We start from the raw sequence: 56,003 nt of genomic DNA, 5'->3' as shown, positions 1-56,003 counted from the left end.
CCTTCGGGGGCCGGGAGGACCTGGCCTCGGGCACCCTCCGGGCCGTGGGCGACCCCCTGGACCGCTTCGGGGAGGACGGCCTGCGGTGCCTGCGGGCCTGCCGCTTCGCATCCCAGCTGGACTTCGAGATCGAACCCGCCACCCTCGCGGCCATCCCCATGCGCCTGCAGGTGGCGGGAAAGGTCTCGGTGGAGCGGGTCATGACCGAGCTCACCAAGCTCCTGTGCGGCCTGCAGCCCGGCAAGGGCCTCTCGGCCCTGGCCTCCACGGGCCTCCTGGGGCTGTGGCTGCCCGAACTCCTGCCCATGATCGGATGCCCCCAGAACCGCTACCACGCCTACCCGGTCTGGGAGCACACCCTGGAGGTGGTGCGCCGCACCCCCCCCGACCCGGGCCTCCGGTGGGCCGCGCTCCTCCACGACTGCGGCAAGCCCGCGCGCAAGACCGAGGACGCCCAGGGGCACATCCACTTCTACGGCCACGAGCCGGTTTCCGTGGGCATCGCCTCGGACATCCTGACCCGGCTGCGGGCATCAGGCGCCCTGGCCCGGGACGTGGTGGCCCTGGTGGCCCACCACGGCACCCACCCCGGCCCCGACTGGGGCGATCCGGCCTGCCGCCGCTTCCTCAAGCGCCTCCAGGACGACGGCCTTTCCCTGGAGCGGTGGGGCGTCTTCCGCCTGGCGGACCAGTCCGGCAAGGGCGTGGGGGACGAGACGTGCTTCGGGGAGCACCGGGCGGTGATGGCGCGCCTGGAAGCCCTGGCCCAGGCCGCCCCGCCCCTGCACGTGAAGGCCCTCGCCCTGGACGGCCGCGCCCTCATGGCCCTTTCCGGGCGCAAGGGCGGCCCGTGGCTGGGCGAGCTCCAGTCGCACCTGCTGGAGCGGGTGATGGACGATCCCGCCCTGAACGCTCCCGACGCGCTGGCCGCATTGGCCAAGGTATGGCTGGGGGAGCGCGCCTAGGCCGGGTCCGCGGCCGGGGTGACCAGCGGCAGGGACACCTTGAACGTGGAGCCCTTCCCCGCCTCGCTGGCCACCTCGATGGTGCCCTGGTGGGCCTCCACCAGGGTCCGGCAGATGCTCAGCCCCAGCCCCCAGCCCAGGGCCGCGTCGGCCTCCCGGGCCTGGCTGAAGGGCTTGAAGAGATCGGCGGCCTGGGCCGGATCGATGCCGCGGCCGGTGTCCCACACCTCCAGCACCCAGCAGGGCGGCTCCAGGCGCGAACGGATGCCCACCTCGCCGGGGGCGGGGGTGAACTTCAGGGCATTCTCGATGAGGTTGAAGAGCACCTGCTGCATGGACTCCGCGTCGGCCAGGATCCACGTGCGGTCCCCCATGGGGTCCAGGGCGATGCGGGCCGTGAGGCCCCGGGCCTCGGCCTTCATGCGCAGGGTCTCGGCGAGGCCCTCCATGACCTCGCCGGGGTGGCACACCCGGAAGTTCAGCCCGTCGGTGAGGCTCTCGGCCCTGCTGCTGTCCAGGAGGTGCTTGAGGAGCCGCTCCACGCGCTGGGCCTCCCGGGCCACCACCTTGAGGGCGGACTTGCCCGGGCCCCCGATGGCCTCGTTCCCCTCCAGGCGCTCCACGGAGATCAGGATGCTGGTGAGCGGCGAGCGCAGGTCGTGGGTGATGGTGTTCATGAGCTGGACGCGGCCCTCCAGGCTGCGCTTGAGCTGGTGGTGGAGCCGCTCCAGGGAACGGTTGCGCAGGGTGAGCTCCTCGGTGCGCTCCTGCACCTTGATCTCCAGCATGCGGGCCCGCCTCCGGACCTGCTTGATCCGCACGTCCACCAGGAGGAGGAACGCCAGCACCCCGGCCAGCACGAACCCCGCGCGGGCCCAGGGCGTCTGGTACCAGGCCGCCCGCACCCGGATGCGCACCGTGTCCGATTCGGTCCAGGAAAGGCCGTCCCCGGCCCGCACCCGCACGGGCAGCACGCCCGGGCCCAGCTGGGCGATCTGGAAGAGGTTGCTGGACTGCTCCACGCTGCGCCAGGCGCCGTCGATCCACACCTGGTACGAAGGGTTCTCCGGCAGGAGCGGCTTGGCCGCGTCGAACCGGAGGGTGAGGGTGCCCGGCGTGGGCGGCAGGACGATGTTCACCGGCAGGCCGAAGGCGAGGGATCCCACCGTGGCGTCCAGGATCCGCGGCTTGGGCAGGCCCGGATCGGGCAGGTCCGCGGCGGGGTCCAATATGCACAGCCCCCCCGCCATGCCGATCCAGAGGCGGCCCAGGCGGTCCCGGTAGACCGCCGAATCCGAGGTCTCGTTGGACAGCAGCCCCAGGTTGCGCGTGATCTGCATGACCCGCGGGCCGGTGGCGGCCGCGCGCAGGATGGAGAGCCCGCGGGCGTGGCCCGCCACCAGGTCGCCGTTGCCCAGGCGCGAGACCCAGCCCACGCGCCCGTGGATCCGCGCGTTGGCCTCGGTGTAGATTTCGCAGGGCCCGTCCTCCCCGTGGGGGAAGCCGAAGACACCGTCGCTCCCGGTCCCCACCCAGAGGTCGCCCGCGGGGCCCAGGTAGAGGCAGGAGATGGAGCGCGTGCCCAGGGGCGTTCCCCGCAGCACGGGCCGGTAGGCGCCGTCCTCGAAGGCGTACACGCCGTACCGGGTGGCGGCCAGCAGCCCCTTGCCCCGGGGGACGATGGCGAGGATGGTGGGTTCCCCCACTTCCGCGGGCGCCGGGTGGCGGGCGATGAACGTTCCGTCCAGGTCCATCTCCACGAGCCCCTGCTCGAAGGTGCACGCCCACAGGCGGTTCCCGTGGACCAGCAGGGAGGAGACGAACACGTTCTGGAGTTCCCGGGGCCCCTTGCGGATCCGGCCCCCTTCCCAGACCACCATGCCCTTGTGGGTGCAGATCCAGGCGCCGCCCTTGCGGCGCGGGGCGATGCCCCACACCACGTTGCTGGGCAGGCCCGAGGTCTGGTCCCAGGCGCCGGTGATGCCCTTGCCCCGCTCCCACATGTGAAGCCCCGAAGTTCCGCCGATGAGCATCCTGTCCGGGCCGGCCTCCTCGAAGGAGAGCACCGTGCCCAGCCCCAGGCCGATGCCGGTGCGCAGGTCCCTGTCCAGGCACAGCAGGCCGGGCACCGCCTCGGCCAGCAGGCCCGCGCCGTCCGTGCCCAGCCACAGGTCGCCCCGGCTGTCCCGGAGGACGGAGGCCACCCCCTCCCGGGGCAGGCCGTCCAGGTAGGAAAGGACGCGGCCCTTGCCGGAGGGGCTGCGCAGGTAGGCCCCGTCGGCGTCCAGGGCCAGCAGCAGCTCGCCCTGGGGCGTCACCTGCACGTTGCGGAACCGAACCTTCCGGTCCAGCCCGGGCAGGGGATCCAGGTTCCAGGTCAGGCCCGGGCCCAGACGATAGAGGGCATCGGCGCAAAGGGCCCACACGTGCCCCGAGGCGTCGGTGCGCAGGCGGCGGAACCGCGAGGACATGGGCCCGGGCATCACCCCGGCGGCCAGGGTCTTCCCGTCCCACCGGGCGATGCGGTCCTTGAGGGACCCCAGCCAGATGCGCCCCTGGGCGTCCATGGCCATGGAAAAGATGGGCTGCTGGTTCCAGCCGCCGGGAAGGTCCACCGCCTCGAACCGCCCGCCCCGCAGCCGGTAGAGGCCCAGGCGGGTTCCCGCCAGGATTTCGCCGGCGGTTGTCTCCAGCAGGCAGTTGACGTTGACGATGGCCAGCCCCTGGGCCTCCCCGTAATGGGTGATGTGCCCGCCCAGGATGCGGTCGACGCCGCCCTCCTGGCCGGCCACCCAGATGGCCCCGGCCCGGTCCTGCATCAGGTCGGTTACGTCCAGGGCGATGAGCCCCTGCTTGGCGCCGAAGGATTGGAACCCCGAAGCCCCCAGCCGGGCCACGCCCTCCGCCGTGCCGGCCCACAGGAAGCCGTCGCGGTCCTCCAGCAGCGCGGTCACCTGGCTCTGGGGAAGGCCGTCCCGGTCATCGAAATGGCGGAAGGTCTGGACCTGGGCCCCAAGGTACCCGGCCACGGCCAGGACCAGCAGGACACATCTGGTCAACCATCGACGACCTTCGGGCATGCATTCCCCACGGGAGGTGAACCCTGACCCAATTTAGCCCACCCGTTCCCCCGGTTTGTCATGAAAAGGACATGCGCCCCCTTTCAGGGACGGAAAAAAATGGAGGGGGGTCTTGACACGTTAGTCGTCAACACGCATATTTTCTTCGCCACTGGAATCCATCCCCGGAACCCGGGCCGGCCGTGGCTTCCAGGCTCAACCCAAGGAGATTCCCATGATCCTCAACCGCCGCGACACCCGCACCTCCCCCGCCACCCTCGCCCCCGCCTTCGAACCCGTCGGCCTCATGAGGAACTTCCTCCGGTGGGACCCCTTCCGGGACCTGGACTTCAACCTGGACCTCCAGACGGCCTTCACGCCGTCCTTCGACATCCGGGAGACGCCCGAGGCCTACGTGTTCGAGGCCGACCTGCCCGGCATCCGCCGCGAGGACGTGGAGATCAACCTCACCGGCAACCGCATCACCATCACCGGCAAGCGCGAGGCCCGCACCCGCAAGGAAAACGAGAACGTCTTCATCCTCGAGCGCAGCAACGGGTCCTTCACGCGCAGCTTCAACCTCCCCGACGGCGTGGACGCCGGCAAGGTGGCCGCGGACCTCAAGGACGGCGTGCTCACCCTGACGCTGCCCAAGGTGCCCGAGGTCCAGCCCAAGAAGATCGAGATCAGTCTCGGTCGATGAGCACCACGGCCTGGGCCGCCAGGCCTTCGCCCCGCCCCGTGAAGCCCAGCTTCTCGGTGGTGGTGGCCTTGACGTTGAGGTCCTGGGGCGTGAGCCCCAGGACGGGCGCGATGCGCGCCCGCATGGCATCCCGGTGCGGGGAGAGCTTGGGGCGCTCCCCGATCAGGCACACGTCGGCGTTCACGACGCGCCACCCGCCGGCCCTGAGGGCGTCCATCACCGCGGCCAGCAGCACGACGGAATCCGCGCCGCGGTAGGCGGGATCCGTGTCGGGAAAGTGCTGGCCGATGTCGCCCAGGCCCGCGGCGCCCAGCAGCGCGTCCATGAGGGCGTGGACCATCACGTCGGCGTCGCTGTGGCCCAGCAGGCCGCGGTCGTGCTCGACCCTGCAGCCCATGAGGACGAGGGGCCTCCCGGCGTCGGGCTCGGCGAAGCGGTGCACGTCGAAGCCCTGGCCAACCCGGATCACAGGCCACCGCGGATGCGGAACTCGTCGGTGGAGTCCTCCACCGGCCCCTGGGCCGGCCTGGCGGAAGCGTCGGGCAGCGTGATGGTCACCACGGTCCCCTGGCCCTCCTCGCTGACCACCTCCACGGCGCCGCCGTGCTCCTCCACGATCTTCTTCACCGTGGCCATGCCCAGGCCCGTGCCCTTGCGCTTGCCGTGGCTGAAGAAGGGCTCGAAGATCCGCTTCTGCACCTTTTTCGGGATGCCCTTGCCGTTGTCCTGCACCACGATGCGGGCGCCTTCGGGAACGCGCTTCCAGGACAGGCCCACCACGCCGCCCTCCTGGCCCTCCAGGGCATCGATGGCGTTGGCCACCAGGTTCTCCACGACCCGCGCGAAGCGGTGCTTGTCCAGGTTCACCGGACACGCCTCGCCTTCGCAGCGAAGGGCCGCCCCCACCTCGGCGGCGCGGGGCTGCAGGGGCTCCAGCATGGCGCCCAGGTAGGCGCCCAGCTCCACGGCCTCGCGCTTGGGCTCGCGCACCTTGGCGTAGTCCAGGATGTCGGCGCTGAGCCGGCCCAGCCGGTCCACGGCGGAAAGGATCTGGTTAAGGTGATGCTTGCAGTAGTCGTCCTTGACGGTGGTGCCCAGCAGCTGGGCATGCCCGCCCACCACGAACAGGCCGTTCTTGAAGTCGTGGACGATGCTGGAGGCCACCTGGCCCACGGTGGCCAGCACCTGGTTGCGCAGGTTCGCCTCCGCCAGGCGCGTGCGCTCGATGGCGATGGCGCACAGGGCGACGATGGCCTCGAAGGTGGGCCGGTCCACGGGCTCGCTGACGATCTTCCGGCTGTCCAGGTACACCACGCCGATGCGCTCGCCCTGAACCTGCAGGGGCAGGCAGAGGATGGTCTTGAGCTGGAGGTTGATGACGGACTTCTGGGCCATGAGGGCCTCGTCCGTGGCCACGTTGTGGATCCACACCGCGTCGCCCTGCTCGAAGACCTTGTGCACGCTGCTCATGGAGAGGTGGATGTTCTTCTCCATCTCGGCGCCGAGGTTGCGCTGGACCTTCACCACCAGGTCCCCCCCCTCGGGCATCATGAGGAAGCCCCGGTCCGTGCCGGAAATCGCCAGGAGGCGGTCCAGGGTCTGCTCCAGCAGGTCGTCCAGCTCCGTGTCCCCCGCCAGGAGGCCGGCGGTCTTCAGGATGGCCTGGAGGTTCACCTCCGAGGCGAAGGCGGATTCCGAACGCAGGGTCAGGTAGTAGGCCCCGTCCGCCACCCGCACGGTGCTGCCGGGCTCCCAGGCCATGCGCGTCACCCGCTGGTCCTTGAAGTAGGTGCCGTGGGAGGACCCCAGGTCCTCCACCCACCAGGCATCGCCGGAGAACTCGATCTTCAGGTGGTTGCGGCTGACCATGCTGTCGGAGAGCACCACGTCGCACTGGCTCTGGCGGCCGAGGACCATGACGTTCTGAGCGGGCACGGCCCGCTCGAAGCCGTGCCGGTCCCTGATGGAAATGGACGTCCGTTCAGGCACGAGGCCCCCCTGAAGGACAAAGTATAGGGGATACGCCGCGGGGACACTAGGGGCCGAAGAATACGTGGACAACCTCCTAGACAAGGCTCTCCGGCCGTGAGGCAATCTACCCATGGATCACGCAAGGAACCCGGACCTCGACCCCTCGCTGCCCGAGGAGCCCTTCGAATACTCGCTCCGGCCGCAGCGGCTGCCGGAATATATCGGCCAGGAGAAGGTGAAGGCGCGTCTCGAGATCGCCCTGCAGGCCGCGCAGAAGCGCCGCGAAGTGCTGGACCACGTGCTGCTCTTCGGCCCCCCGGGCCTGGGCAAGACGACCCTCGCGCACGTGCTGGCCAACGAGATGGGCTCCGCATGCAAGGTGATCCAAGCCCCCGCGCTGGAAAAAAAGGGCGACCTCGCCGCGATCCTCACCAACCTGGAGGAGGGGGAATTCCTCTTCATCGACGAGATCCACCGCCTGGCGGCGCCCATCGAGGAGATGCTCTACTCCGCCATGGAGGACGGCAAGCTCGACATCCTCATCGGCCAGGGCCCGTCGGCCCAGACCCTCAAGGTGGACCTGCGCCCCTTCACCCTCGTGGGCGCCACCACCCGCGCGGGACTCATCAGCAAGCCGCTCCATGACCGCTTCGGCATGGTGCACCGCCTGGACTACTACACCCGCGCGGAGCTCGCCGTCATCGCCAAGCGCAGCGCGCAGGTGCTGGGCGTGGACCTGGCCCCCGAAGGCGCCGAGAGCATCGCCCGCCGCAGCCGCGGGACGCCGCGCATCGTGAACCGCCTCCTGCGCCGCTGCCGCGACTTTGCCGAAGTGAAGGGGGACGGCGTCATCACTTCCGCCGTCGCCGACGCCTGCCTCGCCCTGCACGAGGTGGACGACCTGGGCCTGGAGGGCCTGGACCGCGCCTACCTCGAGGCCCTGTGCGTGAAGTTCCGGGGAGGCCCCGTGGGCGTGCGCACCCTGGCCGCCGCCCTGGGCGAGAGCGACGGCGGCGCCCTGGAGGATCTGGTGGAGCCCTACCTCATGCAGATCGGCTTCCTGGACCGCACCCAGCAGGGACGCAAGGCCACCGAGGCCGCCTACGGGTACCTCGGACTGAAGACGGTGCCGAACTCCCTGTTCAGCTAGCGGCGTAAGCGTCGTCCAGCCACGCCAGGGTCGCCTCGACGATCTGGATCCGGTGGGAAAGCACCGTCCTCAGGTGCTCCCCGCCCCCGGCGCGCAGCTTGCCCAGGATGTCCTCCCGCCAGGCGAGGCAGGCCTCCCGCTGGGCCCCCACCAGCGCCCGCGCCCGGTCCGGCCCCTCGCGCCGGGCGAAGTAGAGGCGCGCGAAGAAGTCCTGGCGCATGTTCCGGATGCTGTCCACAGGGCTGCCCACCCAGACCTCGAAGGCCACGCGCCCCGCGGGCGTGACCCGCAGCTCCCGGCGGGAGGGATGGGACGCCCCCTCGATGACCGTGGCCTCCAGGAGGCCGCTGGCCTCGAGTTTGTCCACCAAGGCATACAGGGAACTCTGCTTGATCTTCCAGATCATCCCGAAGCCGTCCAGGGCCTGGACGGCCTTGCAGAGGTTGTAGCCGTGCATGGGGGTCCGGTCGAGGATCCCCAGGAGGGTCAGTTCCAGGGTGAACGGGGCGCTGGAGCGGGTCATGGGTCGATTCTAGCCGGTTCCTGTGGCATCATTTAATGACTGGTCAAAGTTTGAGTAACAGGTTTCCCACCCCCTGCGGAGGCGCGCCATGCCCAATCCCTTCAGAGTCCTCACCTCGCGCTGGGGCGCGATCATCACGGGGGCGGTCATCGGCGTCCTGGCGCCGCTGCTGGTGCGCTGGGGCAACCCGGGCAACATGGGCGTCTGCGTGGCCTGCTTCACCCGGGACGTGGCCGGCGCGCTGGGCCTCCACCGGGCCGCGGCGGTCCAGTACCTGCGGCCGGAAATCGCCGGCCTGATCCTGGGTTCCCTGGCGGCGGCCCTGCTCTTCCGGGAGTTCCGCCCCCGGGGCGGCTCGAGCCCGCTGGCGCGGTTCCTCCTGGGCCTGTTCGCGGCCATCGGGGCCCTGGTCTTCCTGGGCTGCCCCTGGCGGGCCTACCTGCGCCTGGGCGGCGGCGACTGGAACGCCGTCCCCGGCATCCTGGGCCTGGTGGCCGGGGTGGGCCTGGGGATCCTCTGCTTCCGGCGGGGCTTCAGCCTCGGCCGCAGCCATGGGTCGCCCCGGGCGCTGGGGTTCCTCATGCCGGCCCTCGCCCTGGGCCTCCTGGCCCTGTTGATGCTCGCGCCCCTGTTCGGGCGTGATGCGGCCGGGCTGCCCACGGGGCCCGTGTTCTTCTCCGCGAAGGGACCCGGCAGCCAGCACGCCCCCCTCGCCATCGCCCTGGCCGCCAGCCTCGCCATCGGCTTCCTCGCCCAGCGCAGCCGGTTCTGCTCGGTGGGGGCGTTGCGGGACCTGATCCTGCTACGGGACGGCCAGATGTTCCAGGGCCTCGTGGCCCTGGTGGTCGCCGCCGCCCTCACGAACGGGGTCCTGGGGCAGTTCAAGGCCGGGTTCGGCGGGCAGCCCATCGCCCATACCGCCACGCTCTGGAACTTCGGAGGAATGGTCCTGTCCGGACTGGCCTTCACCCTGGCCGGGGGCTGCCCCGGCCGGCAGCTCTTCCTGTCGGGCGAAGGGGACGGCGACGCCGCCGTCTTCAGCCTGGGCCTCCTCACCGGCGCCGCGGTCGCCCACAACTTCAACCTCGCCTCCTCCCCCGCCGGCCCCGCCCCCTACGGTCCGGCCGCGGTGCTGCTGGGTCTGGCGGTCTGCGCCGTCATCGGCCTGACCTTCCGCGAAACGGCGGGTGCCCGATGAGCGCCCCCCTCGACGCCCGCGGCCTCTCCTGTCCCGAACCGGCCATGAAGGCCCGCGCGGCCATGCTGGCCGCGGGCCACGGCACGATCCAGGTGCTGCTGGACTCCGTGGCCTCCCGGGAAAACGTGTGCCGGGCGGCGGCCCACCTGGGCTGGCAGGCCGCCCCCGAAAGCCTGCCCGGAGGGGAATTCAGGGTTACGCTTACGAAATGAACGGACTCATCTACCTGGACCACGCCGCCACCTCCTGGCCCAAGCCCCCGGGCGTGGCCCGGGCCATGGCCCGGTTCCTGGACGAGGAGGGGGGCAACCCCGGGCGTTCGGGCCACCGGCTCTCCCTGGCCGCGGCCCGCACCGTGTACGGGGTGCGGGAGGCCGTGGCCGGCCTGGTGAACGCGCCGGATCCTCTGGGGGTGATCTTCACGTCCAACGGGACCCACGCCCTCAACCTGGCGCTGCACGGCCTGCTGGCCGCCGGGTGCCGGGTCGTGACGGGCGGCATGGAGCACAATGCCGTCATGCGGCCCCTGCGGCACCTGGAGGCCCGGGGGGTCGAGGTCACGGTGGTGCCGGCGGCCCGGGACGGCTCGCTGGACCCGGAGGCCTTCCGCCGGGCCCTGCGGCCGGGAACGGCCCTGGTGGTGGTCAACCACGCCAGCAACGTCGTGGGCACGCTGGCCCCCGTGCGGGAGATCGCCGCCCTGGCCCACGCCGCCGGCGCCCTGCTGCTGGTGGACGCGGCCCAGACCCTGGGTACGCTGCCCGTGGACATGGGGGCCCTGGGCATCGACCTCCTGGCCTTCACGGGCCACAAGGGGCTGCAGGGCCCTCCGGGCACCGGGGGCCTGGTGCTGGGCGCGGGGGTCGACCCGCGGCGCCTGGCGCCCCTCCTGCAGGGCGGCACCGGGAGCCTTTCCGAACACGAGACCCAGCCGGAGTTCCTTCCGGACCGTTTCGAAAGCGGCACCCCCAACGGCGCGGGCATCGCGGGGCTGGGCGCGGGCCTCGCCTGGGTGCGCGAGCGGGGCCTGGAGGCGCTCCACGCGCAGGCGGTGGAGCACGGCCGGTTCCTGGCCGAAGGGCTGGCGGAGATCCCGGGGGTGACCGTCCACGGCCCGGCCGACCCGGCCCGGCGCCTCGCGGTCGTGTCGTTCACGGTGGCGAGGCAGTATGTCTCGGACCTGGGGCTGCGGCTGGACGAGGAGCACGGGGTGCTGTGCCGGGTGGGCCTGCACTGCGCGCCGGCGGCGCACCGCGCCATCGGAACGTTCAGCGAGGGCACCGTGCGGTTCGCGCCGGGGCCGGAGGTGACCCGGCAGGATCTGGAGACGGCCCTGCGCGCGGTGGCCGCGGTGGTGCGCGGGTGAGCCAGAGCGTGGCGCTGTTCCACACCATTTCCGCGGCGTTGCGGGCGGAGCGGTTGCTGGGGACCACGGGGTGGGCCTTCAAGCTGGTGCCGACGCCCCGGCAGTTCTCCTCGGATTGCGGGGTGGCGCTGCGCTTCGAGACCGCGCGGCGGGCCGAGGTGGAGGCGATATTCGCCGAGGCGCGCCTGGAGGCGGACTTCCGGGAGCTCTAGGAGGGCGACTAAACCTGGTGCCGGAAGCGGCGAAAACAATCTAGACAAAAATATCTAGACATTTTGATCTAGACGTAGTTGTCTAGTTCCACGCCCGGAGCTCCCCCATGCCCAAGCCCCCCAAACCCACCGCAGCGGAATTGGACCTCCTCCGGATCCTCTGGCGCCTGGGCCCCGCCACGGTCAAGGAGGCCCACGCCGAGCTCCTGAAGGACCGGGAGGTGGCCTACTCGGCGGTGCTCCGGCTCATGCAGATCATGCACGGCAAGGGGCTCCTCCTGAGGGACGAGGCGCAGCGCTCCCACGTGTACCGGCCCGCCCAGGCCCAGGACTCGACCCAGACCAGCCTCCTGGGCGACCTCATCCGCAAGGCCTTCGCGGGCTCGGGCAAGGCCCTGGTGCTCGCGGCCCTGAAGGGCGGCCACGTGACGCCCGAGGAGCGCCGGGAGATCGAAGGCTGGCTCCGGGGCGAAGGAGGCGGGAAATGACCTGGCTGCCCCTGACCGAGGCCCTGGGCTGGGCCTTCCTCGACTTCATCTGGCAGGGAATCCTGGTATGGGCGGGCACGGCCGCGGCCCTGCATGCGCTCCGGGGTCCCCGGCTGCGCTACGCCGCCGCCTGTGCGGGGCTGGCCCTGTGCCTGGCCCTGCCCGTGGCCGGGGTCCTGACCCGGCTGCCGGGGCCCGCCCCCGTGGTCAGCCTGGAGCGCGCGCCCGGGGCGGCCCCGGTCCACGCCGCACGGGAGCCCATGCCGGCGCGGGTCCGTGCCGCGGTGGGCTCCCGCCTGCCGCTGGTGGTGCTGGCGTGGGCGGCGGGGGCGAGCCTGTTGGCGCTGCGGCTTGCGCTGGGCCTGGCCTGGGTGGGCCGGCTCGGGCGGCGCGGAACCCGCGCGCCGGACCCGGTCTGGAATGGGCGCATGGAGCGGCTCGCCGCCGCCCTGGGCGTGGCCCGGCGGGTCGGCCTGAAGGTCTCGGACGCCATCGACTCGCCACTTTCCTTCGGGTGGTGGCGGCCGGTGATCCTGCTTCCCGCCGCCCTGGTGGCGGGCATGGACCCCCTGCTCCTGGAGGCGCTGCTGGCCCACGAACTGGCCCATGTGCGGCGCTTCGACTACCTCGCCAACCTTCTTCAGACCGCCGTGGAGACCCTGCTCTTCTACCACCCCGGGGTGTGGTGGATCTCGGGGCGCATCCGGGCGGAACGCGAACTCATCTGCGACGAACTCGCGGCCGGGGCACTGGGCGAACCGCGGCGCCTGGTCCTGGCCCTGAGGGAGCTGGACCTCTTCCAGCTCTCCAACACCCAACCGGCCCAGGCGGCCCACGGAGGCAATCTCATGAACAGGATCCGACGTCTCATCCAGCCCGAACCGCGGCCCATGGCGTGGAAGGTCGCGCTCGCCATCGCGGGCTTCACCACGCTCTGCGGCGCCAGCGCGGCCCTGGCCCGCGTCCAGACGGAACCCAAAAAGCAGGACGTTCCGTACGCCATCGTCAGCAAGAAGAAGGACGGCATCACCCGCTCCGGCCAGGGCATCCCCAGCAAGGAGCTCCGGCGCCTGCGCGGACAGATGGCGGACGACTTCTTCTGGTTCCGGTCCGGCGGCAAGGACTACGTGGTCAGCGACCCCGCCCTGGTGGCCCGGGCCCGTGCAGTCAACCAGCCCATGGAGGATCTCGGGGGCCAGATGGGCGCCCTGGGCAAGGAGATGGGCGAGGTGGGCCGCAGGCAGGGCGACATCGGCCGCCAGCAGGGCGACGTGGGCAGGAAGCAGGGGGAAGTGGGCCGCAAGCAGGGGGAGATCGGCCGGCAGATGGGCGAGATCGGGCGCCAGCAGGGCCTGGTCGGGGCACGCATGGAGAAGGTCGAGCGCCAACTGGAAAACGACCACCTCAAGCCCGCCGAACGCAAGACCCTGGAAAAGCAGCTGGAGGAACTCGAGGCGTCCATGCACGCCCTGGACCAGAAGATGGAAGCCCTGCAAGCGCCCATGGAAGCCCTGGCCCGCGAGATGGAGGAGGCCGCCAGGCCCATGGAGGGCCTCGAGCAGAAGATGGAGGAAGCCGGAAAGCCGATGAAGGAGCTGGAAGCCCGGATGAAGGTGCTCAGCGCGAAGATGGAAGTGCTAAGCCGCGAGGCCGACGCGGGCATGAAGAAGCTCGCCGACGAGGCCCTGGCGACGGGTAAAGCGAAGCCCACTGACTAGGAGGCTGTCCAAGTATTACTCGACCCCGCGACGGCGCCTGGAAGCCCGATTATCGAGCGCAAGACCCGCAGGAAATATAGGTCATATTTTCAAGGGGCTTGCACACGAGAAGCGGGCTTCCAGGTGCCGCCCTTCGGGTGATGGCAGCGGCCACGGCAATCCCGCGTTACGCTCGTCGAACGATTACCCGAATCGCTCTCCTCGCGTGCCTTGTCTTGCCATGGCCGGTGCCATCATCGCGGGGCCGAGGAATACTTGGACAGCCTCCTAGGGTTCCTCCACCACCACCGCCACCTCCCTGTCCAGGAGCCGGAACAGGAGCTTGCCTTTGTCCTTGAGGCTCTCCAGTTCCGGCTTCAGGTCGCCGGTGGCGGTCACGCGCAGGGTGAGGTCCTCCCCGTCGGCCACCAGGCGCACAAGGCGCACGGATTGACGGCGGGTGCGGTCCAGGGCGTCGGCCACGCGGATGATGGCGGCGAGCTTCTCCACCACGTGCTGGGTCCAGGGCTTGAGCTGGGCGTAGGCCTCGTGGGTCATGGAAGGGGGCTTGCCCCGGTGGTAGCGCACGATCTGGCTGATGGCCTCGGTTTCCGTGGGCCAGAAGCCCGCGAGCTTGGCGTTGGTGATCAGGTAGGCGCCGTGCTTGTGGTGGCCCTTCTCCGAAAGGGAGAGGCCGATGTCGTGAAGGCGCGCCGCGTAGCCCAGCATCTCCCGCTCGGGGTCGCCCAGTTCGAACTCGGGCATGAGGTCCGTGAAGAGCTGGTCGGCCAGGAACGCCACGTGGCGGCTGTGCCCGGGATCGGGATCCAGTTTGGCCGCCAGGGCTTCAACGGAGGCCTTGCGCCGGTCCCCCAGCACCGGCAGGGCCATGCCGCCGCGCGCCAGGGCCTGCCAGACCATCCCCTCCCGCAGGCCCACGGGGAGGGTGCGCACCTGGCCCGCACCGGTCCAGGCCATGAGGGCCGCCACCCAGCTGGCCCCCACGTGGAGCACCTCGGCGCGCTTGGGGTCGACGCCCAGCTGGGTCACGCGGTCCTGGCTGGAGGTCTTCCAGAGCTTGCGCTTGAACTTCAGGAGCTGCTCGGTGTCGAAACTGCCCTGGCCGCCGGCGCCGCTGGCCAGGTCCAGCAGCGTGCCGGAGGTGGCCAGGATGACCTCGGGCCGGGGCAGGTCCGCGGGCAGGCCCTTGGAGGCCTTCTTCAGGACCTTGCGCAGGAACTTGCGCACCCGCTGCAGGTCCTCGGCGGTGGGGGGGTTGGCGGTGGGCAGGGCGTCGGCGAGGCGCTGCAGGCCCCAGGGCAGCGAAAGCGTGGCCACGGCCCGGCCCGCCTCGAGCCAGGTGAGTTCCGTGGAGCCGCCGCCGATGTCCATGAGCGCGGCGGGCGTGTCGGGAAAGGGAATGGCGCGGCTCACCGCCAGGTAGATGAGGCTGGCCTCCTCCTCCCCGGAGATCACCCGGATGTTCACGCCCAGGTCGGCCGCCTCGCGGATGAAGAGCGGCGCGTTGGACGCCTCCCGCAGCGCGGCGGTGCCGCAGGCCAGCACCGTGTCGCACTGGAGCCCGCGCACCACCTCGACCATGAGGGCCAGGGACTCCAGCCCGGCCTGGAAGGCCTCCGGGCCGATCTCGCCGGTCTTCAGGAGGCCCCGGGCCAGGCGCACCATGTGCTTTTCCCGGGCCAGCACCCGCTGGTTCCCCACGGCGTCGGTCTCCACCACCACCAGGTGGATGGAATTGGACCCGACGTCGATGGCGGCGATTCTCATGGGGGAAGGGTAGCGCCGCCGCCGCCCGTGTCCAGGGGATGTCTCAGCGAGGAATGGTCCCCGTGCGCTCCCAGCGGGTCCAGGAGAGGAAATGCCGGGCGCCGTCCACGAAATTCATGAGGACGTCCGTGGGGCCCTTGGGGACGTTGGCGGGGGTGTCGTCCGTCCCCCCCTCCCGGAAGCTCCACCAGATCATGAAGGGCCTTCCCCGGAGGTGGTCCATGGGCACGAAGCCCCAGTAGCGGCTGTCGGCGCTGCTGTCGCGGTTGTCGCCCATGGCGAAGAGGTAGCCGGGGGGCACCTTGACCGGGCCGAAGGTGTCCCGGTACCCGCCGTCCAGGCCGTCCTGGCCCTGCTGGTCCATGGCCAGCACCTCGGGGTCGGCGTAGTTCCACAGCTTGGTGGGGGGCATGTCGTCGTAGATACCGGGATCCCGCGTCAGGGGCCAGGGTCCGGGCACGGGCCCCTCCTTGCGGTCCACGATGTGGTGCTCCCAGGCCGCGGTGACCAGCTTGCCGTTCAGGTAGAAGCGCTTGTTCCGCACCTCCACGGTGTCGCCGGGCAGGGCCACGAGACGCTTGACGTAATCGTTGTTGCGCTCCAGGGGGTAGCGGAACACGATGATGTCGCCCCGGGACGGGCTGCGCATGGGGAAGAGCTTTTCCTCCCAGGCCCACTGGGGCCGGGCGAAGATGAACTTGTTCACCAGCAGGTGGTCCCCGATCATCATGGTGTTGCGCATGGAGGCCGACGGGATGGTGAACTGCTGGCCCACGAAGGTCTTGAAGAAGACGATGAGCAGCACCGCGAACAGGACCACCTCCAGGTTGTCCCGGACGGCCCCCTTGGCCACGCCCGCGGGCAGGACGTGTTCGGATTTCTCCTCGCTCATTTGACGCCCTCCGCGGGGGGATCGGTGAAGCCCTGGGAGACCAGGCGGTTCACCGTCACCCACTTGCCGTCGATCAGGTTCAGGGTCTCGACCTCGCCCAGGTCGGGCACCAGCAGGGTCCGGCGCCGCACGCCCCGGTTCCCGGCGGGGACGGACTCGACCCAGATGCCGGTGGCATCGGGATCGGGCAGCTTCACCCCCGGCAGGTCGACCCGCGCCCGGCCCACCACCTGGTTCAGGATGCCCCGCTCCTCCCACCGGGAGACCCGGTCCGGGAAGCCCGCGGGAAGCACCACCAGTTCCTTGGAACCGTCCAGTTTCAGGGCCTCGAGGCCGTCCTGGAGGCGGAAGGTGGCCTCGGTGAGGTTGGTGAAGCTGGCGTAGGTGCGCACCACGGTGCGCCCGTCCGGGCCCAGGCTGGAGGACTTCACCCGCATCTGGAGGCGCTGGGTGGCCTCGGCGCCGGGCCGGGCGTAGACCAGGGTCAGGCCCGCCTCCCAGGAGGCGTACACGGGCGCCGGCCCCCGGGAGATCATGCGGTCGCAGCCCGCCGCGAGGAGGAGGGCGGCCGCGGCGAGGATTCGCCTCATCGCAGGCCCCGGTTGTACTTGGCCATCAGGTCGGACAGGCTCGCCGTGCCGGGCGCGGGCTGGGGGGCCATGGGCGCCGGGGCGGTGGTCCGCATGGGGGGACGCGCGTCGGGCTTGCGCTCGGGACGGGGGCCCCGGTCGGGACGGCGTTCCGGCCTGCCCGCGCCGGTCCGCGGCGCTCCGCCCGCATTGGCCTGGGCGCCACCCGGGTGGGACGGCGCTCCGCCCTGGGGCCTCGGGGGCCGCGGCGCCCTGGGCTCGCCCTGGGGCCGGGGCGGCCTGGGCGCCCGGGGTTCGCCCTGGGGGCGGGGCTGCCGCTCGGGCCTGGGGCCCGCGGGCCGGCCCGAGCCGCCGCCGGGGAGCAGGGCCTTGATGGAGAGGCCGATGCGCTTGGACTTGAGGTCCACGGCCAGCACCTTCACGCGCACCGCCTGGCCCACGCTGAGGACCTCGGCGGCGTTCTTGACGTAGTGGTGGGAGATCTCAGAAAGGTGCACGAGGCCGTCCTGGTGGACGCCCACGTCCACGAAGGCGCCGAAGTCCGTTACGTTCGTGACGATTCCCTGCAGCTCCATGCCGATTTCCAGGTCCGAGGGCTTGTGCACCCCCTCCCGGAAGACCACCGCCTCGAAGCGCTGCCGGGGGTCGCGGCCGGGCTTCTTGAGCTCGGCGATGATGTCCTTGACGGTTTCCACGCCGAACTGGGCGTCGGTGAAGAGGGCCGCGTCCAGGGCGTCCAGCACGGCGTCGTTGCCGACCAGCTCGGGCACCGACTTCCCCGTCAGCTGGCAGATGCGCTGCACGACCGGGTAGGACTCGGGGTGGACGGCGGAGGCGTCCAGGGGGTTCTCCCCTTCCCGGATGCGCAGGAAGCCCGCGGCCTGCTGGAAGGCCTTCTCGCCGAAACGGGGCACCTCCATGAGCTGCTCCCGGTGCCGGAAGGCCCCGTTGGCGAACCGGTGCTGCACGATGTGCTTGGCCAGGCTCTCGCCGATGCCCGCCACGTAGGAGAGCAGCCGGTAGCTGGCGGAATTGAGGTCGACGCCCACGCGGTTCACGCAGGACTCCACCACCTCGTCCAGGCCCTTCTTGAGGGCGGTCTGGTTCACGTCGTGCTGGTACTGGCCCACGCCGATGGACTTGGGCTCCACCTTGACCAGCTCGGCCAGGGGATCCTGGAAGCGCCGGGCGATGGAGATGGCGCCGCGCACCGTGACGTCCTGCTCGGGGAACTCCTCCCGGGCCACGTCCGAGGCGGAATAGACCGAGGCGCCCGCCTCGCTCACGGACACGCACAGCACCCCTTCGCGCCCGGTGTCCCTGAGCCACTCCCGCAGGAAGGCTTCGGCCTCGCGTCCCCCGGTGCCGTTGCCGATGGCGATGGCCTCGATGGGGTACTTCGCGCCCAGCTGCTCCAGGATGGCGCGGCTGCCCTCGATGTCGCGCTTGGGCTCGAGGGGATAGATGGTGGCGGTGTCCATGAACTGGCCAAGCCGGTTGATGATGGCGAGCTTGCACCCGGTGCGGATGCCGGGGTCCACCCCCAGCGTGCAGAACTGGCCCGCGGGGGGCGCCAGGAGCAGGTGGTCCAGGTTGGTCTGGAAGACCTTGATGGCCTCCAGGTCCGCCTTCTTCTTGGCCTCGACCCGCACGTCGGTCTCGATGGCGGGCGCCAGGAGGCGGTCGAAGGCGTCGGCGCAAACGCCGTGGAGCATCATGCGGTAGGCCGAGGCCGGGTTCACCTGCACGCGCGAGACCAGGCCGGTGACGAGGGTCTCCCGGTCCACCGCGAGCTTGACGGTGAGGATCTCCTCCTTCTCGCCGCGGCGCACCGCGAGCACCCGGTGGCCGGGCATCTTGCGCAGGGGCTCCTGGAACTGCCAGTAGGGCTTGAAGCGCAGGGCCTCCGGGGCCTCCTTGCGCTCCTCGCGGAGCTCGGCGTGCAGCACGCCGGTGTCCAGGAACACCTGGCGCAGCCAGGCGCGCACGTCGGCGTCCTCGGCGAGGCGCTCGGCGAGGATGTGGCCCGCGCCCTCCACGCACTTGCTGGGGGTCTCCGTGCCTTCCTGGTCCTCCTTGACGAAGGGGGCGGCCAGCATGAGGGGATCGGCGCCGTCGGCGTCCGTCAGCAGGGCGTCCAGGAGGGGCTCCAGGCCCCGCTCCCGGGCGTCGGTGGCCTTGGTGCGCTTCTTGGGCTTGTAGGGGAGGTAGAGGTCCTCCAGCTCGGTCTTGGACCAGGCCGCCTCGATGCGCCCCTTCAGTTCGGGTGTGAGCTTGCCCTGCTTGTCGATGGTCTTCAGGACCGTCTCGCGGCGGTCGAGGAGTTCCTTGAAATAGGCGAGGCGCTCCTCCACGGCCCGGATCGCCACCTCGTCCAGGGAGCCGGTGGCCTCCTTGCGGTAGCGGGCGATGAAGGGAACCGTGTTCCCCTCATTGATCAAGGCCGTAACAGCCGCCACCCCCGCCCGGGGCAGGGACAGTTCTTGACAAATGCGATCGACCAGCAACTCCACGGCACGTTCCTTTAGGTCACCTGGGAGGTGAAAGGGAATCATACCCTAGAATTTGTGCGCGCTCGCGGGTGGGCAGATTCGTAAGTCCTGGCAAGGCTTTCCAGGTCCAGATGGGTGTAGCGCTGGGTGGTGCTGAGGCTCGCGTGCCCCAGCAGTTCCTGGATGGCCCTCAGGTCCATGCCGTGGTTCAGGAGGTGGGTGGCGAAGCTGTGCCTCAGGGCGTGGGGGCTCACCTTGGCCCGCACCGCCGCGTCCTCCAGGGCCCGGGCCAGGAAGCCCCGCACGCTGGTGGGGGTCAGGCGCCCCCCCCGCTGGTTGACCAGGACCGCGGCCGTCGGGGGCAGGTTCTTTGCCGCCAGGAATTCCCTTCGGAAGGCGAGGTAGGTCTCCAGCACCTCGGCGGCCTTGGCGTGGTAGGGCACCAGGCGCTCCTTGCTGCCCTTGCCCATGACGCGCAGGGTGCGTTCCTGCAGGAGGAGGTCCTGGAGGTCCAGCCCCGTGAGTTCGGACACCCGCAGGCCGCAGGCGTAGAGGATCTCGAGGATGCAGCGGAGGCGGGAGGAGGGGAAGTCCGCGGGCTCGGGCAGGTCCAGCAGCGCGCCGCTCTCGCCCTCGGTGAGGAAGGCCGGGAGACGCTTGGGGAGCCTGGGATTGCGCAACCCCGTGGAGGGGTCCTGGCCGATGCGCTGGGTCTCGAAGAGCCACCCGAAGAAGGACCGCACCGTGGAGAGGATCCGGGCCTGGCTGGCGGGGTCCAGCCCGCGCTCCCCCAGTTCCAGGGCGAAGCCGCGCAGGGTCCGGGGCTTGACGTCCCAGCCGTCCCAGCCGCTTCCCGCCGCATGGGCCAGCAGCTTGCCCAGATCCGCCTTCCGCGCCCTCAGGGTGTGGGGCGAGACGCCCCGCGCGCGCTGCTCCAGCACGAAGGCCGCCACCGCCTCCGCCAGGAGGGGCGGGCCCGCATTCGCCTCCGGGGCGTGTTCCGGTTCGTCCATGCTGCTACCATGCCACGATCCCATCCCCCCCGGAGCCCCCTCTTGGTCGAAACCATTCCCCAGCTCTTCTACGCAGGTCTGGAAAGGGGGGACCCCACCGCCCTCGCCCACCGCGTGGACGGGGTCTGGGTGCCCATCTCCCACGGGGAGCTCCAGGCCCGGGTGGAGCGCCTGGCCCTGGCCCTGGAGGCCCACGGGATCCGCCCCGGGGACCGGGTCGGCATCCTCTCGGAGAACCGGCCCGAGTGGGCCGTGGCGGACTATGCCTGCGCGGCCTCGGGGATCGTCTCGGTCCCCGTGTACCCCACCCTGAACCTTCCCCAGACCGCCCACATCCTGCGCCACAGCGACGCCCGCTGGCTCCTGTGCTCCACGGCGGACCAGCTGGCCAAGGTCCTGGACCTCTGGCCGGAACTGCCCGCGCTGGAAGCGGTCGTGCTCATGTCGGGCGAGGCCCCGGCGGCCCCCGGGCGGACCCTCCTGCGCTGGGACGACCTCCTGGCCGAGGGCGCCGCCCTGGAGGCCCGGCGCCCCGGGGTCCGGACCCGGGCCATGGCCGTCCGCCCCGGCGACCTCCTCACCATCATCTACACCTCGGGCACCACCGGCGACCCCAAGGGCACCATGCTCAGCCACGGCAACGTGACCGCCAACGTCAAGGACGCCCTGGCGGTCCTGGAGATCCGGGCCGGCCAGCGGTGCCTGAGCATCCTGCCCCTTTCCCACATCTTCGAACGCATGGGCGGCCACTACACCATGTTCCACGCCGGGGTGTCCATCCACTACGGCGAGAGCCTCCAGACCATCGCCCGGGACCTTCTCGAGGTGCGGCCGGAGGTCCTGCTGGCGGTGCCGCGGATCTTCGAGAAACTCTACGGGAAGGTGCGGGAGCAGGTGGCGGCGGGGGGCCCCGTGAGCCAGCTGGTCTTCCATTGGGTCATGGTCCTGGGCCGGCGCATGGCGGCCCACCGCTACCGGGACCGGCCCCTGCCCTTCCTCCTGAACCTGGGCCGGATCCTGGCCGACCTCCTGGTGTTCGGCAAGATCCGTTCCCGCCTGGGGGGAAGGCTGGCCCTGGCGGCCTGCGGCGGCGCCGCCATCCACCCCCGGATCCTGGAGTTCTTCTGGGCCGCGGGCATCCCCCTCTACGAAGGGTACGGCCTCACCGAGACCAGCCCCCTGCTCACCATCTCCCGCAAGGGGGACATGGTGCCCGGTTCCGTGGGCCGGCCCATCCTGGACCGGTGGGAGGGCCTGCCCTTCCTCAAGCTCGCGGAGGACGGCGAGATCCTCTGCCACGGCCCCAACGTCATGCGGGGCTACTGGAACGACGAGGCGGCCACCCGCGAGGTGCTGGACGCCGAGGGCTATTTCCACACCGGCGACATCGGCGAGATCGACGCCGCGGGCCACGTGCGCATCACGGACCGCAAGAAGGAGATCCTCTGCACCTCGGGCGGGAAGAACATCGCCCCCCAGCCCCTGGAGAACGCCCTGCGGGCCGACAAGTACATCGAGCAGGCCGTGGTGGTGGGCGAAGGGCGCAACTTCATCAGCGCCCTGGTGGTTCCCGATTTCGGGGTGCTGCGCCGCTGGGCGGCCCACAAGAAGCTTGCCTTCGCCTCGGACGCCGACCTCGCGGCCCTTCCCGAAGCCAACGCGAAGATCATGGCCCGGATCGAGCGCATCAATGCCCGGTTCTCCAACTACGAGCGGATCCGGAAGGTGGCCCTCCTGGACCGGGAGCTCACCCCCGACAGCGGCCTGCTCACGCCGAGCCTGAAGGTGCGCCGCAAGGCGGTGAACGAGGCCTTCGCGGCGCGGATCGAGGCCCTCTACGACCCCACCCCCTGACCGGAGGACTCCGGCGGGGCCGAAACAGGGTCAGAACGTGACCGGGTTCGCTTTCACCGGAGGGCGTGGGGCGTATGCTGGAAGGCGAGGGAAGGCGTACGGGCAGCCAGCAGGCCATTCCCCCCCTCCCACCAACCCGGCTCCCCGTGCCCTCCCCAGGGAGGCGGTCATGATGTTGCACGTGCGGGTTTCCCGGGTGGACGATTACGCCGGCGAACTCATCCAGGGCCTGAAGAAACTGGAAGCCGAGAAGGCCCGGGGCCTCCTCAACCGGGAGGAGCAGGAGGATTTCCTCCTGGATCTCTCCAAGGCCATCGAGAGGAACGACCTCCGCCCCCTCCGCACCCGGTCGCTCCTGGACCTCCTCCTGGCCGTCCTCACCGCGGCGGCCGCCGCCCTTCTTTCCTGGAAGCTCCCCGAGGACCACCTCCCCCACGGGGTGCTGCTGGCCCTTTGCGTCGTGAGCCTGGGCATGGCCCTGTGGCGCTACCGCCTCTACCACCGCCGGCAGGTCCACGACCGCACCTGGCTCCGCCACCTCCAGGCCACGGTGGCCGGCGGGGGGACCATCTTCGACTAGGAGGCTGTCCACGTATTCCTCGGCCTCGCGGGGAATACGTGGACAGCCTCCTAGAGTGAACCCATCCGGCCCGCCTGGTAGTCCTCGAAGGCCCGCTGGATCTCCTCGGGGGTGTTCATCACGAAGGGGCCGTAGTGGGCGATGGGCTCCCGGATGGGCTCCCCGGCCAGAACCATGAGACTGGCCGGCTCCGCCGCGGAAAGCGCGACGGCGTCGCCCTCCCCCAGCAGGGCCACGGTGTCCGCGGGCACCGCGGTGCCGCCCACGGTCACGGTTCCCCGCAGGGGCACCACCGCGGCGGTCCAGCCCGCCGGCACCCCCTGCTCGAACCGGGCGCCGGCCTCCAGTTCCAGGTGGGCGTAGGCGATGCGGGCCGGGGTGATGGCCGGGCCGGTGAACCCGCCCCATTCACCCGCCAGGACGCGGATGCGGCCGCCGGGGATCCCCTGCCAGGGCATGCTCTCGGGCTGCAGGTCCGTGTAGCCGGGGGCGGACCCCTTGTGGGCCCGGGGCAGGTTGATCCAGAGCTGGACCCCTTCGATGGGGCCTCCCGTCTCCAGGTGCTCGGGCACCGGCATCTCCTCGTGGACGATGCCCGACCCGGCGTTCATGAGCTGGGCGCCCCCCGGCCGCAGGAGGCCGGACCCGCCGGTGCTGTCCCGGTGCCGGAAGGCCCCCTGGATCAGGTAGGTGAGGGTCTGGAAACCCTTGTGGGGATGGGGCGGGAACCCGGCGTCCGTACCCGGGGCCAGCACCATGGGCCCGAAGTGGTCCATGAGCAGGAACGGGTCCATGGCCCGGAAGGCATCGGCTCCCCGCTGCCCCCGCCCCGGCACGAGACGGGTGAGGGGCACGCGGTTGCCGTCCTCCGTGGGCTGGCCGGGGATGAGCTGGGCGACGGGCCTGGGTACCATCCTAGAGGCTCTTGTGGGTGCCGTCGCAGAGCGGCTTGGTGGCGCTGTGCTTGCAGGCGCAGAACCATTTCTCGCCGGTGGCGTCGGCCGTGTAGGCCAGGGGGACGAAGCCGGTCCCCTTGTGGGAGCCGTCGCACATGGGCTGGTTGGCGCTCTTCCCGCAGGCGCACCAGTGGTAGGTCTTGCCGACCTCCACGGCGACCTTGATGGGGGCCTTGCGGGCGATGGTGGGTTCGGACATGGCGGACTCCTTGGGCGGGTGACCTGCGACCGACACGGAAAGCATGGACCCCTTGCCGCCGGCCGCCAAGGCCCCCTTTGCTCTAAGCTGGAAGAGCATGGAGTCGCAGGTGATGGAAGCAGAAGGTACGTCCGCGCGGGCCGCGGCCGCGGAACGCCGGCGGATCCTGGCGGTGGCCTTCGCGGGGTTCAGCGCCTTCCTGGGGCTGTACGTCACCCAGCCGCTGCTCCCCCTCTTCGAGCACCTCTTCAAGGCCGGCAAGGCCACCGTGAGCCTCACCCTCACCGCCTCGACCCTGGGCGTGGCCATCGCCGCCCCCCTCATCGGCTCCGTGGCGGACCGCCTCGGACGCAAGCGGGTCATCGTCGGATCCGCGGGCCTGCTGACCCTGGCGACCCTCCTGTCCGCCACCTCCACCGGCCTGGGCTCCCTGGTCTTCTGGCGCTTCTTCCAGGGGCTGTTCACCCCGGGCGTCTTCGCGGTGACGGTGGCCTACGTGCAGGAGGAATGGGCCGGCGGGGCCGTGGGCCGCGCCATGGCCATCTACGTCACCGGCACGGTCATCGGAGGGTTCACGGGCCGCATCGTCTCCGGCATCATCGTCTCCCACTGGAACTGGCGCTGGGCCCTGGCGGCCACCGGGGCCATGGTGGGCGCCTCCACCCTGGTGCTCCAGGGCTGGCTCCCCCGGGAGACCCGGTTCGCGGGCCGGGCCCCGGACCAGACCCTGGCCGCGGGGGTCGCCGCGCACCTCCGGAACCCCCGGCTGGTGGCCACCTTCGCCGTGGGCTTCGGCGTCCTGTTCACCCTGGTGGCGACCTTCACCTACGTCACCTTCCACCTGGCCGGCGCCCCCTTCCACCTGGGCCCCCTGGGCATCAGCCTCCTGTTCTGCACCTACCTCTTCGGAGCCGCGGTGACTCCCCCCTGCGGCCTCATCATCGACCGCTACGGCCAACGTGCGGCCCTCGCCCTGGCCATGGGCGCCGGGGTGGCCGGGATGCTCCTCACCCTCGTCCCCAGCCTCGGGGCCGTCATCGCGGGGTTGGCGCTCTGCTGCTCCGGCGTCTTCGTGGCCCAGGCCTGCAGCACCAGCTTCATCGGCATGACCGCCGGAGAGAACAAGGCCCTGGCCGTGGGGCTCTACGTCACCTGCTACTACATCGGCGGGAGCGCGGGAGCGGAGCTGCCCGGTTTCCTGTGGGGGTTCGGGGGATGGCCCGCCTGCGTGGGCCTGGTCATCCTCGTGCAGCTGGCCACGATCGGGATCACCCGGATGTTCTGGGACGTGCGCAAGGGGGTAGGCGCGAAGGCCTACCCCCCGGAAGGCTGAGGCGGGCTGGAAGGCCCGGCCACGGCGGTGGCGCAGGCGGGGTTCAGGAACCCGCCCCGGCAGCCTCCTTCACCAGGGTCACCTTGGCTTGGATGGCGTTCCTTACCAGGTCCAGATGGTTCTTCAGACCCGTGTCCTCGCGTCCCAGGCTCCTGAGGGTCCAGGCCTCGAATCGCGCGGTGATCACGCCGGTTGCGGGATCCTGGCGGACGTCGAGGAGGACCTTCCCCCAGGGGGTCTCCTCGGTGGACTGCACCGGCTTGGCCAGCACGTAGCCTGAGGGAACCTGGACGGTGCTGGTGGCCTCCTGGACGCCGAGGTAGGGCAGGAGCACCGGTTCCTCCCGGGGTTCGGGCATGGCGGTGGGCAGGTACAGATCGGAGACCAGGCCCAGGAAGAGGCTGCAGGTGAGGGTGGCGCCCGGATCCAGGGCCAGGGTTCCCTCCGCGCTGACGGAAAGGGGCTTGGCCAGGTCCAGGGTGTCGGCCAGCGCCGCCTTGGCCACGACCAGGCCCGCCTTGGCCAGGCCCCGCTTGAGCCATTCGTCCCGTTCGGCCGGGGACTTCGGCCCCAGGACATTCCGGGCCAGGAACGCGGACGATCCCGTGAACCGGGCCTCCAGGTTGACCTTGGCCTCCTTGCCGGTGGCGTCCACCCGGATGACGTGGGTGCGGCGGCTGGCCTCGGCGGGGTCGAAACCGATGTCGCCCACACGGGTCTTCCAGGTGGTCGCGTCGATGATCAGGGCCTTGGTGCCCTGGAACTGGGGAGAGACCTCGCCCGGCGGCAGCATGCGGTTGGTGGGATCCAGCCACAACATGGGCTTGCCCGGCTCCGCCACGCCCAGGAGCGTCTGGGTGAACTGGAAGGGCGTGCGCAGATCCGGATCCATCACCCAGCGGCGCCGATCCGCCACCAGCCCCACCTGGACCGGGATCCCTTCGTCGGCGAGAAGGCAGAACAGCATCCTGGTGATGCCCTTGTTGTCCACGACGCCGGTCTTGGCCATGTAGTTCAACGTGGAGACCCGGTTGTCGTCCATGGTGTATTTGGCGCCAAGGCCGTACCCATCGGACATCACCGTGCCTAAGGAGGAGGTGGCCGCGTTGAACGTATCCATCGGGTCGTAGAAACGGGCCGAGCCCAGGGCCAGCTTGCCCCCATCCATGCTGCTGCGGTCGAAATAGCCGGCCTTCTCGCCGTGGTTCAGCTGATCCAGGTTTCGCGTGCGCCGGTTGAGGCGTTCGGCGATCTCCTTCGCCCGGGCCCGGGGCCCGCCGGTGAGGCCTTCCCGAAGGGCGGCCGAGAAGTGCTGGTAGGGTTCGCTCTTGGTCACGAACTTCAGGAACCAGTCCTGGTAGTACAGTTCGGTGACCTTGTCCCAATAGTCGGAGGCCAAGGCCTCGTGCTGGAGGTAGCTGACGCTGGGGATGGGCCGGCAGACCGCGACCCTCGGCGCCGGGCGGAGCCCAAGGATCGCAAACGGCGTGGGCGCGTAGGCCGGAAGGTCACGGAACGTGTAGGTGTAACCCATGGAGGTCGAGCCCTCCTCCATCTCCTGCCCCCCCGGGGTGGTCAAATTGAGCGACCAATAGAACTCCTTGGAACGCTGCACCACCGCGGCGCGCGTGGGGTAGGCCGAGCCCAGGCTCCACCACCAGAAATTGCCGCACCGCTTGGGGAGGTAGCCGACGCCCGTAAGGGGCTTCCGGATCTGCATGGCCTGTCCGTAGGCGGTCTGTTCACGCCAAGCCACGTCCACCACGCAGTCAGCGGTCACGCCCGGAGGCACCAGGACCTCTTCCATCGTCTCGCCGTCCTCGGCGGACACCACCTTGCGGACCAGCATGTCCTTGCGCTTGCCCACCGCCTGCACCCTGCCGTCGGGATAGGTCACCTGGGCATCCATGGAGAGCACCAGTTCCGGCAGGTCCCGCACCTCGGCCGCCGCCAGCCCCGCCTCGCCCACGATGCGCACCCGGACGGTGGTGTCGATCCAGCCCGGCTGGAAGTCCAGCTTGCGCTCCAGGACCACCGCCCCCTTGGAGGCCACCGCCGGGTCCGCCTTCAGGGCCCAGACCTCGGGGGGGATGGGCGGCCATTTCGCCGCCTGCATCGGCGCGTTCCAGAGAACCGGGAGCAGGAAAAAGACGTTCGGTTTCAAGAGGGCCTCCGGGAATCGGCAAGGCGGATCGCAGCGCGGTCCACCCGGATCAGTTTTGGGAATAGACCCCAGAATGCCACACCCCCCGGCCGCCTCCCAGGGGGAATGCCGGAGCCGGGGCGAGACAGCGGCCTCGAATCGCTGGTTAGTAACTTCTCGACACGCCCGGCCGCGGAACCGCCCGGACCTGCCGCGCATTCCTGTTGGGCACTCGCCCGGAACGGGTGACTGGAGAACGCGCGCGAGCGCAGGGAGGTGACATGGCCATGGGCGGAGTCCGCATGGGGGTCCTGGGTCTAGCTTTGGCGGGCGCACCCGGAGAGGCGCGGGTGACGGTGGCGGTGGTGCCGGGCATCTCCTTCATCCGCCAAGGCAGCACCGTGGAATTGAAGGCCCGGACCACGGGCGCCTCCGGGGACTCAGGCTGGACCTGGACCCTCGTGGAAGGCGGCGGCGTCCTGTCGCCCGGGGACTTCGGGCGGATCCGCTACACGGCCGACCCCGCGGAACCCTGGGCGAGGGCTCGAATCCGGGCCACCAGCATCCGGCACCCCGAAGCCTGGGGAGAAGCCACCCTCGAGATCCTGCCCGCCGACACCTTCAGGGTCCTGGAAATGGTCCTCGGCCAGAACTGGATCAAGGAGGCCGCAGGCCACCCCGTTCCCATCCGCCTGAGCATCCAGGAGCCCAGCTGGTTTTCCTTTTCCGAGGTCTACACGCTCACCGCGGAGATCGACGGCCCGGAGCGGGACCGCTTCACCTGGTCGTTCCGCGGCCCCGTCCGGGACCTGACCCTGAAGGAGCCGGAGCCCGGCCGCGAGACCGTCATCTACCGCCCGCCCCTGGTGCGAAACACCCCGTCCCTGGTCCGCATCCGGATCCAGAGCCTTGATGACCCCAAGCAGTCGCTCGAAACCCAGATACTGCTACCTCAGAACGACAGGCCCGCCGGAGGACGGGAGCACTATAACTTCAAGTGACCCATCACCCGGAGCCGGGCCCGAAAGACCGTCTGGAGAGCTTCCTGGGCCTGGGCATCGCCAAAAGGCAGTTCTCTGTGGCCCATACCTTCCCGGCCGTCCCCCAGGAAGTATGCCGGAGCCGGGGCGAGACATCCGCCTCGAATCGCTGGATCATGGATCCAATGGAAACGCCCTCCGCCCCCCCCTCCCCCCCAGCCTCTGACCCCAAGGCCGGCCGCGCCCGTCTGCTGCCCCTCGGCCAGGTTGCGGAACTGCTCGACATGATCAAATTCGAGCACACCGTCTTCGCCCTTCCCTTCGCCCTCCTGGGCGGCCTGGCCTCCTACCGCGGCACGCCGCCCCTGGAAAAGGTCCTCCTGATCCTCGTGGCCATGGTGGGCGCCCGGACGGCGGCCATGACCTTCAACCGTCTGGCGGACGAGGACCTGGACGCCGAGAACCCGCGCACCGCCTCCCGGGCCCTGCCGGCCGGGCGAGTGACCCGGGCCGGCGCCTACGCCCTGCTGGGGACCGCCATCATCGTGCTCTGCCTGGCGGCAGGCCGGCTCGGCCCCCTGCCCTGGAAGCTGGTTCCCCTGGCCCTGCTCATCACCCTGGGCTACTCCTTCTGCAAGCGGTTCACGGCCTTCGCCCACGTCGTCCTGGGGCTGAGCCTCGCGGGCGCCCCGCTGGGGGCCTGGATCGCCGTGAACGGCTCGGTGGACGAGCCGGTGGTGTACCTGGCCCTGGGCGTCCTCACCTGGACCGCCGGGTTCGACATCATCTATGCCCTGCAGGACCTGGACTTCGACAAGGAAAGGGGCCTCCACTCCGTGCCCAGCCGCCTGGGGCCGGGGACGTCCCTGGCCCTTTCGCGGCTCCTGCACGTGCTGGCCATGGCCTCCTGGGCCGCCTTCAACGTCCACGTGGAGGCGCACGTGCTCCCGTGGCTGGGCTGGGCCCTGGTGGGCGCCATCCTCCTGCGCGAGCAGTGGGTGGTGCGCGGAGCCCGCCTCGACCGGATCGACCACGCGTTCTTCACGCTCAACAGCCTCGTGGGCCTCATCTTTTTCACAGGACACGCCGCGGAGTGGTTCATTGGCCGGGCGATGCCCTGACCCGCGCGGGAAACCGCGCTCGACAGGGCCCCGGAACCGAAGTAGGGTAAGAGTCCTATGACCAAAAAGACCGTCCAGCGCCGGGGCCTGAGACTGAGCCGGCCCGATTCGGAGCAATTCCTGACGGTCATGTTCGTCTTCGCGCACCGCACCTTCCGGTGGTCGCTGGAGCGACGGATCCTGGTGCGCATCCTGGCCACGGTGGCCGGCATCTGGGCCGTGGCGATGATCGGAGCCTCGTACGGGCTCTGGGCCACCAAGCGCCTCATGAGCTTCACCCAGCTCCAGCGGGAGACCTATTCCCAGAAGGAGCAGCTGCGGGAGAGCCTCAACCAGGCCCAGGTCCTGGACGAGGAGGTCACCAACCTGCGCAAGCAGATGTCGGACCTCCTGAAGCTCCTGGACCCCAAGAACCCCGCCCCCGCCATCCAGCCCGCCCCCGGCGCCCCCAAGGCCGCCCCCAGTTCCCAGAAGCTCAGCGAGCTCCGGCAGGACCTGGAGCGCACCTCCGCCCAGGCCCGCATCCTGCGCGCCCGCATGGACCCCATCATCGACCGGTGGAACCACACCCCGTCCATTCCCCCCACCGCCGGATACCTCAGCTCCGGGTTCGGGATCCGCCTGAGCCCCTTTTCCCGGGTCAACGAGCAAGGCGACGGCCTTCTCGGCTACCACTCGGGATTTGACATCACCAACTCCGAAGGCACCCCCATCCAGGCCACGGCCGATGGCGAAGTGGTGGAGGCGGGATGGATGGACCGCTACGGGAACGGCGTGGTCATCGCACACTCCAGCCACGTCGAGACGCTCTATGCCCACATGAGCCGCGTGCGGGTGAAAAGGGGACAGAAGGTCTCCCGGGGGGATATCCTGGGGGACATGGGACGCACGGGAAACGCGACGGGCGTCCACCTTCACTACGAAGTGAGGCTCAACGGCAGGCCCGTGAATCCCCAGCCCTACATGCGCCTCCAGCGCGAATGGCTGAAGGGTCTGCGCTAAAGAGGAGAGTTCCCCATGTTCAGCGACAAGAAGCGCCCCGAGCCCGCCCAGGCCGTCCACACGCTTCTGGGCAAAGGCACGCTCTGGAAAGGCGAAGTGGTGGCCGGCCAGAACAACCTCCGGATCGAAGGCACCGTGGAAGGCACCATCACCAGCGAAGGCGAAGTGACCATCGCGCCCAGCGGCATGGTGCGCGGCACCATCCTGGCCAAGCACCTGATCGTCACCGGCAAGGTCGAGGGCGTGTTCAAGATCGTCGAGTGCCTCGAGATCCACGGCACCGGCTGCGTCGAAGGCGAAGTGGAGCTGGGTTCCCTGGTGGTGGACGAAGGCGGCACCCTGCAGGGCAACTGCACCCGCCGCGGCGTGGCCCGGTCCAACGGCGTCCTCCCCACCGCCGAGCCCGCCGCCCCTCCCGTACCCCTTCCCCCGCCTGGTCCCGGCCGCAGCCTGGAGCCCATCCCCGAGCGCCACCCCTTCCCCACCGCCAACGGCGCCGCCGCCCCGGACCCCTTCGCCAAGGTCTTCGAGAACAAGACCAAGGCCTAGGAGGCCGTCCTCCTGGCATCAAAAAGCCCCCGTTCCCGGGGGCTTTTCGCTGCGCCCCGGGGGGCGGACTACCGCTTCGCGCCGCTGAGGTTCGCGCCGTGGAGGTTGGTGTCGGTGAGGTCGGTCTCGCGCAGGTCCGCGCCGCCCAGGTGGGCGCCGCTGAGCTTGGCCTGGGCCAGGTTGGCCCGCACCAGGTTGGCTCCGCTGAGGTTCGTCCACACCAGGTTCGCGCCGCTGAGGTTGGCGCCGCTGAGGTTGGCTCCGTCCATGGCCGCGTCGATGAGGTTGCAGAAGCGCAGGTCGGCGTTGGACAGGTTGGTGCCGCTGAGGTTGGCGCCGCTGAGGTTCGCCCGGTCCAGGTAGGCGTCCCGAAGCACGGTCTCGCGCAGGTCCGCGTTGGCCAGGTTGGCGCCGTCCAGGTTGGCGCCCTTGAGGTTGGTGCCCACCAGGCTGGTCTTGCGCAGGTCCACGCCTCGCAGGTCCGCCCACACCATGGAGGCGTTGGACAGGTTGGCGTTGTGCAGGTTGGCCTCGTTGAGGTTGGCCTGGTAGAGGTCCGCGCCCGCGAGGTTGGCGCCGGTGAGGTTGGCGTTGCTGAGGTTGGTGCGGTACTCGCCCCAGGACTCGGTGGGCAGGGAGGCCAGCTTGGCGCCTTCCAGGTTGGCACGCTCGAAATTCACGCCCAGGAGGTTGGCCCCGCTGAAGTCGGCCTGGGAGAGGTCGGCGTCGGCCAGGTTGGCGCCGCTGAGGATGGTGCCGATGGCGTGGGCGCCCCGGAGGACCGCGCCGCTGAGGTTCACGGAGGCCAGCTTGGCGCCGTCCAGGATCGCGTTGGTGAGGTCGGCCCCCTTCAGGTCGAAGCCGCAGAGGTCCACGCCGCTGAGGTTGACGCCCTTGAGGATCGCCCGGTCCAGCTGCGCGTCCTTGAGGTTGGCCCAGCCGAGGTTCGCGCCGCTGAGGTTGGCGCTGAGGATCACGCCTTGGAGGTCGGTGGTGCTGAGGTTGGCGGTGGTGAGATCCGCGCCGCACAGGTTCGCGCTGCGCAGGTCGTCCCCGTGGAGGTCCGCGCCGGTGAGGTTCGTGCCGCCCAGCTGGGTCTCTTCCAGGTTCGCGCCCACCAGCACGGCGCCCGTCATGTTGGCGCCCTCCAGGTTGGCCGCGGCGAGATCGGCGCCGGAAAGGTCGGCCCTGCGCAGGTCCCGTTCGCCCAGGTTCACGCGCCGGAGCTTGGCGCCCACGAGGATGGCCTCGCACAGCACCGCGCCCTCGAGCATCGCGCCGCTCAGGCTGGCGCCGGTGAGGTTCGCGCCGGTGAGGTTCGCGCCCACGAAGCTGATCTCCCGCAGGTCGGCCCCGTTGAGGTCCGCGCCGTGGCAGTCCGCGCCGCTGAGCACCGCGCCGGCCAGCAGCGCCGAGGAGAGGTTGGAACGCACCAGCATGGCGCCCGTGAGGTTCGCGCCGGAGAGGTCGGCCCCGTGCAGGTCCGCCTCGTTGAGCACCGCCCCCTCGAGGGTGGCGTGCCGCAGCACCGCCGCGCTGAGGTTCGCGCCCGAGAGATTGCCCTGGTTGAGGTTGATTCCGCGCAGGTTGGTGCCGGAGAGGTCCGCGCCGCTGAGGTTGGCGCCGGTGAAGTCGGGGATGTCGCCCTTGTCGTACTGGAGGATGTCCAGGAACCGCAGCACCGCGCCCGAGAGGTTCGACCCGCCCAGGTTCGCGCCGCGCAGGTTGGCGCGGCTGAGGTTTGCCTTGCCCAGGTCGGCCGTGGTGAGGTTGGCCAGGTGGAGGTCCGCGTCGGTGAGGTCCGCGCCGGAGAGGTTCGCCCGCACCAGGCTCGCGCCGCCCAGCACCGCCGCCGTGAGGTTGGCGCCCACCAGCATGGCGCCGTTGAGCGAAGCGCCCAGCAGCGCGCACCGGGAGAGGTTCGCGCCCTCCAGGTTGGCCCCGTCCAGCACCGTCTGGCGCAGGTCCGCGCCGCTGAGGTCGGCCCCGCGCAGGTCCTTGCCGCTGAGGTCGACGCCGCTGAAATTCACCCCGGCCAGGATCGCGCCCGTGAGCACCGCCCCGCGCATGTTGGGGATGGTCGTGGCGTCGTACTGGTGGATGTCGAAGAAGCTCAGGTCGCACTTCGTGAGGTTCGCGCCGCTGAGGTTGACGCCCTTGAGCTGCGCCCGGCTGAGGTTCGCGCCCTCCAGGTCCGCCTCGTCCAGGTTCGCCAGGCGCAGGTCCGCCCCCGCCAGGTCCGCCCCGCGCAGGATGGCCGAATTCAGCACCGTCCCCGCCAGGTTCGCCTCCGCAAGGTTGGCCCCCGACAGATCGAACCCCCGCAAGTCCAGGCCGCTGAGGTCGGTACGCTGGAAGCTTTTCCCCGACTTGAGGATGAAGACCACTTCCTTACGTGTCAGCTCGCTCATTGAACTTCCTTTGCAGCATTTGGGTTTTCTTCAAACGTGGAACAAGCCGACGAGGTTCGCCATCCCAGAGCTTCCGTTGTATCTGCTTGTATTGTGGCCGAGTTTCACACCCTCGGGTGACCCCATTTCAAGGATCCCGACCACGGCAAATGCCAAAGTGGGCATGGCTTTGATCAGGATGGATGGAGTTCCAGTCTACTCCCGGGTCCGGAATACCCACAACCACGATTTGACAAGCCGAAGCCCCCCTTCCCGCCCCCTCCCGGCACTCCCAACCCCTTCAGAAACAAGGAATCCATCCTTCCCGCCTCACCCCTCCCGCACCGGCCCCTCCCCCCTCCCCGCGGATTTGAGGTGGAAATTCCCATGGAACCCGATACACTGGAAAGCCACCGCGGTCCCGTAGCTCAGCTGGATAGAGCATCAGACTACGAATCTGAGGGTCGGGCGTTCGAATCGCTCCGGGACCACCAAACAAAAGCCCTGAAACTCAAAGGTTTTAGGGCTTTTTTGCTTTTTAGCCCGCCAAAAAGCGGCACTGTTTCCGGCGTTTTCCACCCATCCGAAACCTCAAGCCCACCAACGCCTCAATCCCAGCACCCGGTTGGCAAGGGCAGCGTCGGGCCCCGGGTGATCCCCAGCCCCCTCATTCGTCCAGCCCCGAACCGCTGGGTGGACTGGAGGCTCGCCGATGGGCTTGAACGCGATTGCGTCCGGCTTCCTTGGCTCCATAGAGAGCCGCGTCCGCCCTGGCCAGGGCGGTGTCGATGTCGCGGTCGGTTTCGTCCAGGATCGTCAAGCCCATGCTGGCCGTGTAGAAGAGATCGCCGGCTGGCGTCGTAACGGACGACTCGGCAATCGCCACGCGCAGGCGTTCTGCGAGCAATAATCCTTGTTCCTCGGAGGTGTCGGGCAAAAGCACGGCAAATTCCTCACCGCCAAGCCGGCCGGCATGGTCGCTGCGTCGCAGGGTGCGCAGGAGCGTACTGGCCAACTGGCGAAGCACGTCGTCACCGATGCCGTGCCCGTAGGTGTCGTTGATGCGCTTGAAATGATCAAGGTCAATCATGAGCAGGGTGCCGTGATCGACCTTGCGGCGCTGCAGACGGGCCAGTTCGCGCTCGGCGTTGGCAAAGAAGCTCCGGCGGTTCTGCAGGCCGGTCAGCCCCCCACACGGGAAGCACGAAGATCCGTGCATCTTGGTACCCCTGCTCGGATTCGAACCGAGAGTGTCCACGTCCTTAGCGTGGTGAGTGTGCCAGTTCCTCTACAAGGGCATGAAAGGGTCGCTGAAGAGGGCACCGACCCCTCGGCCTCCGGCTTATTGGGTGGAAGGGGCAGCGGGGCTTGAACCCGGTCCTCCTGCTTGCAGGGCAGGAATGCCACGCGTCAGCCCTTCGGACCCATGATTGGCGAAGCGTACGGGATTCGAACCCGTGATATGTGCATAGACGGTGCACCGAGGACGGCCAGACTCCTCTAACGCTTCAGGGATGGCAGGCCCGGTGTCCTCATGTGCCGGTGATGCGCTTCGCGAAATTTCGAGAAAACGTTGATCTGCCGGGCCAGAAGAGTCCCGATGCCTGCCGGGTTTTCCAGCTTCTTCGGAAAAATCAATCACCGAAGATTTGCAGTTATATTCGATATGAAGTTGTCAAAGAACAAGAAATAATTAAAATCAATGGCGGTGAGGATGGGAGTCGAACCCACATGGAGATATAAGATCCCCAACCCGGATAGCAACCGGGGCCGATACCAGATTTCGGTTGACCTCACCCAAGGGAGGAATGGTTAGGGGACCTGGAGTCGAACCAGGGTCTCGGGCGCCAAAAGCCCGCGTCCTACCGATGAACGATCCCCCATCGGAAATGGATGGAAGGGGCGAGAGGACTCGAACCTCTGAGTGCCTGGGTCAGAGCCAGGTGCCGTAGCCGCTGGGCCACGCCCCTACAGGTCGTTCGCATCTATCCTGTGTGTCCCGTGTTCCTGGTGTTGCAAGCCCATGCCCCTGGGCTCTCCAGTTCTTCGGTGGCGTCCGTTCTCGGCTGTGAACTCCGTCCGGGAGCGCCTTACAGGGTAGGAATCAAGTGGCCTTGACTCGTATCGCGGCGATAGTCCCTGTGGGACTTCGGTTCCTGGGAACCTGGCCACTCCGAGCACCGGGTATCAAATCCCAGCGCCGTGAGCATCGCCACTCGCGGCGCGGTTGCGCCGACGGTGCCAAGCTGGCTGAGGGATTTGCGTAACACGGGAATCTCCTTTGGTGGCTGGTTGTCTACCAGGCAGTCTCCGAATGTAGGACATCGGCCACCGGCAGTCAAGATTTTTTGAATGCGTTTTTTAGCACTTAGATTTTCACCACCGTGGTCCTAAGTCGTGATGGCAGACCCTGATCCCGGCAAATAGGCTCTTCACCACCCCAATCTCACGAGTGAACCGGAAGAACGGGTGGTCCTTTGTCCCTACCGGCACCAAAAACCTCTTCACCGCTTCATCGGCGGCTGGAACCCACTATTTCGACGTGGCCGAGCTGCTGGCTACTGCTCCTCTGACTGGAGCTTCCGAACACGGGCTTCAAGTTGCTGGAGGGTAAGCCCTTCGAAGATTGCATCAAACTTCCGGCCCGCAGGTTCTTCCGATTCACGTTCAAAGCCTGCGCTGCTGTCAGGAGGGAGATTCTTGGCCGTGACAAGCAACCGGTCGAGGAAGAGGGTGCTTACCTGGCGGGCATGCAGGTTCAGGACAACCTGGCCATTCTTGTTGGTGTACTTGGCCACGAAAATTTCCCCAAACTCGGATGGCCTTGGCGCTTGATAGGGGCCAACGCCGAAATGCTTGGCCAGGCGATTGAGGGAAGCGAACACATCCTCAGGCTTGGCACCGTGCAGGTCCATGTCCACACGTGGCCCCTGGAATTTGTCATCCTTGCTGACCCAGGCCTCCATATTGGGGCGCTTGTCCTTTACCACCTCCTCAAAGACTTTCCAGAGTTGATACAAGGCCACCTGGTGCGCCTGAATGTCCAGGATCTGGGTGTAGGGGATGTCCTTGCCATCAGCATCCTTGGCATTTTGGCTGTGAACGTATATTGCTGGGCTTTCAGCAATTGTCTTCCCGTCAACCTTCGGAAGGTTCAGAGTCCTGTACGGGACTTCCGGCGGCACCCTAGGCGATGGAGCGGATGCCTGGGCCACCAGATGAAGCCCAGAAGCCAGGAGCACAGCCAGAATGGCCATTGCGCCAAAAGCTGGTGCACTTGATGTGCGATGTGGCGGGAGAAGAAGATGAGAAATTCGTTCCATAAGGGAGCCCCCGTTGGCGGCAGGTGAGAGTTCAGGTGAAGCCTGGCCTAGGCCGCGGCGTGCCAGAGCGGTTAATGCTTCTGCCAAAGGGAGGGGATCTCCCATGAGGCGTGCGGCAAACGTGTCGCAGGCAAGCTCCCGTTCAGCGCGAATTCGGCGTGAGAGCCACCAGATACCAGGATGAAAGAAAAGTAAGACCTCAAGCAGCGACTGCAAAAGGTTCACGGCGTAATCGTGGCGCAGGACGTGTGCCAGCTCATGAGCCAGCAGCGCCTCGACATGGTCAGGTGGCAGATTCAAGAACCATCCGGCAGGAACAAGAATCGCCGGACGCAGGATTCCTACCACGCTGGGGCCCGTGAGCCCTTCACACCTCAGAAGCGTGACGGCGCGCTTGAGCCGCGCACGTCGGCATAGCGCCAACAATCGGCCCTGGAGCAGGTCGGGGGCCAGTTCGGATTTGACCCAGCGCATCCGTTGCAGCCAAAGCCATCCTCCAGCCAATCGAATCAGGCTGAAACAAACCCCAAGAAGCCAGGCCGCCACAACCCAAGGCAATGTCTTTTCCAGGTTCGACGAGATACCAATTTGACTGAGGGGAGCCTTGATGGGTGTTGGCTGGACCCATGCTTGGGCATCCTCATTCACCATCCCTCGGGCAAGGACCACCGGACTTGGATCGGGGCGGAGGGACACCAAGTGGCGGATCGGCGCCCCTGCCATCAGGATCAGTCCAAACACCGCTACCGCGTATCGCATGCGTGGTGTTGCCCCTCGGAGCCAGTGCAACGCGAGAGCCACGATCACGACCACGACGGTCCCCTCCCACAGGGAGTGCAGAAGCGCCCAACCCATTGCAGGAAGCCATGCGGTATGAAGAAGCGCGTTCATCTCCGCCCCCGCCGTGCCCTGTCTATGAGCTCCTGGATTGCGTCAAGCTCGGCGGGATTGGTTTGTCCCGCTTTCAGAGCATGGACGAGGAGGTCGCTGGCCGACCCGGCGAAGGCCTTCGCCATCAGGTCGGATACCAACTGTCCCTTGGTTTCCCCCTCCTCCACCGCGGCTCGGTAGATATGGCTTCTCTCCGAGTCATCACGATCCACCAATCCCTTTTCCTTCATCACCTGGACCGCCTTAAGAACGGTGGTGTATCCAAGGTCGCGTTCCTTGGAAAGCGCGTCATGGAGCTGGCGCACGGTTGAAGGGCCTTTCGACCAGAGCAGCCGAAGTACGGAGAGTTCAGCATCCGTGGGCATGGGCATACCCTCAGAAGGGTGGAGGGACATCGTGGCTCCTTGATTACGATCAACATCGTACGTCGCTAGCCGTAGATGTCAACGGCGAATGCCGTACTTGTAAAAAGTTTTTATAAATATTATAATAAAAGAGGATAGCCAAGCTCGTCTCTCGCCGCGTTTTGGGTTGCACCCGCGTCGGGTTCAGCGAAGGACCGCACCACCCTCTGCCCCATCCCCGGTCAGCGGTCGTGCCATGACGATGTCCCGCTGGGGGTCCCTCCCCACCGGGAAGATGTGGTCGCCGACCTCCTCGAAACGGAATTTGCGATAGAAGGCGATCGCCCTGGGGTTCCTTTCCCAGACGCCCAACCAGGCCGTCCGGGCACCGGCTGCGGCCAGGGATTCGAGGCTGGCTGACATCAGGGCCTGGGCCACGCCCCTTCCGTGCCAACTCCGCGCCACATAAAGGCGCTGGATCTCCCCGGGAGCGTCTCCGCGCACGCAAACCGGAGCCGGGCCCCGCCGCACCTGCGCATAGCCGATGAGTTCCCCCGAGGCTTCGGCGACCAGGGTCACCCTGCCCGGGTCACGTAGCTCCTCCCGCTGGATCGCCTCGCCATAGGTGTCGCGGCAATGAAGGGCCATGTCCTCGGGTGAATTGTCCCCCTCGAAGGTGTCCCGGAACGTCCGCTCGGCCAAGGCAGACAGGGCCTTCGCGTCCAAGGGGGTTGCCGACCGGGTGTGAAACATTCCAGGCTCCGAAGTGATCCATGATGCCCTGAGATTGCCGGTGCCCCAAAGGGATCACGTATGAGAATCTGGCGCTTGAATGGAGGACCGGGCCACACCCAAACTCGTGATCGGGACGTGCAAAGCAAGGCTGGCCCGGTATCTCAAGGCAACCACCTAGGAGGACGACATGGAAAAGGGAAAGCGCGCGAAGCTGGAAGCTGCTGGCTGGGCCGTCGGTACCCCAACCGGCTTCCTCAACCTTTCGGCTGCGGACGAGGCGTTTATCGACATGAAGGTCGTCCTCGCCGCCACCTTGCGCAAGCAGCGCGTCGAGAAGCATCTATCCCAAGTCGCAGCCGCCAAACAGCTCCAGTCCAGCCAGTCCCGCGTGGCCAAGATGGAACTGGCCGACAAAACCGTTACGGTGGACCTGCTGATCCGCTCCATTCTGAGGCTGGGGGGGACGCGCGAAATGGTGGCGGCAGCCCTCGGCCATTAGGGCTCGGCTCAACCACGATACGGCGTTGGGGTGTATGCTCGGGTCACCCCCCAGGAGTCCAGATGTCTCGCCGCAGCGGTATCCCCGGCTTCAGCTTTTCCTGGAAGCGGGCCCTGGGAATTTCCCAGGCCCAGGCTCGGCTTTCCCGGCAGATCGGGATCCCCCTCTCCAAGGCTGGACGGCAAAGGAAGCTGGGCCAGTCCATGGGATGCTGCTGGGTCCTGGCGTTGCCCCTGGTGGGATGGGCGGCGGTTCGAGTTCTGGCGGGCTGATACGGCAGGCCTGCCCCCATAGGCCTCGCAGCCAGCTACCTCCAGGTGATCCAGGAGCGCGGGACGTCGAAGCATGGGCCAAAATGCCTTGAAATTTCGGATGCACACTCCGAATTTTCACAGAATGATGACGGTCGCCCCGGATGGGACCGCCGGTCCCGCCTTCAGCCGCAAGCCCCGTGCTCGAGGAACGCCGCGAAGCGGCGGTCGCTGGGCGCCAGGTCCAGGGACGCCATGGCGGAGACCGGCACCCACGCCAGGGCGGCGTGTTCCAGGCAGGTGGGCTCGCCCTGGATGGCCACCGGGTGGAATTCGATGACGTAGGGCGAGCCGGGGTCGGCGATGGCCAGGAGCTGGTCTCCGCAGCGGGCGACCTCCACGCCCAGTTCCTCGGCGAGTTCGCGGCGGACCGCCTCGGGGATGGTTTCCTCCGCCTCGAGCTTGCCTCCGGGGAACTCCCAGAGGCCCCCGTGGCGCTTGTGGGGGGGACGCTGGCACAGGAGGAAGCGGCCGTCGCGTTCGATGACGGCGGCCACGACTCGAATGGGGGGGTGTTCGCGCATGGGCAGGATCCATCAAACCACAGGGCGGGCTGTTTTGGATCATTCATGGGGGGAGTGCGGAACCTGCCCGGTTCGCGGGCGGACGGATTCCGTCGCCGGGGGCGATGGGAACGAAGGGAGCCCTTTCCGTGCCATGCATTTTATTGAACGTTTTATTCAATGGGTTTGTTTTTACCAATGCCGTCGAGACGGGGCGGCCCTGTCGCCCGGCCGGACCGCAACCGCCTTCTGCATTTTCCATTTACACGCCGCACCGGGAGCAGGTATACCTTCAGCCAACACCCGGGCGTTGGGGCCCCCGCGGAGAAACCCCATGCAGGCAGTTTGGAATGACTGACCCTGGAGCCCTGGATGCCCGGTTCTTCCAGCGGCTTTTCGAGGCTGCTCCCCACCCGTACCTGATCCTCGGCGCGGACCCGCAGTTCAGCATCCTGGCGGTGAACGACATGTACCTGGAGGCCACCGGCACCCGGCGGGATGCGGTGGTGGGCCACGGACTGTTCGAGGTGTTCCCGGACAACCCCGAGGACGGCTCGGCCACCGGCGTCAGCGAGCTGCGCATGTCCCTCATGCGCGTCATGGCGGATCGCCGGCAGGACAGCATGGGGGTGCAGAAGTACGACATCCCCCTGCGGGACGGCTCCGGGTTCGAGGTGCGCTACTGGAGCGTCATGAACTCGCCGGTGCTGGGCGCGGACGGGGAGCTGACGTGCATCCTCCACCACGCGGAGGACGTCACGGACTTCATCCTCGGCCGGGAGCGGCAGGAGGCCTCCCCCGCCGGCGCGAACCCGGACGACGGGGAGCGCATGAGGGCGGAGGTGATGCGGCGCTCCGCCGAGGTCAAGGAGGCCAACCGCGCCCTGAAGAACGCCCTGGAGGACCTGGAGCGCAGCCGCCGGGACCTGGCCGCCATGAACGAGCGGCTCAGCGAGATGGACCAGCTCAAGGCCGATTTCTTCGCGAACATCTCCCACGAGCTGCGCACGCCGCTCACCCTCATCCTCGGGCCCCTGGGCCAGCGCCTCGACTTGCCGGATCTGGAACCCGGCCTGCGGTCCGACCTGGAGCGCATGCAGCGCAACGCCCGCATCCTCCTGGCCCGGGTCAACGACCTGCTGGACCTGGCCAAGCTCGACGCGGGACGCATGGGGCTCGCCTTCGCGGACGTGGACCTGGCCCAGGTGGTGCGCCTGGAGGCCTCCCGCTTCGAGAGCCATGCGGAAAGCCAGGGCATCGCCTTCGAGGTGGACGCCCAGGGGCCCCTGCCCGCCCGCGTCGACCCCGAGAAGGTGTGCCGCATCCTCGCCAACCTGCTCTCCAACGCCTGCCGCTTCACGCCCCGGGGCGGAAGGATCCGGGTCTCGCTCCAGGGGGCGCCGGACCGGGCCGTCCTGGCGGTGGAGGACACCGGCCCCGGGATCCCCGAGGCCATGCGGTCCCTCGTGTTCGACCGGTTCCGCCAGGTGGTGGACGGCGCGGAGCGCCCCCAGGGCGGCACGGGCCTGGGGCTGGCCATCGTCAAGGAGTTCGCGGAACTTCACGGCGGGTCCGTGACCCTGGCCGGTGCCCCCTCGGGGGGCGCGCTGTTCCGCGTGGAGCTGCCCCTGCGGTCCGGGGAGATGGGCGCGGGTGCGCTCCCGGCCTGGGCGCACCGGGACGCCGCGCCGGCGGCGAACCCCTGGGCCTCCCCCGTGGGCCCCTGGGGCGATCCCGGTCCCTCCGCGCCGCGGGTGCTGGTGGTGGAGGACAACCCGGACATGCGGGACTTCCTGGCGCGGACCCTGGCCCGCACGTACCGCGTGACCACGGCCGTGGACGGGGAGGAAGGCCTGCGCCTGGCCCTGGCGGATCCCCCGGACCTGGTCATCAGCGACGTGATGATGCCCGGCATGACCGGGGACCGCCTGGTGGAGGAGCTCCGCGCCCACACCGTCACCGAGGACCTGCCCGTCATCCTCCTCACCGCCAAGGCCGATGACGCGCTGCGGGTGCGGATGCTGCACCTGGGGGTGGGGGACTACCTGTACAAGCCCTTCTCCTTCGACGAGCTGCTGGCGCGGGTGGGCGCCCTGCTGCAGGGGCGCGAGAAGGGGCTCCGGGCCGCCCGGATCCAGGAGACCCGCTTCCGGGCCATGTTCGAGCAGGCGGCGGTGGGCATGGCCCAGGCCTCCCTGGACGGGCACCTGCTCCAGGTGAACCAGCGCCTGGCCGAGATCCTGGGCTATGCCCCGGAGGACCTGCTGGGCTGCCGGGTCCAGGACCTCGCCCACCCGGAGGACCTGGCCCGGGACCGGGACCAGATGGAAATGCTGCCGGAGGGCCCCGGGGCCGCCCCGGCCCTGGAGCTGCGCTACCGGCGCAAGGACGGGAGCGTCACCTGGGTGAACCGGGCCGTTTCGCGGGTGAAGGACCCGGGCCTGACGGGCGGCTATCTGCTGCTCCTCATGGAGGACATCAACGCCCGCAAGGTGGCGGAACGGGCCCGGGTCGAGGCGGATGCCGCCCTCCAGGACGCCCAGGACCGCCAGTTGGAGATGGAGCGGGAGCTGAACCACCTCCAGCGCCTGGAAAGCATCGGGCGGCTGGCGGGCGGAGTCGCCCACGACATGAACAACGTCCTGGCCGCCATCCTCGCCGTGGCCAGCGTCCTGGAGGTGAAATTCGCGGAGGAGCCGACGGTGAACGAACTGGCCCGGCTCATGCAGGAGGCCGCGGGGCGGGGCCGGGACCTGGTGAAGGGGCTCACGGATTTCGCCCGCAAGGAAGTGCAGGGATCGGTGCCCATCGACCTGAACCAGCTGGTCCGCCGGGAAGCGGAGCTGCTGGAGCACACCACCCTGAAGAAGGTGGCCATCCAGCTGGATCTCCAGCCGGGGCTGCCGGAGCTCCGGGGAGAACCGGGCGCCCTGGCCAACGCCCTCATGAACCTTTGCGTGAACGCCTGCGACGCCATGCCCGGCGGCGGGACGCTGCGCCTGGCCACCCGGACCCTGCCCCTGGGAAAAGTGGAACTGGTGGTTCAGGATACGGGGGAGGGCATGGCTCCCGAGGTGATGGAGCGGGCCCTGGAGCCGTTCTTCACCACCAAGCCGCCCGGAAAGGGCACGGGCCTGGGCCTGTCCATCGTCTTCGGCACCCTCAAGGCCCACGGCGGCACCGTGGCCATCCAGAGCGCCCCGGGCCACGGCACCCGCATCACCCTCACACTGCCCATCCCCGCCCCGGGCCAGGCGCCCGCCCCGGAACCCGCCCCGCCCGCCCACCTGGAACGGCTCCTGGAAATCCTCCTGGTGGACGACGACGAGCACATCCGCCGGACCCTTCCCATGCTCCTGGGCACCCAGGGCCACCGGGTGCGGGTGGCGTCCGGGGGCGCCGAGGCCCTGGCCCTGCTCCAGGGCGGCGCGGCGGTGGATCTGGTGATCCTGGACGTCAACATGCCCGCCATGAACGGGGTGGAGACCCTGATGCGGCTCCGGACCCTCCGCCCCGCCCTGCCCGTGCTGGTGGCCTCGGGCTACATGGATCCCGGCGCCGCCGCGGCCATCCGCCTGGACCCCTGGGTGGCGGCCCTGGAAAAGCCCTTCATGCTCGCGGACATCCAGAGGGCCATGGGCACCTTCTTTACCTGAGAGGGGTTTCGGCCGCCACCCGCGCGTACCGGAAGCCCCCGCCCCCCTTCCAGCCCACGGCTTCCGTGATCCCGCCGGGATCCGTTCCGGCCACGACCTTCCGCATGCGGGGGAGGATGTGCGAATGGCAATGCTCGCCCCGCTCGATCATGATCCAGCGTCGCCCCATCTTGTGGGCGACGGCCCCGGTGGTGCCGGATCCGGCGAAGGCGTCCAGGACCCAGTCCCCGGGCCCGGTGGCCAGGTGGAGGATGCGGTGCAGGAGCCGCTCCGGCTTGGGGGTGTCGAAGGGCTGGGCCGGGTTGAAGGCCTTCACCTCCTCCCGGGCCTCATGGTTGTTCCCCGCCTCCGAGTGGAGCCACACCGTCGGGCAGGGTGTGCCTTCGTCGGACAGTTCGGAAAGGAAGGTCTTCCGGGAAGGAACGGCCGTGCCGTCCTTGCCGAACCAGATGGCTTCGGCTTCGTCGAGCTTCCGCAGGGTTTCGGCGGAGAACCGGGGATAGGTCCCCCGGGGAGGCGTCCACACGACCCCGTTGCCGAAGGTGTGGGAGAAGCTCCGGCCCGCCTCGGAACCGCTCTTGGCGTGGAGCGGGGTGGCCTTCCAGGGGCCGTTGGGGTGGTTGTCCGGGTTCCGGTACCGGGCGTTCATGGCCTCCGTGCGCGGCAGCCGGTTCGGGCGCCACACCGCCTTGTCCCTGGCGTAGACCAGGATGTGGTCATGGTTGCCGGACAGCCACTGGGCGTCGTTGGCGACGGTGTACTTCTTCTGCCAGACCGCGTTGGACACGAAGTTGTCGCGCCCGAAGACCTCGTCGCACAGGACCTTGAGGTAATGGCTTTCGTTGTCGTCGATGGTGATCCAAAGGGAGCCGTCCACCGCCAGGAGGCCCCTCAGGATTTCCAGGCGGTCCCGCAGGAATCCCAGCCACCGCGAATGCTCCACCCCGTCGTCGTACTGGGTGAAGGCGCCGCCCGTGTTGTAGGGCGGGTCGATGAAGACGCACCGGATCCTGCCGGCGTGGGTGGCTTCCAGGGCCTTCAGCGCCGGAAGGTTGTCCCCGAACACCAGGAGGTTGTCGTCCGCGAGGCCGCCGGCCTGAACGCCCAGGGCCGGATCTTCCACCAGGACCCCCGGCTCGACCCGTGGCCTCTGGTCCTTGCCGATCCAGTTCAATTCCGGGCGATCCATCCACGGCCCCTTCCACGGGGCGGAGCGCAAGGCCGCCCGTTCCAGATCCGGCGCCTCAGCCCTTGGGCGCCCCTTCTCCGGGCTTGGCGGGCTGGTAGGGCCGGGTGCGACCCGGGGCGGGGGCGCGCTCGGAGGCCGTCCGGCCCTGGGCGGCGTCCCGCACCCGGGGCTCGCCCTTCTCCGTGCGGATGGGACGGGTGGTGTCCTTGGGCGCCGCGGAGGCGGGCAGGCCCAGGGAGGCAGCGAGGAGGGCCAGGAGGATGGGGGACCGTCGCATGATCGTCTCCTAGTTCGCTTGAATAGTGTAGGTGGTGCCGGCCGCCACGGTGAATCCCTTGTAGTCCGTGTGGCCCGTGGTGCTGTAGACCACGCGCAGGTCGTACACGTCGGGCTCCACGCCCGTGAGGGTGAGGCTCTGACCGGGGGGGATGGGGCCGTCGGCCTGGTTGGGGCCCCAGGTGGTGGAGTTGGCCGGGGTGAGGTAGATGCCGGTGATGGAAAGGCCGGAGGTGTTCACCACGGCCACGGCGCCGGTGCCGCTGTTCTGCATGCCCAGGGTGGTCGTTTCGCCGTCGTGGATCCGCACGTCGTAGAAGGTGTCGGAGCTGCCGTCGCTGAATCGGGCCCGCACGTCGTACAGACCCGGGTACAGCCGGGTCAGGGTGATGGAGTCCGTCGGGCTCAGGGGATAGGGGGCCAGCTGGTCGACCCCCCAGGTGGAGCTGTCGCTGGGGGTCACGTACAGCTGGTTCATGTTCACCGTGCCGTCGTTGAAGACCCGCAGGCTGCCTTCGTAGGCGAAGTGCCTTCCGGCGCACGCCAGGGTCGTGAGGAGGGCGGCGGCAAGGATGCCCAGTTTCCAGGTGAAACGCATGAAACACCTCCCGCACGGACCGATTTAAGCGTGAAAATCAAGGACTCGGTCTTGATTTTCCCATGCTAGCACGGTTTTCAGCGGGAGGCGGGGATGGGCTTGAGGCCGTCCAGGGTCGCCACGATGGGCGATTCCGCGGCGGTCTTCCAGGGAAGGAGGGGCCACCAGCGGTCCTGGCGCCAGGGGTTCCCGGGCTCCACGCCCTGGCCCGGCCGCGGCACCACCACGGAGGCTCCACGGGCGCGGGCCGCCTCCAGGACCCGCTCCACGGGTTCGGTCCACCCGTGGGCGGCCAGGTCGAACAGGCCCCAGTGGATGGGCAGCATCACCCGGCCCTTCACGCGCCCATGCGCCTCCACGGCCTGCTCGGGGCCCAGGTGCCAGTCCGGCCAGGCGGCGCCGTAGGCCCCGGCCTCGATGAGGGTGAGGTCGAAGGGGCCCAGGCGCGCGCCGATGGCCTCCAGGCCGTTGAAGAGCCCCGTGTCCCCCGAGAAGTAGACCCGGTGGGTGGGCCCCCGGAAAGCATAGCCCGCCCAGAGGGTGCGGTCCTTGTCGAAGAGGGTCCGGCCGGAGGCGTGGCGCGCGGGGGTGCAGGTGATCTCCAGGGAACCCACGGTGGTGCTTTCCCACCAGTCCAGTTCCGTGATGCGCGCGGCGGGGATCCCCCAGCCCACCAGGCGCGCCCCCACCCCCAGGGGGACCACGAAGCGCACATCCCAGTCCCGCATGGCCAGGAGCGTGGGGCGGTCCAGGTGGTCGTAGTGGTCGTGGGAGATGACCACCGCGTCGGGCCTGGGCATCTCGGCCAGGGGGATGACCGGGGCGTACCAGCGCCGGGGCCCGGCCCAGGAGAGCGGAGAGGCCCGCGGGCCCCACACGGGATCGGTGAGGACCCGGGTGCCGTCGATGTGCAGGTGGACGGTGGAGTGGCCCAGCCAGGTGGCCCGCAGACCGCTGGCGGGGGGCGTCTCCAGGTCCGGGCGGACCACGGGGATGTCCCCGGGCCGCGGCACGGAGTGGGGGCTGCGCCGGAAGAGGCTGCCCACGGCGGCGAGGTAGGAGTTCCACAGGGGCTGCGGGTTGTGGAAGGTCCCGTTCTTCCATTGGGGCGAGTGCTGCATGCGGGGGCTCCGGGCGGGGGTGGAGGATGCGAGGGCCCACCAAAGGCCCGCCGCCAGGGCGGCGGCGAGAACGTAAAGGCTTCGGCGGCTCATGGATACCATGTTTGACATTCTGACGAATTTTGTCAACCGTCTTTGGGAAGGGCCCTGGGTTAAACTCTCCCCCGTAGGAACCGGGTCTCACATTCACTAGGGGTTTCCATGCGCACCATCCTGAAGTCCGTCCTGCCCGCCGGCGCTGCCCTCGCTTGCCTTCTCGGCTGTGGGGGAAGCAGCACGTCCAGCGCGCCCACGGGGACCGTCACCATCACCCTGAGCTCGGACAGCCTTCCGGGGTTCTCCCAGGTGGTGGTGAGCCTGGAGGCCATCGAGGGCACCCAGGACGGCAGCCGGTGGTACACCCTGGGCCAGCCCAAGGGCACGGTGGACCTCATGGCCCTCCAGAACGGCCACGGCGCGGTGGTGCTGCCGGCCTCCAAGGTGCTCGCCGGCACCTACACCCAGTTCCGCCTCACCTGGAGCGAGACGAACTACCAGTCCGCCATCAACAAGCCGGCCTACGTGGTCCCCGAGGGGGGCTCGGGCCAGGTGCTCTCCATGCCCGCCACCACCCTGGTCAAGGGCAGGGTCACCGTCCCCGCCAACGGCACGGGCCAGGCCCTGCTCATGCTGAGCGGCGACCAGGGGGTGATCTCCGCGCCCACCTCCACCACGCCCTTCCGGTTCAGTGCCACGGGCCAGGCCTTCGACCCCACCAACTGCGGCCGCATCCAGGGAACCCTCACCGGACCCGGCGGGAAGGTCGCGGGCGCCGAGGTGTACGCCCAGGTCCTGGACGGCCTGGGCAAGGCCACCCTCGTGCGCCGGGCGGTGTCCGACGCCGCCGGCGCCTACGAGCTGGACGGCCTGCCCTCCGGGAGCATCTACTTCGTGGCCGCCCAGCCCGCCAACTGCCCCGCCCAGGCCGCGTCCCCGGGCTCCTTGGCCGCGGGGGCCTCCCTCACCGCCGACCTCGCCTTCGCCGCGCCTTCCAATGGGGGAACCCTGGCGCTGACGCTCACCCCCAAGTCCGCCTCCAACCAGGGCACCTGGGGCGAGCTGCGCCAGGCCCTTCCCGTGGGCGGCCTCAGCCCGACCCTCATCGTCCGCTCCCGCCCCGCCATCATCGGCGACGCCCAGGACACGGCCACCTTCCTGGCGGTGGCCCCGGGCACCTACGGCGTCACCGCCCAGCGCAGCACCTCGGGGGCCACGCCCGTGATGCTGCCCGGCACCCAGCAGGCGGTGACCGCGGGGGCCACCACGACGCTGAGCCTGGCCTTCCCCTGACGGGAAACGCCCGTCAGGGCTCTCCCAGCCGTCCAGCCAAGCCGGTCTCCCGCACGGACGGATTCCCCGCCGCGAAGGGCACCCGCTCCCGTTCCGCCAGCAGCACCACGCCCTTGCTGGCCCGGGTCAGGCCGGTGTACAGCAGCTCCCGCGTGAGCGCCCGGTGGTTGGTCTTCGGCAGCACGATGGCGATGCGCTGGTACTCCGACCCCTGCGATTTGTGCACGGTCATGGCGAAGGCGTGTTCCAGCTGGTGCTTCAGGGGGTCCAGGGGGAAGGGCACGAAGCCGCCAGGCCTGGGGAAGACCGCCGCCTGGCGCAGGGCGCCGTCGAAGAACACCTTGAGCACCAGGGCCTGGTCTCCGTTGAAGATGCCCCGCCGGTAGTCGTTGGCGGTCATCATCACGGGCTCCCCGGCGCAGAAGGGCACGGGGTTGCGCAGGCCTTCCCCGGTGAGGGCGAGCATGCGCCGGTGGAAGTGGCGGTTGATGTCCTGGACGCCCCGCAGGTCGAGGGCCTCCCTCAGGGCGCAGAGGATGCGGAACTGGCTGAAGTGGCGGAACAGCGCGTCCAGGTGGGGCAGGTCGGCCCCGGCCCAGGCCCCGCCGGTGAAGGCGTAGGCGCGGGCGACGCGGGGCAGGAAATCCGCGAGGCTCGTCACCTCGCGCCGGAGCCAGCGCTCCAGGAAGGCCTCCATGACGCCGGGGCCGGGCTCCAGGAGCTCCACCCGGCTGAAGGCCAGGTCCTCCACGGCGGCGCGCACGTGGATGGGCTCGGGGCCTTGCCAGGGGTCGCCGTGGGTGCGGATGGCCGCGGCCACGGACAGGATGTTGCGGCCCTCGGGGTCGCCCGCGTCCATGCGGTAGCTGGTGCGCAGGGTCGCGCACTGGGGTTCCAGGCTCCGCACCAGGTCGCTGAAGGCACAGCCCTCCTCCACGCTGGGGAGCTGGTCGGCGTCGCCCAGAAGCACGAGCCGGGCCCCGGGGGCCAGGGCGCCCAGGAGCCGGCACAGGTGCTCCTGGCTGATCATGGAGGCCTCGTCGGCGATCACGACCCGGGCGGAAAGGGGGTTGCCGGGGCCATGGCGGAACCGCTCCTGGGCCGGGTGCCAGGCCAGGAGGCGGTGGAGGGTGGCCGGGCCCAGGGTCGCCCCCTGGAGGTCCAGGTCGACGCCCTCGGGGTTTTCCATCTGGGCCAGGGATTCCATGATGGATTCGCCCATGCGCTGGGCCGCCTTGCCGGTGGGGGCCGTGAGGGCGATGTCCTCCAGGCGCATGCCGGGCTGGCGCAGGAGGGCCCGGAGGATCGTGACGACGATGGAGGTCTTGCCGGTGCCGGGGCCGCCGGTGATGAGGGTGAGGCCGCCCCGCAGGGCCATGGCCACCGCCTGGCGCTGCTCGGGGTTCAGGGAGCGGCCCGCGCGCAGGCGGAAGAGGGACTCGGGGGGCTCCACCACGCCTTCCGCGGCGAGGGCCGTGAGGGCGCGGGCCCGGGCGGCCAGCTCCACCTCGTGGTCAAGGAGGCGCTGGGTGTAGAGCCAGCCGTCCTGGAGGATCAGGGGACGGGCGTCGCCGGGGTCGCCCGCCAGGGCGGGGGCCTCGGCGCGCAGGAAGGCTTCCAGGTCGAAGGGCGCCAGGCCGAAGGCCTGGAACAGGAGGTCGGCGGGACCGCCGGGCTCCGGCGCCAGGGCCATGCGGGTGTGCCCCTGGGCCTGGGCGCACAGGAGCGCCAGGGCGATGGCGAACAGGCGCTTGCGCCGGTCGGCGTCCAGCCCGGGGGCCAGGCCGCTGAGCTCCCACGCGAAGATCAGGGCCGAGGGGGGCTGGTTCAGGGCCGCCAGGTGCTCCACCACCCGCCGGGGGAAGGCGGCCCGGTCCCGGTGGAGGTCCAGGAGGCGCAGGGCGTCATCGGTCACGGGGCTCGCCTCCGGCGTTGGGGGGGATCATGCGGTCGGCGGGCAGGGCCTCCAGTTCGGCCTCCCAGGCCCGGAGCTGGGCCCAGGACGGCCGGAGGGTCCAGAGGCCGCCTTCGGGCAGGCCCCGGAGGAACACGTACACCACGCCGCCGAAGGCCTCCTCGTATTGGGCCTCGTCCCGGATGTCCAGGAAGCGGCAGGCGGTGGTGGCGTAGATCTGGACCTGCAGCCAGTAGTGCTCCTGGACGGTCTGTTCCAGGGTCGCGGGGTCGTAGCCGTTCAGGCGGTTGGTCTTCCAGTCCAGCACGTAGGCCTTGCCGCCGGCCTGGAAGAGGACGTCCATGGAACCGTGGAGGAAGTCCTGGCGGCCCGCGAAGGGGGTGAGGAAGTCCAGCTCCCGCAGGAAGGCCTGGCACGCGTGGAGCACGGCGGTGGTGCCGTCCGGGAGGGGATGGGCCAGCGTCATGGCCTGGTGGATCCACCGCAGGGCTTCCCGGCGGCCCTCCTCCGGGAGCCGGTCCGCGGCCAGGGCCTGGGTGGACGGCAGGGCGATCCAGGTGTCCAGGTCCGCGCCGGCGAAGGAGGCCAGGTCCGCGTGCTGCAGGGCGGCGTGCACCTGGGTGCCGAACTTCCGGCCACCCGCGGGGCCGTCGGTGGGGGTGAACCCCTTCACCTCCTCCAGGGGGGCCCCTTCCCCCCAGCCGGGCTTGAGGCCCTTCTGGAGGCTGGAATAGCTGAACGTCCACACGGGCCGGCCAAGCTTCCGCAGGGACGGGAAGGCGGGCGCATCCAGGGGGGGCGGCAGCTCCAGGGTCCAGGGGCCGGGGTCGGGCACCGGGGCCGGGGGAACCGCGGCGGGGGCCGGCAGGCGTTCGAAGTCCGCCCGGGGCGCCCCGTCCAGGAGCGTCCTCAGGCGCCGGTTAACCCCGCGGTAGAGGCCCCTCCGGGGGTCGCCGCCGGGTTCGAAGCTGGTGGCCGGGGCACCCTCGCCCGGCACGTAGCAGGGGAGGATGAGCTGGGCCTCGGCCCGGGTGAGGGCCACGTAGGCCAGGCGCTCGCCCTCCTCGGCGGCCTCCGTGTCGATGAGGGCCTGGACCCTCGCCGGGGCGGCCTTGGCGGGCCCCACCCAGGCGCGGCGCGCGCCGTCCAGGTGGTAGCGGTGGAGGTTGGCCTTGGTGCTCCCCAGGGAAAGGCCGCCGGACAGGAGCACCACCGGAGCCTGGAGGCCTTTGGCCTTGTGCATGGTCAGCACCTGCACGGCGCCGCCGGCGCGCTCCAGGCGCTGGGTGTCCCCTTCCTCCACGGCCGGGCGGTCCTCGCCGTCGATCCAGCGCTGCACCTGCACGGCCAGGCCGGCCAGGGTGCAGTGCCCGCCCAGGGCCTGCCGCTGGAGCAGTTCCAGGATGTGGAGCAGGTTGGTGAGGGCCCGCTGGTTCTCGTCCAGGAAGAGCAGGCGCTGGCTCAGGCCGCTTTCGGACACCACGCGGTTGAACATCTCCCCGAAGCGGCCGTGGGCGGCCAGCTCCCGCCACCCGAAGAGCCGGGTGAGGATGGGGTGGCCCTCGGGCAGGCTGCGGGCCCGTTCCGCCTCCGCCAGGTTCAGCCCGAAGAAGGGCCCCAGCAGGGCCTTGGCGCGGCGGCATTCGTCCAGGGGCGCGTCGATGGCCAGCATCAGGTCGCGGCAGGCCTGGGCCTCAGGGCCGTCGAAGAGCCCCTCCTGGCGGTAGAGCGCCGCGGGGATGCCGCGGGCCCGCAGGGCGTCGGCCATGATGCGGCCCTCGGCCAGGGTCTGGGTCAGGGCGAAGACGTCCCCCGGCCCCAGGGGCTCGCCGTTGAACCGGCCCGCCGCCAGGGTGGCCTCCAGGGCCCGGGCGAGGGCGTCCGCGGCCCGGAGCCGGGTGCCCCGGGCGTCGGCCACTGGCACGTCCACCACCCGGATGGCCGGGGCTCCGGTGAGGGCCAGCGAGGGCCGGCCACAGCCCACCGGACGCGGGTAGCGGCCGGCGTTGGCCCCGGTGAAGAAGGGGACGCCGCCGGTTTCCTCGAAGAGGGCGTTGTAGCCGCGGATGACGCCTTCGGTGGAACGGAAGTTCGTGTCCAGGCTGAGGACGCCCGCGCCGGTGTGCTTGAGCTGGTCCAGGGCTTCCACGTAGGTGGGCAGGTCCCCACCCCGGAAGCCGTAGATGGCCTGCTTCGGGTCGCCCACCAGGAAGAGGCGGTGCCCGGGCGAGCCCAGGAAGATGCGCCTGAAGATCGCCCACTGCCGGGCGTCGGTGTCCTGGAACTCGTCGATGAGGGCGGCGTGGAAGCGCTCCCGCAGCCGGCCCGCCAGGACCTCGCCCTGGGGGCCTTCCAGGGCGGCGGCCACCTGGCCGATCATGTCGTCGAAGTCGAACAGGCCCTCCTCGTCCTTGAAGCGACGGAGTTCCTCCCGCAGGGGCGGCAGGAAGGCGGCGGCGAGGATGGCCTTGACGTTGGAAACCTCCCGCACCGCCTGGGCCAGGACGGCCGTGTCGCCCTCGAGGCCGTCCCCGGTGAAGGGGCCCAGGTTGTCCAGGAGCTTGTCCTGGATCCAGTCCTTGTCCAGCCAGAAGTCCTCGGGCACCCCTGCCAGGCACGCGTCCCGCCGCGCCAGGACGAGCTCCAGGCGGGTGCGCACGGACCGGGCATTGGCCTTGGGAAAGCCGAAGGCCCCGGGATCGGCCAGACAGGCCTGGGCCCGGTCCGCCGGGAAGGCCTCCAGGAAGGTCCGGGCGTCCGTGAAGGCCGGCAGGTCCAGCCCGTCCTCCCGCAGGGCCTCCTTGAGCAGGTCCCGCAGGGGCGCGGGGCCGCCCAGGAAGCCCAGGGCGACCCGGAGGAGGGCTCCGTGCCGGGTGGCGTAGTGGGTGCGGAGCAGGGTCGTGAAGGCCCGGTCGAAGGCATCGTCGCTGGCGATGGCCTCCTGGCGGAAGAGCCGGCCGCCTTCGAAGGCGCCGTCCTGCAGGACCTGCTGGCAGAAGCCGTGGATGGTGGAAATGGTCGCCCGGTCGAAGGCCATGAGGGCCGCGCGGAGCCGGTCCCGGCGTTCGGGGGTGAGTTCGCAGGGGATCTCCCCCGCCTTCACGTCGTCGGCCTCCAGGGCCGCCAGCGCGGCCAGCTTGGCGCGGACCCGGGCCTTGAGTTCCAGGGTGGCCTTCCGGGTGAAGGTCACCACCAGGATCTTCTCCAGGGGGGTGCCCTGCAGGATGAGCTGGACCACCAGGTGCTCCAGGGTGTAGGTCTTGCCGGTGCCGGCGCTGGCCTCGATGGCGCAGGAGCCTGCCAGGCCTTCCAGGAGCGCGGGGGTGCCGAACGCGACCATCAGGCCTCCTCCCCGGCGACTCCGCAGACCAGGTCCAGGTAGTCCTTGAGCCTGGCGTCCATGATGGCCTTGGGATCGGCGGGCGGGGGGTAGCCGGCGGCATCGGGGACCGGGCCGCGGACGGTGCTGAACGGCGTCACCACGGAGCCGTTGAGGCTTTCGTCCACGAACTCCAGGATGCTCCCGGGCGTCAGGCGATCGGGCCACGCCCGCAGGACCGCCTCGATGGGCAGGAGCATCGCGTGGTCGCCGTTGAGCAGGTCCTCCAGCCAGGCCCGCAGGCGCTCCCGGGCCTGTTCCGGGGACAGGGCCGGGAAGCGGTAGGTGAACTCCCGCTCGCCGCCCACCGCGAATTCGTACACGAAGCGCGCCCGGTGGTTGCCGTGGGCCGGGTCGACGCAGGCCAGCACATGGTGGTCCACGAAGGCGGCCAGGGCCTTCTTGCGGACCTTGCCCAGGGCCGAGGCGGATGGGCGCTTGCCGGTTTCCAGGAAGAGGGAGCCCCCCAGCTGCACCCGCAGGTCGCCGGTGAGCTCCACGGTGCGTTCCTGGCCGCCGACCCGCACCTGCAGGGCCAGGGGCCCCCGGGGGTTGTCGATGCCTTCGGTGCCGGCGCGGTTGCCGCCCAGGCGCCAGGTTTCGGGGCGGGCCGCGTCCCCCTGGAGATGGGTGACCCACCGCTCGATGACCTGGAGGTCGCCGGCGCGCTCGGCCTCGGCGAACACCCCGAAGGGAGCGGCCCCTTCGGACTGGAGGCGCCGGAGGCACCGGTCGTAGGCCGCCGCGGGCGCCTCCCCGCCGGCCAGGGCCGCCAGGGCCACCTCCCGCCGCAGGGTCCAGGTTTCCAGGTCGTCGCTCTCGAAGGGTTCGTCCTCCACGGCGGCCCGGTCCGCCAGGTCCCGCCGCCGCAGGCCCAGGCGCACCGCCGCGGCGCCGGTGAGGGGGCACTCCAGGAAGGTGCGCAGGTCGGAAAGGCTCACCTGGATGACGGTTTCGCCGCCGGGGTCCCCGGGCACCCCCGGGGTGTCCAGGGCGGCCCGCAGGGCCGGGGCGTCGGAGACGCGCAGGTCCCCCACCCGGGAAGGCAGGGCAGCGCCCCGGGCCCGGGCCCGGAGGCCCAGCCACAGGGCCCGGGCTTCCTTCTCGGCGGATTCGGAACAGGTGCGCAGGCCGCCGTCGCCGGGGAACCACCCGGGGAAGTAGGCCGGGTCGAAGCGGCGCAGGGGGTGGACCTCCAGGAAGGGGTCCTGTTTCCCGGCGGGCGCCCCGTGCGGGGGGAGGTAGGCGCCCAGGAGCTCGCGGAACGCCTTGAAGAGGCCCGAAGGCTCGAAGGCCTCGCCGCTGAGCTCGTCCAGGGCCACGTAGCTCAGCACCAGGTGGTCCCGGGCGGAAAGGAGCATCTCCAGGAAGAGGTACGCCTCCTTCTCCGTCTGGCTCACGTCGCCGGGCCGGCGGCTCTCGCCGCGCAGGTCCAGGGCGTTCCGGGGGTTGCGGGTGGGGAAGCTGCCTTCGCCCAGGCCCATGAGGAAGATGGCCCGGAAGGGGATGGCCCGCATGGCGGCGTACGAGGTCACCACGACGCCCCGGGCCAGGTTCGCGGGCTGCTCGTCCCGGAGGCGTTCCAGGGCCTCCAGGGCCAGGTGGCGCACGGCGATGAAGTCCATGCGCGGCAGGACCAGGGCCGGGGGCACGCCCTCGAAGGTGCGGTCCAGGTGGCGGCGGATGCGGTCCAGGGCGTTCTGCACGGCCTCGGCCTCGTCCCCCTCGTCCACGGAAAGCCACTTCTCCAGGTAGGCGAAGAGCCGGCGGATCCAGGCCCGGGGTTCGGCGGAACGGCCGGCGAGGTCCCGGGCGTCCTCGCACAGGCCCCGCGCTTCGGCGATGAAGGCGGAGGCCGGGCCCTCCTCCCGGGCCCCGTTCACGCGGTAGGTGTCGTCCCCCACCTGGAAGCCGGCGCCTTCGGTCATGAAGGCGCCCAGCGCCAGGCGCTTGAGGCCCTGGTCCCAGTTCAGGGCGTCCTCGGCCAGGTAGGTGCCGGCCCAGTCCGCGCGGTCGGCCCCGCGAATGATTCCGAACTCCTCGGTCCACCGCTCCCAGGCGCCGGTATCCAGGTCGCCGGTGCGCCGGCGCAGGGCGGGGTGCAGGAGGGCGCGCAGCACCGCGGCGCGGGTGAGGCCGGAGGTGGGCAGCGCCAGCAGGAGCTCCACGGCCTCCAGGGTCTCGGCCAGGATGGGGAAGGCTCCGGCGCCCTGCACCAGGGGGATCTGGCGGGCGTCGTGGAAGGCGGCCTGGAGGTGGGCGCCGTAGGCCTGGGCCTCGCCGGGGGGCACCACCACCGCGATTTCGGAGAAATGCAGGGGGCGCTCCCCCGGGGCGTGGCGTTCCATCAGGCGCCAGATCTCCGAGGCCACCGCCTCCGCCTCGCGCCGGGGGCTCGGGCAGGCCAGGCAGCGCACGCTGTCGTCGGGCGCGGCCCCCCCTTCCCCGTCGGGTTCCCGGTAGAGCAGGATGTCCCGCTGCATCCGGCCCAGGAGGGTGGAGGCATCCGGAAGCTCGAAGGCCGACGTGAAGTCGCAGGCGCTCACCTCGTTCAGGAGGCGGATCTTCTCCCGGCCCGGGCGGCCCCAGAGGCGCAGCGCAAGCGGGCCGTCCTCCGCCAGGCGGTAGGGGTCCCCGGGGGCCTCCTCCGGGGCGCCGGCCCGGGCCGAAGCGCGGGTGGGAAGGCCCGTCCAAAGGCGGTTCCGCCCGGTGTCCAGATC

Annotated in this window: 44 protein-coding genes, 6 tRNA genes and 1 pseudogene (2 of these 51 only partly in view); 21 read left to right on the top strand and 30 right to left on the bottom strand. The window is 69.9% G+C overall.

Annotated elements, in window-relative coordinates; translation table 11 throughout:
- Window positions 1–965: the 3' portion of a CCA tRNA nucleotidyltransferase gene (locus ACZ5LB_RS00990; RefSeq protein WP_464604296.1), read on the top strand. 409 nt of this gene lie to the left of the window's left edge; only the last 965 of its 1,374 coding nucleotides appear in the window; the start codon falls outside the window, past its left edge; the stop codon is at window positions 963–965.
- Here the strand turns inward: ACZ5LB_RS00990 and ACZ5LB_RS00985 are convergent.
- Window positions 962–4,024, bottom strand: coding sequence for a two-component regulator propeller domain-containing protein (locus ACZ5LB_RS00985; RefSeq protein WP_464604295.1), 3,063 nt, complete (start codon window positions 4,022–4,024; stop codon window positions 962–964). The genes ACZ5LB_RS00990 and ACZ5LB_RS00985 overlap by 4 nt on opposite strands.
- Before the next feature lie 235 nt (window positions 4,025–4,259).
- Here ACZ5LB_RS00985 and ACZ5LB_RS00980 point away from each other — a divergent pair, with 235 nt between their 5' ends.
- The gene (locus ACZ5LB_RS00980) at window positions 4,260–4,727 is read left to right on the top strand and encodes an Hsp20/alpha crystallin family protein (RefSeq protein WP_464604294.1); all 468 of its coding nucleotides are present in this window, start codon (window positions 4,260–4,262) and stop codon (window positions 4,725–4,727) included.
- Here the strand turns inward: ACZ5LB_RS00980 and ispF are convergent.
- Together ispF and ACZ5LB_RS00970 are read right to left on the bottom strand one after the other, a co-directional pair.
- Complete coding sequence (ispF, locus tag ACZ5LB_RS00975; RefSeq protein WP_464604293.1) at window positions 4,711–5,196, bottom strand: 2-C-methyl-D-erythritol 2,4-cyclodiphosphate synthase; 486 nt, start codon at window positions 5,194–5,196, stop codon at window positions 4,711–4,713. The genes ACZ5LB_RS00980 and ispF overlap by 17 nt on opposite strands.
- Window positions 5,193–6,716, bottom strand: coding sequence for a sensor histidine kinase (locus tag ACZ5LB_RS00970; protein WP_464604292.1), 1,524 nt, complete (start codon window positions 6,714–6,716; stop codon window positions 5,193–5,195). The genes ispF and ACZ5LB_RS00970 overlap by 4 nt, the downstream gene beginning before the upstream one ends.
- 112 nt (window positions 6,717–6,828) lie before the next feature.
- On the opposite strand from ACZ5LB_RS00970, the gene ruvB reads away from it, so the two are divergent.
- The gene (ruvB, locus tag ACZ5LB_RS00965) at window positions 6,829–7,848 is read left to right on the top strand and encodes a Holliday junction branch migration DNA helicase RuvB (protein WP_464604291.1); all 1,020 of its coding nucleotides are present in this window, start codon (window positions 6,829–6,831) and stop codon (window positions 7,846–7,848) included.
- Here ruvB and ACZ5LB_RS00960 read toward each other — a convergent pair.
- The gene (locus tag ACZ5LB_RS00960) at window positions 7,841–8,371 is read right to left on the bottom strand and encodes a PadR family transcriptional regulator (RefSeq protein WP_464604290.1); all 531 of its coding nucleotides are present in this window, start codon (window positions 8,369–8,371) and stop codon (window positions 7,841–7,843) included. The genes ruvB and ACZ5LB_RS00960 overlap by 8 nt on opposite strands.
- A gap of 88 nt (window positions 8,372–8,459) precedes the next feature.
- On the opposite strand from ACZ5LB_RS00960, the gene yedE reads away from it, so the two are divergent.
- The 6 genes from yedE to ACZ5LB_RS00930 all read left to right on the top strand — a co-directional run bounded on the left by yedE (window position 8,460) and on the right by ACZ5LB_RS00930 (window position 13,353).
- The gene (yedE, locus tag ACZ5LB_RS00955) at window positions 8,460–9,569 is read left to right on the top strand and encodes a YedE family putative selenium transporter (protein ID WP_464604289.1); all 1,110 of its coding nucleotides are present in this window, start codon (window positions 8,460–8,462) and stop codon (window positions 9,567–9,569) included.
- A complete protein-coding gene (locus tag ACZ5LB_RS00950; RefSeq protein WP_464604288.1) occupies window positions 9,566–9,781 on the top strand; it encodes a sulfurtransferase TusA family protein in 216 nt (71 codons plus the stop codon). Before yedE ends, ACZ5LB_RS00950 begins: the two co-directional genes overlap by 4 nt.
- On the top strand, window positions 9,778–10,935 hold the full coding sequence (locus ACZ5LB_RS00945; protein WP_464604287.1) for an aminotransferase class V-fold PLP-dependent enzyme: 1,158 nt from the start codon (window positions 9,778–9,780) through the stop codon (window positions 10,933–10,935). Before ACZ5LB_RS00950 ends, ACZ5LB_RS00945 begins: the two co-directional genes overlap by 4 nt.
- Window positions 10,932–11,147 carry a putative Se/S carrier protein gene (locus ACZ5LB_RS00940; RefSeq protein WP_464604286.1) on the top strand — a complete coding sequence of 72 codons (216 nt, stop codon included), beginning with the start codon at window positions 10,932–10,934 and terminating at the stop codon, window positions 11,145–11,147. Before ACZ5LB_RS00945 ends, ACZ5LB_RS00940 begins: the two co-directional genes overlap by 4 nt.
- 107 nt (window positions 11,148–11,254) lie before the next feature.
- Complete coding sequence (locus ACZ5LB_RS00935; RefSeq protein ID WP_464604285.1) at window positions 11,255–11,635, top strand: BlaI/MecI/CopY family transcriptional regulator; 381 nt, start codon at window positions 11,255–11,257, stop codon at window positions 11,633–11,635.
- The gene (locus tag ACZ5LB_RS00930) at window positions 11,632–13,353 is read left to right on the top strand and encodes a M56 family metallopeptidase (protein WP_464604284.1); all 1,722 of its coding nucleotides are present in this window, start codon (window positions 11,632–11,634) and stop codon (window positions 13,351–13,353) included. The genes ACZ5LB_RS00935 and ACZ5LB_RS00930 overlap by 4 nt, the downstream gene beginning before the upstream one ends.
- A gap of 267 nt (window positions 13,354–13,620) precedes the next feature.
- Here the strand turns inward: ACZ5LB_RS00930 and ACZ5LB_RS00925 are convergent, their stop codons facing one another.
- The 5 genes from ACZ5LB_RS00925 to ACZ5LB_RS00905 are packed head-to-tail and all read right to left on the bottom strand — an operon-like array spanning window position 13,621 to window position 20,107.
- On the bottom strand, window positions 13,621–15,120 hold the full coding sequence (locus ACZ5LB_RS00925) for a Ppx/GppA phosphatase family protein (RefSeq protein WP_464604283.1): 1,500 nt from the start codon (window positions 15,118–15,120) through the stop codon (window positions 13,621–13,623).
- Between the two features lie 43 nt (window positions 15,121–15,163).
- Window positions 15,164–16,012, bottom strand: coding sequence for a signal peptidase I (gene lepB, locus ACZ5LB_RS00920; RefSeq protein WP_464604282.1), 849 nt, complete (start codon window positions 16,010–16,012; stop codon window positions 15,164–15,166).
- Entirely contained in the window at window positions 16,009–16,602 is a 594-nt protein-coding gene (locus ACZ5LB_RS00915; protein WP_464604281.1) for a hypothetical protein, read from the bottom strand. The genes lepB and ACZ5LB_RS00915 overlap by 4 nt, the downstream gene beginning before the upstream one ends.
- The gene (locus ACZ5LB_RS00910) at window positions 16,599–19,157 is read right to left on the bottom strand and encodes a Tex family protein (RefSeq protein ID WP_464604280.1); all 2,559 of its coding nucleotides are present in this window, start codon (window positions 19,155–19,157) and stop codon (window positions 16,599–16,601) included. Before ACZ5LB_RS00910 ends, ACZ5LB_RS00915 begins: the two co-directional genes overlap by 4 nt.
- Window positions 19,154–20,107, bottom strand: coding sequence for a tyrosine recombinase XerC (locus tag ACZ5LB_RS00905; protein ID WP_464604279.1), 954 nt, complete (start codon window positions 20,105–20,107; stop codon window positions 19,154–19,156). The genes ACZ5LB_RS00910 and ACZ5LB_RS00905 overlap by 4 nt, the downstream gene beginning before the upstream one ends.
- A gap of 42 nt (window positions 20,108–20,149) precedes the next feature.
- On the opposite strand from ACZ5LB_RS00905, the gene ACZ5LB_RS00900 reads away from it, so the two are divergent.
- Entirely contained in the window at window positions 20,150–21,961 is a 1,812-nt protein-coding gene (locus ACZ5LB_RS00900; protein WP_464604278.1) for an AMP-dependent synthetase/ligase, read from the top strand.
- Window positions 21,962–22,130: 169 nt separating this feature from the next.
- On the top strand, window positions 22,131–22,541 hold the full coding sequence (locus ACZ5LB_RS00895) for a hypothetical protein (protein ID WP_464604277.1): 411 nt from the start codon (window positions 22,131–22,133) through the stop codon (window positions 22,539–22,541).
- Window positions 22,542–22,591: 50 nt separating this feature from the next.
- Here the strand turns inward: ACZ5LB_RS00895 and ACZ5LB_RS00890 are convergent, their stop codons facing one another.
- Together ACZ5LB_RS00890 and ACZ5LB_RS00885 are read right to left on the bottom strand one after the other, a co-directional pair.
- On the bottom strand, window positions 22,592–23,455 hold the full coding sequence (locus tag ACZ5LB_RS00890; protein ID WP_464604276.1) for a pirin family protein: 864 nt from the start codon (window positions 23,453–23,455) through the stop codon (window positions 22,592–22,594).
- A 1-nt stretch (window position 23,456) separates the two neighbouring features.
- Complete coding sequence (locus ACZ5LB_RS00885) at window positions 23,457–23,696, bottom strand: CDGSH iron-sulfur domain-containing protein (protein ID WP_464604275.1); 240 nt, start codon at window positions 23,694–23,696, stop codon at window positions 23,457–23,459.
- Between the two features lie 112 nt (window positions 23,697–23,808).
- Between ACZ5LB_RS00885 and ACZ5LB_RS00880 the strand changes: the two genes are divergently transcribed.
- Window positions 23,809–25,029 (top strand): MFS transporter, encoded by a 1,221-nt coding sequence (locus tag ACZ5LB_RS00880; RefSeq protein WP_464604274.1) that lies wholly within the window; start codon window positions 23,809–23,811, stop codon window positions 25,027–25,029.
- Between the two features lie 43 nt (window positions 25,030–25,072).
- On the opposite strand, the gene ACZ5LB_RS00875 is transcribed toward ACZ5LB_RS00880, so the two are convergent.
- Entirely contained in the window at window positions 25,073–27,193 is a 2,121-nt protein-coding gene (locus ACZ5LB_RS00875; RefSeq protein ID WP_464604273.1) for a hypothetical protein, read from the bottom strand.
- Window positions 27,194–27,453: 260 nt separating this feature from the next.
- Here ACZ5LB_RS00875 and ACZ5LB_RS00870 point away from each other — a divergent pair, with 260 nt between their 5' ends.
- From ACZ5LB_RS00870 to ACZ5LB_RS00855, 4 genes and pseudogenes are all read left to right on the top strand, one after another.
- Entirely contained in the window at window positions 27,454–28,173 is a 720-nt protein-coding gene (locus tag ACZ5LB_RS00870) for a hypothetical protein (protein ID WP_464604272.1), read from the top strand.
- Window positions 28,174–28,436: 263 nt separating this feature from the next.
- A complete protein-coding gene (locus ACZ5LB_RS00865; protein WP_464604271.1) occupies window positions 28,437–29,273 on the top strand; it encodes a UbiA-like polyprenyltransferase in 837 nt (278 codons plus the stop codon).
- 57 nt (window positions 29,274–29,330) lie between these two features.
- Window positions 29,331–30,173, top strand: a pseudogene (locus tag ACZ5LB_RS00860) (peptidoglycan DD-metalloendopeptidase family protein); the annotation flags it as partial.
- Window positions 30,174–30,290: 117 nt separating this feature from the next.
- Entirely contained in the window at window positions 30,291–30,824 is a 534-nt protein-coding gene (locus ACZ5LB_RS00855) for a bactofilin family protein (protein WP_464604270.1), read from the top strand.
- Between the two features lie 68 nt (window positions 30,825–30,892).
- Here the strand turns inward: ACZ5LB_RS00855 and ACZ5LB_RS00850 are convergent, their stop codons facing one another.
- A complete protein-coding gene (locus ACZ5LB_RS00850) occupies window positions 30,893–33,235 on the bottom strand; it encodes a pentapeptide repeat-containing protein (protein WP_464604269.1) in 2,343 nt (780 codons plus the stop codon).
- A gap of 396 nt (window positions 33,236–33,631) precedes the next feature.
- Here ACZ5LB_RS00850 and ACZ5LB_RS00845 point away from each other — a divergent pair.
- A tRNA-Arg gene (locus ACZ5LB_RS00845) sits at window positions 33,632–33,708 on the top strand.
- 173 nt (window positions 33,709–33,881) lie between these two features.
- Here ACZ5LB_RS00845 and ACZ5LB_RS00840 read toward each other — a convergent pair.
- From ACZ5LB_RS00840 to ACZ5LB_RS00800, 9 genes are all read right to left on the bottom strand, one after another.
- Complete coding sequence (locus tag ACZ5LB_RS00840; protein ID WP_464604268.1) at window positions 33,882–34,433, bottom strand: GGDEF domain-containing protein; 552 nt, start codon at window positions 34,431–34,433, stop codon at window positions 33,882–33,884.
- Window positions 34,434–34,435: 2 nt separating this feature from the next.
- Window positions 34,436–34,512 (bottom strand) — tRNA-Leu (locus ACZ5LB_RS00835).
- Between the two features lie 133 nt (window positions 34,513–34,645).
- Window positions 34,646–34,724: transfer RNA gene (locus ACZ5LB_RS00830), tRNA-Asp, on the bottom strand.
- 193 nt (window positions 34,725–34,917) lie between these two features.
- Window positions 34,918–35,012: transfer RNA gene (locus tag ACZ5LB_RS00825), tRNA-Ser, on the bottom strand.
- 11 nt (window positions 35,013–35,023) lie between these two features.
- Window positions 35,024–35,097: transfer RNA gene (locus ACZ5LB_RS00820), tRNA-Gln, on the bottom strand.
- 11 nt (window positions 35,098–35,108) lie between these two features.
- A tRNA-Gln gene (locus ACZ5LB_RS00815) sits at window positions 35,109–35,184 on the bottom strand.
- A gap of 588 nt (window positions 35,185–35,772) precedes the next feature.
- On the bottom strand, window positions 35,773–37,392 hold the full coding sequence (locus ACZ5LB_RS00810; protein WP_464606354.1) for a M56 family metallopeptidase: 1,620 nt from the start codon (window positions 37,390–37,392) through the stop codon (window positions 35,773–35,775).
- Window positions 37,393–37,424: 32 nt separating this feature from the next.
- Window positions 37,425–37,793, bottom strand: a complete 369-nt coding sequence (locus tag ACZ5LB_RS00805) for a BlaI/MecI/CopY family transcriptional regulator (RefSeq protein ID WP_464604267.1) — start codon at window positions 37,791–37,793, stop codon at window positions 37,425–37,427.
- Between the two features lie 183 nt (window positions 37,794–37,976).
- Window positions 37,977–38,525 (bottom strand): N-acetyltransferase family protein, encoded by a 549-nt coding sequence (locus ACZ5LB_RS00800; protein WP_464604266.1) that lies wholly within the window; start codon window positions 38,523–38,525, stop codon window positions 37,977–37,979.
- Between the two features lie 169 nt (window positions 38,526–38,694).
- On the opposite strand from ACZ5LB_RS00800, the gene ACZ5LB_RS00795 reads away from it, so the two are divergent.
- A complete protein-coding gene (locus tag ACZ5LB_RS00795; protein WP_464604265.1) occupies window positions 38,695–39,006 on the top strand; it encodes a helix-turn-helix domain-containing protein in 312 nt (103 codons plus the stop codon).
- A gap of 62 nt (window positions 39,007–39,068) precedes the next feature.
- On the top strand, window positions 39,069–39,278 hold the full coding sequence (locus ACZ5LB_RS00790; RefSeq protein ID WP_464604264.1) for a hypothetical protein: 210 nt from the start codon (window positions 39,069–39,071) through the stop codon (window positions 39,276–39,278).
- Window positions 39,279–39,442: 164 nt separating this feature from the next.
- Here ACZ5LB_RS00790 and ACZ5LB_RS00785 read toward each other — a convergent pair whose 3' ends face one another.
- Window positions 39,443–39,841, bottom strand: a complete 399-nt coding sequence (locus ACZ5LB_RS00785) for a (deoxy)nucleoside triphosphate pyrophosphohydrolase (RefSeq protein WP_464604263.1) — start codon at window positions 39,839–39,841, stop codon at window positions 39,443–39,445.
- A 329-nt stretch (window positions 39,842–40,170) separates the two neighbouring features.
- Here ACZ5LB_RS00785 and ACZ5LB_RS00780 point away from each other — a divergent pair, with 329 nt between their 5' ends.
- Window positions 40,171–43,476 carry an ATP-binding protein gene (locus ACZ5LB_RS00780; protein ID WP_464604262.1) on the top strand — a complete coding sequence of 1,102 codons (3,306 nt, stop codon included), beginning with the start codon at window positions 40,171–40,173 and terminating at the stop codon, window positions 43,474–43,476.
- Here the strand turns inward: ACZ5LB_RS00780 and ACZ5LB_RS00775 are convergent.
- From ACZ5LB_RS00775 to ACZ5LB_RS00760, 4 genes are all read right to left on the bottom strand, one after another.
- Window positions 43,469–44,665: a site-specific DNA-methyltransferase gene (locus ACZ5LB_RS00775; protein ID WP_464604261.1), complete on the bottom strand. Its 1,197-nt coding sequence runs from the start codon at window positions 44,663–44,665 to the stop codon at window positions 43,469–43,471. The two genes, ACZ5LB_RS00780 and ACZ5LB_RS00775, sit on opposite strands and share 8 nt — an antisense overlap.
- Window positions 44,666–44,720: 55 nt before the next feature.
- Window positions 44,721–44,942, bottom strand: a complete 222-nt coding sequence (locus ACZ5LB_RS00770) for a hypothetical protein (RefSeq protein WP_464604260.1) — start codon at window positions 44,940–44,942, stop codon at window positions 44,721–44,723.
- Window positions 44,943–44,951: 9 nt separating this feature from the next.
- Window positions 44,952–45,539, bottom strand: coding sequence for a hypothetical protein (locus ACZ5LB_RS00765; protein WP_464604259.1), 588 nt, complete (start codon window positions 45,537–45,539; stop codon window positions 44,952–44,954).
- A 77-nt stretch (window positions 45,540–45,616) separates the two neighbouring features.
- Window positions 45,617–46,753, bottom strand: a complete 1,137-nt coding sequence (locus ACZ5LB_RS00760) for an MBL fold metallo-hydrolase (protein WP_464604258.1) — start codon at window positions 46,751–46,753, stop codon at window positions 45,617–45,619.
- 108 nt (window positions 46,754–46,861) lie between these two features.
- Here ACZ5LB_RS00760 and ACZ5LB_RS00755 point away from each other — a divergent pair, with 108 nt between their 5' ends.
- Window positions 46,862–47,989: a DUF4382 domain-containing protein gene (locus ACZ5LB_RS00755; protein WP_464604257.1), complete on the top strand. Its 1,128-nt coding sequence runs from the start codon at window positions 46,862–46,864 to the stop codon at window positions 47,987–47,989.
- A gap of 13 nt (window positions 47,990–48,002) precedes the next feature.
- On the opposite strand, the gene recD is transcribed toward ACZ5LB_RS00755, so the two are convergent.
- The 3 genes in view from recD to ACZ5LB_RS00740 are tightly spaced (each overlapping or abutting the next) and all read right to left on the bottom strand, a layout consistent with a single transcriptional unit that may run on beyond the window.
- Entirely contained in the window at window positions 48,003–49,904 is a 1,902-nt protein-coding gene (recD, locus tag ACZ5LB_RS00750) for an exodeoxyribonuclease V subunit alpha (RefSeq protein ID WP_464604256.1), read from the bottom strand.
- Entirely contained in the window at window positions 49,894–53,244 is a 3,351-nt protein-coding gene (locus ACZ5LB_RS00745) for a UvrD-helicase domain-containing protein (protein WP_464604255.1), read from the bottom strand. Before ACZ5LB_RS00745 ends, recD begins: the two co-directional genes overlap by 11 nt.
- A protein-coding gene (locus ACZ5LB_RS00740) for an exodeoxyribonuclease V subunit gamma (RefSeq protein WP_464604254.1) crosses the window boundary here: on the bottom strand, window positions 53,244–56,003 show its 3' portion. The gene runs 741 nt beyond the window's last position; 2,760 of the gene's 3,501 nt are visible here — the last part of the coding sequence; its start codon lies off the right edge, out of view; the stop codon is at window positions 53,244–53,246. The genes ACZ5LB_RS00745 and ACZ5LB_RS00740 overlap by 1 nt, the downstream gene beginning before the upstream one ends.

The sequence above is a fragment of the Mesoterricola sp. MK458 genome, assembly GCF_055384935.1.
Note: the sequence above shows the minus strand (reverse complement) of the source record. Positions and strands in the feature narration are given on the sequence as shown.

Coding starts and splice junctions, on each gene's coding strand:
- ACZ5LB_RS00905 (WP_464604279.1), bottom strand. CDS start 20,107: ATGGACGAACCGGAACACGCCCCGGAGGCGAATGCGGGCCCGCCCCTC.
- ACZ5LB_RS00935 (WP_464604285.1), top strand. CDS start 11,255: ATGCCCAAGCCCCCCAAACCCACCGCAGCGGAATTGGACCTCCTCCGG.
- ACZ5LB_RS00810 (WP_464606354.1), bottom strand. CDS start 37,392: ATGGGTTGGGCGCTTCTGCACTCCCTGTGGGAGGGGACCGTCGTGGTC.
- ACZ5LB_RS00790 (WP_464604264.1), top strand. CDS start 39,069: ATGTCTCGCCGCAGCGGTATCCCCGGCTTCAGCTTTTCCTGGAAGCGG.
- ACZ5LB_RS00895 (WP_464604277.1), top strand. CDS start 22,131: ATGATGTTGCACGTGCGGGTTTCCCGGGTGGACGATTACGCCGGCGAA.
- ACZ5LB_RS00910 (WP_464604280.1), bottom strand. CDS start 19,157: ATGATTCCCTTTCACCTCCCAGGTGACCTAAAGGAACGTGCCGTGGAG.
- ACZ5LB_RS00775 (WP_464604261.1), bottom strand. CDS start 44,665: ATGGATCGCCCGGAATTGAACTGGATCGGCAAGGACCAGAGGCCACGG.
- ACZ5LB_RS00800 (WP_464604266.1), bottom strand. CDS start 38,525: ATGTTTCACACCCGGTCGGCAACCCCCTTGGACGCGAAGGCCCTGTCT.
- ACZ5LB_RS00770 (WP_464604260.1), bottom strand. CDS start 44,942: ATGCGACGGTCCCCCATCCTCCTGGCCCTCCTCGCTGCCTCCCTGGGC.
- ruvB (WP_464604291.1), top strand. CDS start 6,829: ATGGATCACGCAAGGAACCCGGACCTCGACCCCTCGCTGCCCGAGGAG.
- ACZ5LB_RS00840 (WP_464604268.1), bottom strand. CDS start 34,433: ATGCACGGATCTTCGTGCTTCCCGTGTGGGGGGCTGACCGGCCTGCAG.
- ACZ5LB_RS00865 (WP_464604271.1), top strand. CDS start 28,437: ATGATCAAATTCGAGCACACCGTCTTCGCCCTTCCCTTCGCCCTCCTG.
- ACZ5LB_RS00765 (WP_464604259.1), bottom strand. CDS start 45,539: ATGCGTTTCACCTGGAAACTGGGCATCCTTGCCGCCGCCCTCCTCACG.
- ACZ5LB_RS00930 (WP_464604284.1), top strand. CDS start 11,632: ATGACCTGGCTGCCCCTGACCGAGGCCCTGGGCTGGGCCTTCCTCGAC.
- ACZ5LB_RS00785 (WP_464604263.1), bottom strand. CDS start 39,841: ATGCGCGAACACCCCCCCATTCGAGTCGTGGCCGCCGTCATCGAACGC.
- ACZ5LB_RS00945 (WP_464604287.1), top strand. CDS start 9,778: ATGAACGGACTCATCTACCTGGACCACGCCGCCACCTCCTGGCCCAAG.
- ACZ5LB_RS00980 (WP_464604294.1), top strand. CDS start 4,260: ATGATCCTCAACCGCCGCGACACCCGCACCTCCCCCGCCACCCTCGCC.
- ACZ5LB_RS00890 (WP_464604276.1), bottom strand. CDS start 23,455: ATGGTACCCAGGCCCGTCGCCCAGCTCATCCCCGGCCAGCCCACGGAG.
- ACZ5LB_RS00950 (WP_464604288.1), top strand. CDS start 9,566: ATGAGCGCCCCCCTCGACGCCCGCGGCCTCTCCTGTCCCGAACCGGCC.
- lepB (WP_464604282.1), bottom strand. CDS start 16,012: ATGAGCGAGGAGAAATCCGAACACGTCCTGCCCGCGGGCGTGGCCAAG.
- ACZ5LB_RS00805 (WP_464604267.1), bottom strand. CDS start 37,793: ATGCCCACGGATGCTGAACTCTCCGTACTTCGGCTGCTCTGGTCGAAA.
- ACZ5LB_RS00870 (WP_464604272.1), top strand. CDS start 27,454: ATGGCCATGGGCGGAGTCCGCATGGGGGTCCTGGGTCTAGCTTTGGCG.
- ACZ5LB_RS00755 (WP_464604257.1), top strand. CDS start 46,862: ATGCGCACCATCCTGAAGTCCGTCCTGCCCGCCGGCGCTGCCCTCGCT.
- ACZ5LB_RS00925 (WP_464604283.1), bottom strand. CDS start 15,120: ATGAGAATCGCCGCCATCGACGTCGGGTCCAATTCCATCCACCTGGTG.
- ACZ5LB_RS00885 (WP_464604275.1), bottom strand. CDS start 23,696: ATGTCCGAACCCACCATCGCCCGCAAGGCCCCCATCAAGGTCGCCGTG.
- ACZ5LB_RS00855 (WP_464604270.1), top strand. CDS start 30,291: ATGTTCAGCGACAAGAAGCGCCCCGAGCCCGCCCAGGCCGTCCACACG.
- ACZ5LB_RS00760 (WP_464604258.1), bottom strand. CDS start 46,753: ATGAGCCGCCGAAGCCTTTACGTTCTCGCCGCCGCCCTGGCGGCGGGC.
- ACZ5LB_RS00850 (WP_464604269.1), bottom strand. CDS start 33,235: ATGAGCGAGCTGACACGTAAGGAAGTGGTCTTCATCCTCAAGTCGGGG.
- ACZ5LB_RS00780 (WP_464604262.1), top strand. CDS start 40,171: ATGACTGACCCTGGAGCCCTGGATGCCCGGTTCTTCCAGCGGCTTTTC.
- ACZ5LB_RS00915 (WP_464604281.1), bottom strand. CDS start 16,602: ATGAGGCGAATCCTCGCCGCGGCCGCCCTCCTCCTCGCGGCGGGCTGC.
- yedE (WP_464604289.1), top strand. CDS start 8,460: ATGCCCAATCCCTTCAGAGTCCTCACCTCGCGCTGGGGCGCGATCATC.
- ACZ5LB_RS00880 (WP_464604274.1), top strand. CDS start 23,809: ATGGAAGCAGAAGGTACGTCCGCGCGGGCCGCGGCCGCGGAACGCCGG.
- ACZ5LB_RS00795 (WP_464604265.1), top strand. CDS start 38,695: ATGGAAAAGGGAAAGCGCGCGAAGCTGGAAGCTGCTGGCTGGGCCGTC.
- ACZ5LB_RS00745 (WP_464604255.1), bottom strand. CDS start 53,244: ATGGTCGCGTTCGGCACCCCCGCGCTCCTGGAAGGCCTGGCAGGCTCC.
- ACZ5LB_RS00960 (WP_464604290.1), bottom strand. CDS start 8,371: ATGACCCGCTCCAGCGCCCCGTTCACCCTGGAACTGACCCTCCTGGGG.